The sequence below is a fragment of the Cobetia sp. MB87 genome (genome assembly GCF_011319755.1).
GTDB lineage: Bacteria > Pseudomonadota > Gammaproteobacteria > Pseudomonadales > Halomonadaceae > Cobetia.
In genome coordinates, this window is sequence record NZ_VFBC01000010.1 from 57,672 (window position 1) to 115,342 (window position 57,671).

45 protein-coding genes and 1 pseudogene (2 of these 46 cut by a window edge) are annotated in these 57,671 nt (G+C 63.5%); 20 read left to right on the plus strand and 26 right to left on the minus strand.

Annotated elements, in window-relative coordinates; translation table 11 throughout:
* Both CDPAHKCJ_RS11955 and CDPAHKCJ_RS11960 read right to left on the minus strand, forming a co-directional pair.
* Positions 1–174, minus strand: partial view of a sensor histidine kinase gene (locus CDPAHKCJ_RS11955; RefSeq protein WP_166020002.1) — the beginning only. Its footprint begins 2,595 nt before the window's first position; 174 of the gene's 2,769 nt are visible here — the first part of the coding sequence; its start codon is at positions 172–174; its stop codon lies beyond the left edge, outside the window.
* A 51-nt stretch (positions 175–225) separates the two neighbouring features.
* Positions 226–897, minus strand: coding sequence for an oxidoreductase (locus tag CDPAHKCJ_RS11960; protein ID WP_240916791.1), 672 nt, complete (start codon positions 895–897; stop codon positions 226–228).
* 246 nt (positions 898–1,143) lie between these two features.
* Here CDPAHKCJ_RS11960 and CDPAHKCJ_RS11965 point away from each other — a divergent pair, with 246 nt between their 5' ends.
* Together CDPAHKCJ_RS11965 and CDPAHKCJ_RS11970 are read left to right on the plus strand one after the other, a co-directional pair.
* Positions 1,144–3,282: an alkaline phosphatase D family protein gene (locus CDPAHKCJ_RS11965; protein WP_166020003.1), complete on the plus strand. Its 2,139-nt coding sequence runs from the start codon at positions 1,144–1,146 to the stop codon at positions 3,280–3,282.
* Positions 3,266–4,240, plus strand: coding sequence for a histone deacetylase (locus CDPAHKCJ_RS11970; RefSeq protein WP_240916792.1), 975 nt, complete (start codon positions 3,266–3,268; stop codon positions 4,238–4,240). The genes CDPAHKCJ_RS11965 and CDPAHKCJ_RS11970 overlap by 17 nt, the downstream gene beginning before the upstream one ends.
* 125 nt (positions 4,241–4,365) lie before the next feature.
* Here CDPAHKCJ_RS11970 and CDPAHKCJ_RS11975 read toward each other — a convergent pair whose 3' ends face one another.
* The 4 genes from CDPAHKCJ_RS11975 to modA form a co-directional block, all read right to left on the minus strand.
* Positions 4,366–5,181, minus strand: coding sequence for an MOSC N-terminal beta barrel domain-containing protein (locus tag CDPAHKCJ_RS11975; protein WP_166020004.1), 816 nt, complete (start codon positions 5,179–5,181; stop codon positions 4,366–4,368).
* A gap of 62 nt (positions 5,182–5,243) precedes the next feature.
* Positions 5,244–6,440 carry a molybdenum ABC transporter ATP-binding protein gene (gene modC / locus CDPAHKCJ_RS11980; RefSeq protein ID WP_166020005.1) on the minus strand — a complete coding sequence of 399 codons (1,197 nt, stop codon included), beginning with the start codon at positions 6,438–6,440 and terminating at the stop codon, positions 5,244–5,246.
* Positions 6,433–7,125 (minus strand): molybdate ABC transporter permease subunit, encoded by a 693-nt coding sequence (gene modB, locus CDPAHKCJ_RS11985; RefSeq protein ID WP_166020006.1) that lies wholly within the window; start codon positions 7,123–7,125, stop codon positions 6,433–6,435. Before modB ends, modC begins: the two co-directional genes overlap by 8 nt.
* Positions 7,126–7,298: 173 nt before the next feature.
* Positions 7,299–8,099, minus strand: a complete 801-nt coding sequence (modA, locus tag CDPAHKCJ_RS11990) for a molybdate ABC transporter substrate-binding protein (RefSeq protein ID WP_166020007.1) — start codon at positions 8,097–8,099, stop codon at positions 7,299–7,301.
* Positions 8,100–8,705: 606 nt separating this feature from the next.
* Here modA and CDPAHKCJ_RS11995 point away from each other — a divergent pair.
* A complete protein-coding gene (locus tag CDPAHKCJ_RS11995) occupies positions 8,706–9,620 on the plus strand; it encodes a LysR family transcriptional regulator (RefSeq protein WP_166020008.1) in 915 nt (304 codons plus the stop codon).
* A gap of 102 nt (positions 9,621–9,722) precedes the next feature.
* Here CDPAHKCJ_RS11995 and CDPAHKCJ_RS12000 read toward each other — a convergent pair whose 3' ends face one another.
* Together CDPAHKCJ_RS12000 and CDPAHKCJ_RS12005 are read right to left on the minus strand one after the other, a co-directional pair.
* Positions 9,723–10,412, minus strand: coding sequence for a glutathione S-transferase C-terminal domain-containing protein (locus CDPAHKCJ_RS12000; RefSeq protein WP_166020009.1), 690 nt, complete (start codon positions 10,410–10,412; stop codon positions 9,723–9,725).
* Positions 10,413–10,498: 86 nt separating this feature from the next.
* On the minus strand, positions 10,499–11,218 hold the full coding sequence (locus CDPAHKCJ_RS12005) for a glutathione S-transferase N-terminal domain-containing protein (RefSeq protein WP_166020010.1): 720 nt from the start codon (positions 11,216–11,218) through the stop codon (positions 10,499–10,501).
* A 375-nt stretch (positions 11,219–11,593) separates the two neighbouring features.
* Between CDPAHKCJ_RS12005 and CDPAHKCJ_RS12010 the strand changes: the two genes are divergently transcribed.
* Complete coding sequence (locus tag CDPAHKCJ_RS12010) at positions 11,594–13,153, plus strand: carbon-nitrogen hydrolase family protein (RefSeq protein ID WP_166020011.1); 1,560 nt, start codon at positions 11,594–11,596, stop codon at positions 13,151–13,153.
* 4 nt (positions 13,154–13,157) lie between these two features.
* Complete coding sequence (locus tag CDPAHKCJ_RS12015) at positions 13,158–14,003, plus strand: M90 family metallopeptidase (RefSeq protein WP_166020012.1); 846 nt, start codon at positions 13,158–13,160, stop codon at positions 14,001–14,003.
* A gap of 209 nt (positions 14,004–14,212) precedes the next feature.
* Here the strand turns inward: CDPAHKCJ_RS12015 and CDPAHKCJ_RS12020 are convergent, their stop codons facing one another.
* Entirely contained in the window at positions 14,213–15,136 is a 924-nt protein-coding gene (locus tag CDPAHKCJ_RS12020) for a LysR family transcriptional regulator (RefSeq protein WP_166020013.1), read from the minus strand.
* 226 nt (positions 15,137–15,362) lie between these two features.
* On the opposite strand from CDPAHKCJ_RS12020, the gene CDPAHKCJ_RS12025 reads away from it, so the two are divergent.
* From CDPAHKCJ_RS12025 to CDPAHKCJ_RS12085, 13 genes are all read left to right on the plus strand, one after another.
* The gene (locus CDPAHKCJ_RS12025; protein WP_233593347.1) at positions 15,363–16,595 is read left to right on the plus strand and encodes a TauD/TfdA family dioxygenase; all 1,233 of its coding nucleotides are present in this window, start codon (positions 15,363–15,365) and stop codon (positions 16,593–16,595) included.
* 131 nt (positions 16,596–16,726) lie between these two features.
* Complete coding sequence (locus CDPAHKCJ_RS12030; protein WP_166020014.1) at positions 16,727–17,902, plus strand: GGDEF domain-containing protein; 1,176 nt, start codon at positions 16,727–16,729, stop codon at positions 17,900–17,902.
* Positions 17,903–18,080: 178 nt separating this feature from the next.
* Positions 18,081–18,635, plus strand: a complete 555-nt coding sequence (locus tag CDPAHKCJ_RS12035; RefSeq protein WP_166020015.1) for a lipocalin family protein — start codon at positions 18,081–18,083, stop codon at positions 18,633–18,635.
* A gap of 267 nt (positions 18,636–18,902) precedes the next feature.
* Positions 18,903–19,721 (plus strand): DUF1338 domain-containing protein, encoded by an 819-nt coding sequence (locus CDPAHKCJ_RS12040; RefSeq protein WP_166020016.1) that lies wholly within the window; start codon positions 18,903–18,905, stop codon positions 19,719–19,721.
* Positions 19,718–20,740 (plus strand): succinylglutamate desuccinylase, encoded by a 1,023-nt coding sequence (locus tag CDPAHKCJ_RS12045; RefSeq protein ID WP_166020017.1) that lies wholly within the window; start codon positions 19,718–19,720, stop codon positions 20,738–20,740. The genes CDPAHKCJ_RS12040 and CDPAHKCJ_RS12045 overlap by 4 nt, the downstream gene beginning before the upstream one ends.
* A 572-nt stretch (positions 20,741–21,312) precedes the next feature.
* A complete protein-coding gene (locus tag CDPAHKCJ_RS12050) occupies positions 21,313–22,095 on the plus strand; it encodes an ATP-binding cassette domain-containing protein (protein WP_043334393.1) in 783 nt (260 codons plus the stop codon).
* A 188-nt stretch (positions 22,096–22,283) separates the two neighbouring features.
* Entirely contained in the window at positions 22,284–23,108 is an 825-nt protein-coding gene (locus CDPAHKCJ_RS12055) for a transporter substrate-binding domain-containing protein (protein ID WP_166020018.1), read from the plus strand.
* Between the two features lie 41 nt (positions 23,109–23,149).
* Entirely contained in the window at positions 23,150–23,866 is a 717-nt protein-coding gene (locus tag CDPAHKCJ_RS12060) for an ABC transporter permease (protein ID WP_166020019.1), read from the plus strand.
* Positions 23,867–23,907: 41 nt separating this feature from the next.
* Positions 23,908–24,660, plus strand: a complete 753-nt coding sequence (locus tag CDPAHKCJ_RS12065) for an ABC transporter permease (RefSeq protein ID WP_166020042.1) — start codon at positions 23,908–23,910, stop codon at positions 24,658–24,660.
* A 249-nt stretch (positions 24,661–24,909) separates the two neighbouring features.
* Positions 24,910–25,674 (plus strand): transporter substrate-binding domain-containing protein, encoded by a 765-nt coding sequence (locus CDPAHKCJ_RS12070; RefSeq protein WP_166020020.1) that lies wholly within the window; start codon positions 24,910–24,912, stop codon positions 25,672–25,674.
* Between the two features lie 334 nt (positions 25,675–26,008).
* Positions 26,009–27,298 (plus strand): efflux RND transporter periplasmic adaptor subunit, encoded by a 1,290-nt coding sequence (locus CDPAHKCJ_RS12075; protein WP_166020021.1) that lies wholly within the window; start codon positions 26,009–26,011, stop codon positions 27,296–27,298.
* The gene (locus tag CDPAHKCJ_RS12080; RefSeq protein WP_166020022.1) at positions 27,295–30,489 is read left to right on the plus strand and encodes a multidrug efflux RND transporter permease subunit; all 3,195 of its coding nucleotides are present in this window, start codon (positions 27,295–27,297) and stop codon (positions 30,487–30,489) included. Before CDPAHKCJ_RS12075 ends, CDPAHKCJ_RS12080 begins: the two co-directional genes overlap by 4 nt.
* Positions 30,490–30,679: 190 nt before the next feature.
* Complete coding sequence (locus tag CDPAHKCJ_RS12085; protein ID WP_054555691.1) at positions 30,680–31,090, plus strand: hypothetical protein; 411 nt, start codon at positions 30,680–30,682, stop codon at positions 31,088–31,090.
* 103 nt (positions 31,091–31,193) lie between these two features.
* Here CDPAHKCJ_RS12085 and CDPAHKCJ_RS12090 read toward each other — a convergent pair whose 3' ends face one another.
* From CDPAHKCJ_RS12090 to CDPAHKCJ_RS12105, 4 genes and pseudogenes are all read right to left on the minus strand, one after another.
* Positions 31,194–31,802, minus strand: a complete 609-nt coding sequence (locus CDPAHKCJ_RS12090) for an NTP transferase domain-containing protein (protein ID WP_166020023.1) — start codon at positions 31,800–31,802, stop codon at positions 31,194–31,196.
* A 33-nt stretch (positions 31,803–31,835) separates the two neighbouring features.
* A complete protein-coding gene (locus CDPAHKCJ_RS12095; RefSeq protein ID WP_166020024.1) occupies positions 31,836–32,864 on the minus strand; it encodes an XdhC family protein in 1,029 nt (342 codons plus the stop codon).
* Between the two features lie 103 nt (positions 32,865–32,967).
* On the minus strand, positions 32,968–35,352 hold the full coding sequence (locus tag CDPAHKCJ_RS12100) for a molybdopterin cofactor-binding domain-containing protein (protein ID WP_166020025.1): 2,385 nt from the start codon (positions 35,350–35,352) through the stop codon (positions 32,968–32,970).
* Between the two features lie 133 nt (positions 35,353–35,485).
* Positions 35,486–35,953: pseudogene (locus CDPAHKCJ_RS12105) on the minus strand ((2Fe-2S)-binding protein); the annotation flags it as partial.
* 575 nt (positions 35,954–36,528) lie between these two features.
* Here CDPAHKCJ_RS12105 and CDPAHKCJ_RS12110 point away from each other — a divergent pair.
* On the plus strand, positions 36,529–37,719 hold the full coding sequence (locus CDPAHKCJ_RS12110) for an MFS transporter (protein WP_166020027.1): 1,191 nt from the start codon (positions 36,529–36,531) through the stop codon (positions 37,717–37,719).
* A 131-nt stretch (positions 37,720–37,850) separates the two neighbouring features.
* Here the strand turns inward: CDPAHKCJ_RS12110 and astB are convergent, their stop codons facing one another.
* The 7 genes from astB to fabV all read right to left on the minus strand — a co-directional run bounded on the left by astB (position 37,851) and on the right by fabV (position 46,819).
* On the minus strand, positions 37,851–39,197 hold the full coding sequence (gene astB, locus CDPAHKCJ_RS12115; protein ID WP_166020028.1) for an N-succinylarginine dihydrolase: 1,347 nt from the start codon (positions 39,195–39,197) through the stop codon (positions 37,851–37,853).
* Positions 39,198–39,297: 100 nt separating this feature from the next.
* Positions 39,298–40,797 carry a succinylglutamate-semialdehyde dehydrogenase gene (astD, locus tag CDPAHKCJ_RS12120; protein WP_166020029.1) on the minus strand — a complete coding sequence of 500 codons (1,500 nt, stop codon included), beginning with the start codon at positions 40,795–40,797 and terminating at the stop codon, positions 39,298–39,300.
* A gap of 149 nt (positions 40,798–40,946) precedes the next feature.
* Positions 40,947–41,978, minus strand: coding sequence for an arginine N-succinyltransferase (gene astA, locus CDPAHKCJ_RS12125; RefSeq protein WP_166020030.1), 1,032 nt, complete (start codon positions 41,976–41,978; stop codon positions 40,947–40,949).
* Entirely contained in the window at positions 41,978–43,039 is a 1,062-nt protein-coding gene (locus tag CDPAHKCJ_RS12130) for an arginine N-succinyltransferase (protein ID WP_166020043.1), read from the minus strand. The genes astA and CDPAHKCJ_RS12130 overlap by 1 nt, the downstream gene beginning before the upstream one ends.
* 23 nt (positions 43,040–43,062) lie before the next feature.
* Positions 43,063–44,283: an aspartate aminotransferase family protein gene (locus CDPAHKCJ_RS12135; protein WP_166020031.1), complete on the minus strand. Its 1,221-nt coding sequence runs from the start codon at positions 44,281–44,283 to the stop codon at positions 43,063–43,065.
* Positions 44,284–44,439: 156 nt separating this feature from the next.
* Entirely contained in the window at positions 44,440–45,441 is a 1,002-nt protein-coding gene (locus CDPAHKCJ_RS12140) for a GlxA family transcriptional regulator (RefSeq protein ID WP_205700863.1), read from the minus strand.
* 175 nt (positions 45,442–45,616) lie between these two features.
* Complete coding sequence (gene fabV, locus CDPAHKCJ_RS12145) at positions 45,617–46,819, minus strand: enoyl-ACP reductase FabV (protein ID WP_166020032.1); 1,203 nt, start codon at positions 46,817–46,819, stop codon at positions 45,617–45,619.
* 350 nt (positions 46,820–47,169) lie between these two features.
* Here fabV and CDPAHKCJ_RS12150 point away from each other — a divergent pair, with 350 nt between their 5' ends.
* Positions 47,170–47,583, plus strand: coding sequence for a hypothetical protein (locus CDPAHKCJ_RS12150; RefSeq protein ID WP_166020033.1), 414 nt, complete (start codon positions 47,170–47,172; stop codon positions 47,581–47,583).
* A gap of 175 nt (positions 47,584–47,758) precedes the next feature.
* Here CDPAHKCJ_RS12150 and CDPAHKCJ_RS12155 read toward each other — a convergent pair whose 3' ends face one another.
* The 6 genes from CDPAHKCJ_RS12155 to CDPAHKCJ_RS12180 all read right to left on the minus strand — a co-directional run.
* A complete protein-coding gene (locus tag CDPAHKCJ_RS12155; protein WP_166020034.1) occupies positions 47,759–48,427 on the minus strand; it encodes a transglutaminase-like cysteine peptidase in 669 nt (222 codons plus the stop codon).
* Positions 48,428–48,449: 22 nt separating this feature from the next.
* Positions 48,450–50,399, minus strand: a complete 1,950-nt coding sequence (locus CDPAHKCJ_RS12160) for an EAL domain-containing protein (protein WP_166020035.1) — start codon at positions 50,397–50,399, stop codon at positions 48,450–48,452.
* A 66-nt stretch (positions 50,400–50,465) separates the two neighbouring features.
* Positions 50,466–51,773, minus strand: coding sequence for a TolC family outer membrane protein (locus tag CDPAHKCJ_RS12165; protein ID WP_200017613.1), 1,308 nt, complete (start codon positions 51,771–51,773; stop codon positions 50,466–50,468).
* A 33-nt stretch (positions 51,774–51,806) separates the two neighbouring features.
* Positions 51,807–53,189 carry an HlyD family type I secretion periplasmic adaptor subunit gene (locus CDPAHKCJ_RS12170; RefSeq protein WP_054555704.1) on the minus strand — a complete coding sequence of 461 codons (1,383 nt, stop codon included), beginning with the start codon at positions 53,187–53,189 and terminating at the stop codon, positions 51,807–51,809.
* The gene (locus CDPAHKCJ_RS12175; protein ID WP_240916794.1) at positions 53,182–55,356 is read right to left on the minus strand and encodes a type I secretion system permease/ATPase; all 2,175 of its coding nucleotides are present in this window, start codon (positions 55,354–55,356) and stop codon (positions 53,182–53,184) included. Before CDPAHKCJ_RS12175 ends, CDPAHKCJ_RS12170 begins: the two co-directional genes overlap by 8 nt.
* 97 nt (positions 55,357–55,453) lie before the next feature.
* Positions 55,454–57,671, minus strand: part of the annotated coding region (locus tag CDPAHKCJ_RS12180; RefSeq protein WP_166020037.1) for a VCBS domain-containing protein (this coding region is incomplete at its 5' end). The annotated region continues 4,310 nt past the right edge of the window; 2,218 of its 6,528 annotated nt are in view.

Below are 57,671 nucleotides of genomic sequence, written 5' to 3' on the forward strand. Positions count from 1 at the left end.
GCCGATGGAGGCCAGCAGACACAGGATGCTGATCGCCATGCCCAGCCACAGCGGCCAACGTGCGGGGGAATTGTCGGTTCCGGCCACGCCCGACGCGGCAATGCCCTGATCAGCAAAGCACTGATCAGCAGCGGTGCCTGACAACGGGGTTCTTTCATCCGGCGACTGATTCACTGCATGACTCCATGTCATCTTGCGCCTGAGGGATCAGACGCCAGCCCTCGCTTACTCCAGCGTCAGCCCGGTGACTTGCCAGACACTGCGAAAGCGTACCTGCTCATTGAGCAATTCCGGATGAGCATCGAAGGGATACAGCACGAACAAGGGGCCGAGATCCCGCACCGGCATGCGCTCGCCGTCGCGTCGCGTAGCCAGCAGGACATCGAAGTCCTCGATGTCGCTGAGGGGAATCTCGGCCACGAAGTCATTCAGTGCCCGCACCTTGAGTCCCCTGGCATCATCAGACACCCGCGCCACCAGCTCGCGCAGCAGCGGGCCGGAGAAACTGACACGCCCCTGGGTCCAGGGGGTGTGGGTGGCCACCACGCGCGACGGCATGGCTTCGAGCATCGCCAGATCGAAACGCGCCCGCGGAGCCTGCGGGGAACCGGCATTGCCACAGCTGACAGCGCCCTCCACCGTCAACACCACCGGCCCGCTGGGGACAGGCAAGCAGTCATTGGCCGCCAGCGCGTGGCGCTCGCCTGTCGCCAGAGGCGCCTCGGCGGCCAAGGCCACAGGGCTTGCGAGGCTCGCGGCCAGGCCTGCTGTCAGACTTGCGGCCAGAGCGACCTTGCGCCAGACAGAGCTGCGCCAGACAGAGCTGCGCGTACCGTGCGCGCGATTGACTGGTCTGGACAACGAGCTCACGAGGCGCTTCGCCGATGAATCATTCATGCCGGTTTCCCATGCTATTGTGCGAACGCCATGTGCATTCAAGGGCCCAACTTTACGCTAGCTCGCGCATGCTTTGCGAGCCTGCGAACCTCGCGCCACGACGAGTTGTCACAGTCAACGCACGGAGCCACTCACAGGCCCAGGCCCTGGCCTGCACCCCTGGCTGCCGTTCGTCGCCTGTTCCGCTATCGCTTGCGAAACGTCAGCTGTCCGCTATCCCTCTCCACCTGCCATCGAGCCTGTTTCATGTCTGCCACTTCGTCCGCCTCGCTGCCTGCCAACGGCTCTCCCACACCGACTGCTGCCCTGCCCCGCGTGCTGGCAGGCCCGATACTGCGCCGTGTCACTGCCGAGGGCGTGATGCTGTGGCTGGTGACCTCTCGCCCACAGCAGGCGCGGGTGTGGCTGCTACCGGAACAGGACGCGACGCCTCTCCAGAGAGGTGAGGATGGCCTGCCGACAGCACCAAGCTGTCGGCTGACGGAGCATCTGGCGATGCCGCTGGGGGAGCACGCCTGGCTGCTGTTGATCGAAGCGCATCCCGGCACACCCTTGCCCGCCGACTGCGCCATCGCCTACGAGCTGGGCCTGGCGGAGCCATCCACGACAACGGCAGCATCATCCACAGACACGCCCGAATGGCAGGGCATCGCCGACTGGGCGCCACAGATCTGCTACCCCGGTGAAAGTCTGCCGCGCTTTCGTCTGCCGTCACGCCTGACGCGTGTCGCGCATGGCAGCTGCCGCAAGCCGCATCACGGCTTGAGTGACGATGAGCTACAGGCGCAGCAGAGTGCGGAAGATGCTGCGTCGACCAACCGCCTTGAGACGCCGCCAAAGGGCCCCGGTGGAGATGGGCTGGTGGCGCTGGATCGCTGGTTGAGCGAGCGTCGCCACACCGTCGCCGAGTGGCCGGAAGTGATGCTGTTCACCGGCGATCAGATCTACGCCGACGATGTCGCGGGGCCGATGCTCGGCGCGATCGATCAGCTGATCGCGGGGCTGGGCCTGCCGGAGGAGACGCTGATGGAGGCCGAGGTCTCCGACACTCGCGAGCTGCGCCAGCACCCCTCACACCTCTACCACCGCCCGCAGCTGCTGCCGGACATGCCGGCCAACGAAGGCGTGGCCGCCAGCTTCTTCGGTGCCAAGCGCAAGCCCATCTTCACCTCCACCGGTGCCGACAATCATCTGATCGGCCTGTCGGAAGTCATCGCCATGTACCTGCTGGTGTGGTCTGACGTGCCGTGGGAGGCGCTGGGCATCACGCTGGAAGATCCCTCGGCGCTCGAGGGCCATGACGACGCCACCCGCGAGCGCCATGCCACCGAGGCCCGCCATCTGCGGCGCTTCTGTGGCGGCCTCGGTCAGGTACGCCGCCTGCTGGCCAATGTGCCCAGCCTGATGATCTTCGATGACCACGATGTCACCGATGACTGGAACCTCAGCGCCGCCTGGGAGGAAGCCGCCTATGGCCACCCCTTCTCGCGCCGCATCATCGGCAACGCCCTGACCGGCTATCTGCTGTGCCAGGCCGCCGGCAATGGGCCGGAGCCACTGGCGGAGCTGCTGGAGGAGACCCGGGCGCTGTTCACTCATGCCCTGACTGGTACTGACACGGCCGCCGACGGTCATTTCGATGTCGAGCGTCAGGAGGCGTTGATCGCCCACCTGCATCGCTGTGAGAGCTGGGATTATCAGCTCGATACCACGCCGCCACTGATCGTGGCCGATACGCGCACCCGCCGCTGGCGCAGCGAGCGCAAGCTCTCGCATCCCTCGGGGCTGATGGACTGGGAGGCGCTGAGCGAGCTTCAGCAACGGCTGGTCGGCCATCCCGCCGTGGTGCTGGTGTCCCCGGCGCCGATGTTCGGCGTCAAGCTGATCGAGAGCATCCAGAAGCTGTTCACGCTGGCGGGCAAGCCGTTGATGGTCGATGCCGAGAACTGGATGGCGCATCGCGGCGCCGCCAGCGTGATGCTCAACATCTTCCGCCACTCGCGCACGCCGCAGAACTTCGTGATCCTGTCCGGCGATGTGCACTACTCCTTCGCCTACGACGTGCGCCTCAAGCATCGCCGTTCGAGCCCGAACATCTGGCAGATCACCAGCAGCGGCATCCGCAATCGCTTCCCGGTCGGCCTGCTGGATGTGCTCGATCGCCTCAATCGCTGGCTGTACGCCCCGCGCTCGCCGCTCAATCTGCTGACACGCCGGCGCAACATGCGCGTCACACCGCGCCGCCACGATGCGGCCAGCCAGGGCGAACGCCTGCTGAACGCCTGCGGCATCGGGCTGGTCGACCTGGACAGCGACGGCCGCCCCACCGCCATCCGCCAGCTGACCACCGACGGGCAGGAGGTGCACTTTGTGCCCCGTCGCTGATGCCCACTGCCCGCCGCTGGCGCTGATTCACCATCCCGGCTATCGGATCGCGCTGCCCGAGAAGCATCCCTTTCCGATGGACAAGTTCAGCGTGCTCAAGCGGCTGCTGGACCGCCAGCTGGTTGATTGCGCCTCGGCCGTCGACTGGGTGACACCCCAGCCCGCCGAGGAAGACGACCTGCTCAGCGTGCACACCCGCCGCTACGTGCATGAATTTCTCACTGGCACCTTGAGTCATCAGGCCCAGCGGCGCAGCGGTTTCGTGTGGAGCGAGGCACTGCGCGAGCGCAGCGTGCTGGCGGTGGGTGGCACCCTGACCACCGTGCGCGAAGCGCTCACACGCGGGCTGGCCTGCAACACCGCGGGCGGCACCCATCACGCCCACCCGGAGGCCGCCAGCGGTTATTGCCTGCTCAACGACATCGGTGTGGCGGCGCATCAGGCGCTGGACGACGGCGTGACGCGGGTGCTGATCGTCGATCTCGACGTCCATCAGGGCGACGGCACGGCGTTGATCTTCGCTGATGAGCCACGGGTCTTCACGCTATCACTGCATGCCGAGAGCAACTTCCCGGCGCGCAAGCAGCAAAGTGATCTGGACGTGCCCTTGCCCAGGGGCATGGGGGATGAGGACTATCTGGCGGTGCTGGAGCGTACGCTCGAGGAGGTGCTGGCGCGGGTACGCCCGGAGCTGGTGATCTTCGATGCCGGTGTCGATCCGCATGCCGCGGACAGGCTCGGCCATCTGGCACTGAGCGACCGCGGCCTCTACCGGCGCGAGCGGCATGTCATCCAGCGCTGTCGCGCGGCGGGCGCCGCCGTCGCCTGCGTGATCGGCGGCGGCTATGACCGCGATATCGAGGCGCTGGCATGGCGCCACAGCCAGCTGCACCGTGCGGCACTGGATGTCTGGCGTGAGGCACATGGTCAGCCTGCCCTGTTCGGGCCGCCGGGCTGAGCTTGCTTACTGTCTTGCCTACCGCCTCGCCAACTGTCTTGCCAAGCATCCCTTGAGCCCAAACGCCCCTTGAACCCAAACGCCCGCCATCGATGATGGCGGGCGTTCGGGTTGCGGCCGTGGCATCACTTGAAAGCCGTGACCTCGACAGGATCGCCAACACGCAAGGTCTGATGCCGGTTCGGCTCCACCGCCACCAGGTTGTAACCGAAGTGCACCTGACCATCCTCGAAACGGCGCACCCGCGCCAGTGTCTTGAGCGGCTCCCTGTCGCCACGCTTCTCGCCAGTGGCCGGATCGACATTGACCATCGCGCACCGCGTACAGGACGACACCAGGCGGAAACGCACCTCGCCGATCATCACTTCCTGCCAGCCATCCTCGGCCCAGGCCTGGGCACCACTGATCACCAGATTGGGCCGGAACTGATCCATGCCATGATCCGCCGTCGGCGTCTCACGATTCAGCGCTTCCAGCGAGGCCTCGTTGGCCAGCAGCAGCGGGAAGCCGTCGGCGGCACTCACACGCTGTCCGATGACCTCACGATAGCGCTCGGAGCGCTCACCCAACCAGCACAGACGCACCGGCATGCCGAGCTGTTCGCTCAACCAGGCGTCCGCCTCGGCACTGACACTCAAGGCACTGAACTGATCCGCCCAGACCTGGATATCGAGACGCTCGCTCTGTTCATTGGTGGCAAAGCTGATGCTGCCGAGTTCGGGGCGGTCCAGATGCCACAGTCGCCACTGGCCACTGGCGTCTTCGCGCAAGGCCAGTCGCTGCATCTGCGGATGGGTGCGCGCGGTGACGAACTTGCCCCGCGCCGCGACCACCACGAAGCGGCGGTCCTGCGTGAGACCTTCCTCACCGAGCGTCACTGCCTCCAGCGCTTCAGCGGCGCCGGATTTGAGGGGATACCGCCACAGGTGGGTCAACTGCATGAGAAGTTCCTTTCCAGAATCCATCAATTTGACAAGTCAGCGTAGGGTGCAACCGAGCGGCATCAGCTCGCAGATGAAGTAGAGCCTGCGTCATTCTGCGTCGCATGTGCCTGTGCCGCATCCATCACGGGAATATCGTCATCCATGGCGTCCAGACTGATCACGTCGGGGCCCGAGAGCGCCACGCTGGAGATCAGCGCCTTGACGCCCAGCCCCACCTTGAGGCCCAGCTCCTGACACACCAGACGGTCGACTCGCGCCCGCACCCGCTGGCCAGCGATGCCCAGCACCAGCTCGGCGCTGGCATGGCCACGCTCGCTCTCGATCTCGTGGATCACGGCCGGCAAGGCATTGCGCAGGCTGGTGTGGGTCGGCGTCTCCAGCGCGATGCTGATGTCACGCGCCCGCAGTCGCAACCGCACACGACGCCCCACCGGCATCGCCAGCCGCGCCAGCTTGAGACTCAACCCGGCGCCCAGTCCCAGACGCGTCAGCTGCCAGTCATCATCATGCGACAGCACCTCGGCGGTCAGCAGTGAGCCTGCTTCGAAGCGGCCTGTCTGGGGTGCCAGGTCCAGCCGTGACAGCATGTCACCGATCTCGCCGCTGGCCGTGATGCGGCCGTTGTCCACCAGCGCCAGGCGGTCGGCGACCGCGAACAGCTCGCGGGTATCATGACTGACGAACAGGATCGGAATCTCGATCTCGCGCGCCAGCCGCGCGATGTAGTGCAGCAGCTCCTGCTTGCGTGCACCGTCGAGGCCGGTCAGCGGCTCATCCAGCAACAGCATGCGCGGACGTGACAGCAGGGCGCGGCCGATCGCGACACGTCGCGCCTCGCCACCGGAGAGCTGGCCGGGCATGCGCGACAGCAGGTCCTCGATGCCTAGCAGCGTCACCATCTCATGCAGACGTGACTGATTCTGTTGGCGCTGGGCGGGTGTCAGGGCGCGCGGCATGCCGTAGCGGAGGTTGCCGCGCACGCTGTAGTGCGGAAACAGGCGCGGCTCCTGGAAGACGACCCCGAGCCTGCGACGATGCGCCGGCACGAAGATATCATTCTCGCCGCCCGTCAGGCACTCGCCATCCAGGCGCAGATGGCCATGGTCGGGACGTTCGAGGCCTGCGATCAGGCGCAGGATGGTGGTCTTGCCGCTGCCGGAGCGCCCGAAGAGCGCCGTGACGCCGCGCGCCGGCACCTTGAGCGTGGCATCCAGCGTGAAGGCGCCCTGCTGACGATGGAGGTGGAAATCAAGCATCACGCCCCTCCATGCGCAGTCGCGCGCGCCGTGCCAGCCATTCGGAGGCCAGCAATGACAGCATCGCGATGACCACGGCGATGGCGCACAGCCTGGCCGCGGCGCCTTCCTGGCCCGGGGTCTGGATCAGGGTATAGAGCGCCAGCGGCAACGTGCGGGTCTCACCGGGGATATTGGCGGCGAAGGTGATGGTGGCACCGAACTCCGACAGCGCACGCGCGAAGGCCAGCATGCCGCCGGTGAGAATGCCCGGCAGCGCCAGCGGCATGGTCACCGTGAACAGCACGCGCAGCGGGTTGGCCCCCAAGGTGCGGGCCGCGGCCTCCAGGCCCGGGTCGATGGCCTCCAGCGACAGGCGCATTGCGCGCACCATCAGCGGAAAGGCCATTACCGCCGCCGCCAGGGCCGCGCCCTGCCAGGTGAAGGGCAGCACGATATCGATCTTGGCCAGCCACTGGCCGATGGCACCATTGCGCCCGAAGGTGACCAGCAACAGGTAACCGACCACCACGGGCGGCAACACCAGCGGCAGATGCAGCAGACCATCGACCAGCGCCTTGCCACGAAACTCACGTCGCGCCAGCCACCAGGCCGCCGCAAAACCGGGAATCAGGCTCAGGCCGACCGCGACGCAAGCCACCTTGAGGCTCAGGCTCAGGGCTTCCCATTCCAGCGCACTCAGCATGGATCTTCCTCAGACGAAGACAGGTTCTCACACATGGCGTGACCAGAGGCGCCGGCAGACAGCCCAGCCCTCCTTGATCACGCCGATGTGACAGCAGGCTTCCAGTGTAGCGGCCTCATCTTGTCGATGACATGCCAGCGTGTGCCGCGAGCGCCTCGACGCTGAGCCAGCGGCTAGTCGCCGTCATGCTGCGCAGCAGGAGCCTGATGGGCGAGCGTGCTGAAGCCGAAGCGATGGAAGATGGCACCGGCTTCGTTGCTGGAGAGCCAGGCCGAGAAGGCCTCGGCCTGTGACGACGGCGCATCACCGCCACGACTGATCAAGGCGGCAGGATAGTGGATGGGGTCATGGCTGCTGTCCGGCAGCAGGCCGATCTGATGCACCCGATGGCTGATGGCGGCGTCGGTGGCATAGACGATCCCCAGCGGGGCCTCACCATGCTCGACCAGCGCCAGCGCGGCGCGCACGTCCTCGGCGCTGGCCAGACGCGAGCGCAGCGTCTGCCACTGCCCCAGCGCTTGAAGCGACTGACGCGCATAGATGCCCGCGGGCACGTGGTCGGGGTCGCCGACGGCCAGGCGAGTGTTGTTGCCGGTGGCGGCGAGGCGCTCGGCCACATCGGTGACGTCCTCGGCATTGCTGACACTGGCGTCCAGCTGGCTGGGGCCGGGCGCGACCAGCGCGAGACGGTTGCCCAGCAGGTCGTGACGGCCGGTGACGACGATGCCGGCCTGCTGCTCCAGCCAGTCCATCCAGCGCTCATTGGCCGACAGATACAGCTGCGCCGGGGCACCATTGGCCAGCTGACGCGCCAGGGTCGAGGAGGAGGCGTAGACCGGCTGGATATCCACATCGGCGAGACGCTCGTAGCGCGCCTCGATGGCATCCAGCGCATCATGCAGCGAGGCGGCGGCCATGACGCGGATCTGGGGGCGCTCGTCTGCCTGAACCGGCGCGGCCAGCAGAGCCAGCATCAATGGGGCCGCCAGGCTGGCGGCCCTCAATAGTGCCGATGAAGGAGATAGCGCTGATGAAGAAAATAGCGTTGATGAAAGAGTCGGCACTGATGACGCAAGCCGAAGCGGAGAGGCAAGCAAGGCGGCCCGGGCGCGCAAGCGGGTAGCGAATGACATCTACAGGGGTCCTTGAACAGGGAAACGCAGCGACGAGGCCTGCCGCGCATTGAGCTCGCCATGATGCCGCGCTCGCTCGCCATGTGCATCTCATGTGGGCGCAATTGCCTCGCAGGGCGCGGAAACCGTCGACCCTGAATGTCGAACGCCAGCGGCATGAGCCTCGCTTGAGGCAGGCTGGCTGCCTGTCAGCGCCCGTCTGCCATCAGCCACGCGCTGGTCAGCGACGGCCGCCGGCTGACGGATGTTTCGCCGCATCCAGCTACAAGCAAACGCGAATCACTCACATGTATGCCATTCACTCGCCCAGATCGGCTACAATGCTGGCCAAAATGGCAGGGAGACGCTGGCCCACATCCCGGCAACGACGCGATTCCTGCTTTCATGCTTTCTTTCACGCTATTTGCCGCTTCAACGGCAGACAACAGCGGCGGGTGCCACCAAGTCATGCCTCCAGTACTTGACGAATTTCAGGGCCTCAGTGCCTTCGATGCCATCATGCGCTACGGCAATCTGGGCGCTGGAGCCGAGCATCTCGGTATCTCCAAGTCCACACTCAGCCGCCGGATCAGTCATCTCGAACATCAGCTCGGCCAGCCACTGCTGCATCGCCAGGCCAACCGCCTGATTCCCACCGAGGCCGGCACGCTGTTCTATCAGTACTGCCAGCAGATGCTGTCACTGGGCGAGCGCTCGCAGATCGCACTGGATGAACTGCGCGAGGAGATCAGCGGTGATATCACCGTCAGCGCGCATCCGCACTTCCTGCGTGGCTGGTTCAATCGTGTGCTGACCGACTTCATCGAAGAGTATCCGGGCATCCGTCTGACCCTGACCGCCAACCACCTGCCGCCGTCACGTGATGACGACCAGGTGATGCTGTGGCTATGGGAAGGTCCGGTCAAGGACACCGGGCTGCGCGAGGAGATACTGGGGCAACAGCAGCAGCATCTCTATGCCCACCCCAGCTATCTGCGCCAGCATGGCCATCCGCAGCACCCCAGCGAGCTGACCTCCCATGACTGGGTCAATCTGATCGATCGCCATCACCCCAACCTGGTGCTCAACCACCCCGAGGAAGGCGAGTATCGCCTGAGCCTGCCGCCATCACGCTTCACGGTCGACAACGTGGTGGTGCACGCCGACCACATCGCGCATGGCGCCGGTATCGGCCTGCTGCCGGACTACCACGTGCGCACTCGGGCGAAGGCACACCCGGGACAGTTCGAGGCCTGTCTGCCCGACTGGAAGGGGCCATCGATTCCGGTCAGCCTGCACTATCCCTTCGGCCACCCGCCGCGCAAGCTCGGCGCGCTGCTCGACCATATCCGCCGTCATGTGCCGACGGACTGGACCCGCTGACCTGTCGGCCTGACAGCGCCTCAGGCCGTTGAGCGGTGGCTTCACGACGTCCCGGTTTCACGACGTCTCGGTTTCGCATCTCATATCATTACTGACTGCCCGTCAGGATTGCTGGCCGAACAGATGACGGCGCGCTTCATCATCCATCGCCACATTGGCGGCCGGATTGATGTCATCGATACGTGCCATCGCCCGCTTGACGCCGTCACGCTCGGCGATGCGGGCGCGATAGGCGGCGACCGCAGGGAAGCGGGCCAGATCGATCTCCTGCTTCTCGGCTTTCAGCCACGGCCAGATGGCCATGTCGGCGATGCTCAACTCGTCCCCCGCCACGAAGTCACGCCCCGCAAGCTGGCGCTCCAGCACGCCGTAAAGGCGCTCGCCTTCCTTGTGATAGCGCTCGATGGCGTACTCCACCGGCTCTGGCGCGTAGTGCTTGAAGTGGTGCACCTGGCCCAGCATCGGCCCCAGGCCGCCCATCTGCCAGTGCAACCACTGCAGCACATCATTACGCGCGCGCGTCTCGCGCGGCAGGAACTTGCCGCACTTGTCGGCCAGGTACTCCAGAATCGCGCCGGACTCGAACACCGAGATCGGCTCACCGCCATCAGCAGGCGCATGGTCGACGATCGCCGGCATGCGATTGTTGGGCGAGATGGCCAGAAACTCCGGCGCGAACTGCTCGCCCTTGCTGATGTTCACCGGAATGAGGCGATACTCGAGTCCGGCTTCCTCCAGAAAGATCGTGATCTTGTGGCCGTTGGGCGTGGTCCAGTAATACAGATCGATCATCATGGGCTCCTTGTCTGGAATAACACGACATGGCCCGAACGCCCATCAGCGTTCGGGCCATGAGAAAGGTCATCTCCGATGCGAGATTACTGCGCAATCTCGCTGGCACGTGGCGCCTTGCGCGCCATGCCGTCGTAGAGATCCATCATGCGCTCGCGCCACTGCACCAGCGGATCACTGGGGTCTTCCGTCTCGCCGAAGGGCGAGGTGTCAGAGACGATATGGGCCCAGATGAAGAAACCGAAGATCAGGTAATCTGCCGCCGCCGGGGCATCACCATCCATGAAAGGCTGATTGGCGAGCAGGCCACGCAGCGGCTTGAAGGCGCTGTCGAGAATGCCGCGCGCGATCTCGACGTTATGGAACTCCTCGAAGGACATGCCGAAGCGGGCTTCACGGGCGCTCTGGAAGTACTCGCGGTCATCCGGGTGAATGGCCTGCACCAGATCCAGCGCCACCAAGCGGAAGAAACCGACGGCCATGACCTGCTCGGCATAGACCTTGACGAAATTGAGTCGCGCCTGCGCCTGGGCATCACCGATCAGCGGGCCATTGCCGGCGTTCGGATAATGCGCGTCCAGATGCTTGAAGATGTCATAGCTGTCCATCGCCACGCCGTGCGCATCCTTGAGCACCGGCACCGTGGTGGAATCGCAGAAGTCGATCGGGCTCTTGTCGGTGAACAGCATCGGCACGAGTTCTGCCTCGATACCCTTGTGCGCCAGGGCCAGACGTGCGCGCCAGCAGAACGGCGAGAAACGCAGGCGGTCATCACGGCCACGCAATTCATAGAGGACTGGGGTCATGCGGGACTCCTTGGTTGTCATTGAGGCCTGATGTCATTGAGGCCTGATGTCAGTGAGGCTTGATGTGAACGGCATGACTTCGCTGCGCGCGTCCTGCCCCTGGCAATGTTTTGGACGTTGTGCCGCGCAAATGCAAGCAAAATGAGCATTCGTTCAATATCGTACCGAGCGCCATTCAGGGCGCTAGGGCTCGCCGGCCCTTGCAGTGACGCAAGGTTGGACCCATTGAGGAGGGTTGCGTGACCAGGGCCGGACATTGACCAAAGGATATTGATGACACCCGGCCTCGACAGCGCGAATAATGGGGCCTATCACTTTCGCGCCAGCCACTTCCTGCCCTGACCCCACCTCTTTCATTATTTCCAAGGAGTCTCGATGTCCGTCGAAGACCTGCACCTGAACCTGCGCAACCTGCAGGAATCGGACTACCCCCAGCTCAAGCGCCTGATGGACGGCATCTACGACGACATCGGTGGCGCCTGGCCTGAGCACACCATCAACCGTCTGATCGCCGAATTCCCCGATGGCCAGATCGTGATCGAGGATGGCGACAGGCTGGTCGGTGTCGCCCTGACGGCGCTGGTGGATTACGACGCCTTCTCCAACCCGCACAAGTACGACGACCTGATCGGTCAGCGCGAGATCATCCTCAACAAGGAGGATGGCGATGCGCTTTACGGTCTGGATGTGCTGATCGACGTCGACTACCGCGGCTATCGCCTCGGTCGCCGTCTGTACGAGGCGCGCAAGGAGCTGTGCCGCTCGATGAATCTGCGCTCGATTCTGGCCGGCGGGCGCATTCCCCAGTACCACGAATATGCCGCCGAGCTCTCGCCCTCCGAGTACATCGACAAGGTGGAGCGTCGCGAGATCCATGACCCCATCCTGTCGTTCCAGCTGGCCAACGGCTTTCTGGTCAAGCGCCTGCTGCGCCAGTACCTGCCCGAAGATGAGGATTCCCAGGGCTACGCCACGCTGCTGGAGTGGAGCAACATCCTGTTCGAGCCCGTCGAGCGCGTGCTGGAAAGTCGCAAGACGATGATTCGCGTCGGTGCCGTGCAGTGGCAGATGCGCAAGTTCGACAGCGTCGAATCCGTGCTGCAACAGGTCGAGTACTACGTCGATGCCCTGTCGGATTACCAGAGCGACTTCGCCGTCTTCCCGGAACTGTTCAACACGCCGCTGATCGGCCTGCTGGAAGACCAGAGCGACCCGGTGCGCTGCATCCGCTATCTCGCAGGCTTCACCGAGCGCTTCAAGCAGGAAATCTCGCGCATGGCGGTGGCCTACAACATCAACATCGTGGCCGGTTCCATGGTCGAGATCGGTGACGACAACGAGCTCTACAACGTCACCTATCTGTGTCACCGCGATGGCGAGATCGACCGTCAGGCCAAACTGCACATCACGCCGCAGGAGCGCCGCGACTGGATCATCAAGGGCGGTGACGAGCTGGCCGTGTTCGAGACCGACGCCGGACGCATCGGCATGCTGATCTGCTACGACGTGGAATTCCCGGAACTGTCGCGCCTGCTGGCCGATCAGGACATGGACATCCTGATGGTGCCGTTCTGGACCGACACCAAGAACAGCTACCTGCGCGTGCGCAACTGCGCCCAGGCGCGTGCCATCGAGAACGAATGCTACGTGGTGGTCTGCGGCAGCGTCGGCAACCTGCCGTCCATCGAGAGCCTCGACATCCAGTACGCCCAGTCAGCGGTGTTCTCGCCGTCGGACTTCTCCTTCCCGCATGACGCGGTGATGGCCGAGACCACGCCGAACACCGAGATGATCATGTTCTCGGATCTCGATCTGGAGCGTCTCAAGGTCGTGCGCAGCGAAGGCTCGGTGACCAACCTCAAGGATCGCCGCAAGGACCTCTTCGAGCTGCGTCTGCGTGACTGGTCGTGGAAGTCCGGCAGCCGTCAGGACTGAGCCGATGACGCACTGGTGGCAACGGCTGTGGCAGCGCTCCAATCGCCACGGCCGTGACAGCGCAGCCCCCGACGCCGGCGCTGTCTCGACCGCATCGCCAGATGGCGAGATAGCGCAGGATGACGCGTGGCAGGTAGCCCGTGAGCGCCTGCCGATTCTCGATGGGCTCGACGCCGAGGCATTGGCGCGTCTTGAGCGGCGCGCCCGCCATCAGCTGAGCGACTGGAAGCTGACCAGCGCCGAACCTCTCGAAGAGGTCGAGGCGCTGGCACTGGCCGCCCAGGCAATGCTGCTACTCAACGGCTGGGCGCATACCGAGCGCTGGCAGGACGCCGGCGCTCGCGTACACGAGATCATGCTGCCGCTGCAGGCCATCCGCCGTGAGGTGGAAGAGATGGATGACGCCGGTGTGGTGCATGTCTTCGAAGACACCCGTGCCGGCGAGACCTGGTATCAGGGGCCGGTGGTGGTCACCCGACAGGACCTGGCCGCCAGCGGTGACTGGAGCGGCTTCAACGTGGTGATCCATGAATTCGCTCACAAGCTCGACATGGCCAACGCCACCGATGCCGATGGCTTTCCGCCCCTGCCGCGCCAGATCAGCGCGGCGGAGTGGCATGCCACCTTCACTGCCGTGTGGGATGACCTTAACGCGCGCCTGTCACGCGGTGAGCCGACGCCCATCGATGACTACGCCGCCAGTCACCCCGCCGAGTGCTTCGCCGTCTGCTGCGAGTATTTCTTCACGGCACCGGATGAGCTCAATGCGGCCTATCCGGCGCTATATGCCCTGCTGGAGCGCTTCTTCCAGCAGTCGCCATTGGCGCGTTGCCCACCGCCTTCCGACTGACTACGCCTGTCAGGCCTGACCACGCTAGCCAGATAAGGCGCCAGCAAGGCGAGGAAATCTCGAGATAGGAGAGAAGAGAGAAGAGAGAAGAGATAGCGGTCGCTTACCGCGCTGGGCATTATCTTAAGATAACGGTATATCACTGGAAAGCGCGCCAGCAGACACGCCGACTCGATCAGCAGGGATCGCAAAAGCCACCTCTGCATCGCTCACTGTGGCTCCGCCAACAGATAATCCCAGACACGCTGCGCGGTAGGCCGCATCGGGCGTTGATTGGAACGTACCAGCCAGAAGCTCTGCTCGGCGGGAATCGTCAGCGCGAAGACCTGCTCCAGCCCGCCGTTGCCGGACGCCAGCCATTGCCGGAAATGGCCCTCATGCACCAGTGCCACCCCCATGCCGAGGCGCGCCATTTCCAGCGTCATCACCTGGGTATCACAGCTGATGGTGGAGGTCGTCTTCTCCAGCCCCAATTGATCTGCCGCCACCAGCCAGCGCCGCCAGCCCACCGCGAATCCTGCAGCATGCAGCAGCGTCATGCCGGCCAGGTCCGCCGCCGTAGTCAGCTGCGCGCTCAGCGCCGGGCTTGCCACGACGGCCATTCTCTCTTGCCCTGCCCCCACCTGGATCGCCTCGACCTGCGGCCAGTCGCCCTGACCGTAGCGCAGCTCGATATCCACCTGCTCGCCATCGAAGTCGCTTTGCCAGAAGGCGCTGACCAGACGCAATGCGATCTCGGGCTGATCACGATGGAAATTCGCCAGCCGCGGCAATAGCCAGGCCTGTTGGCTCATCGGGGTCGCCCGCAGGCTGACCGGCGCGGCGCGCGAGGGGCCGAAGACTTCCAGCGTGCCTTCCTGCAGGCGCTGGAAGCCATCCTGCAACGCTGGCAACCAGGCCTGACCGGCCGGCGTCAGATTCAGGCTGCGGGCATGACGCACGAACAATGGCTGGCCAAGGCGGTCCTCCAGCTGGCGAATCCGTTGGCTAATGGCCGACTGGGTGACATTGAGCTCCTCGGCGGCACGCGTGAAGCTCATCAGGCGCGCAGCGGCTTCGAAGGCCTGCAACCAGGCCAGTGGCGGCAGGGGGCGCGGCAAGGCATTCGCTGTCGTGGAGGAAGGTTCGTGCATGGCTATCTCGCATCAGAGCATGAAGGTCGATCGCCACACATTAGCTCAGCTAAGTCATGGCCGTCATATTTCGCGTTGGCCAGCCGTGATGACGAGGGGGACAATGGTCTCATTCTCGGGTCATGGCTCGGCTATACGCCCCAGCGACACGGCTCAGCCATACGACCCAGCCACGCGACACGCATTGGCTCACCTGCTACTGCTCACACGACAAAGGACGGCGCCCATGGAGACTCTCATCGCATCTGCCCCTGATACCCAAGACACTGAAGCGTCACAGGCACGCCATCAGTGGGACATGAAGGAATACCTGCCCCACCACGAGGGCGCACCGCTGGTGATGGCAGACCACGACGAGACCCTGGCGTCACTGGCATGGGCCAGCGGTGAGCAGACCCGACTGCCGCTGATCTGGCTGCGTGACCACTGCGCCTGCGACCTCTGCCGTCATCCGCAGACCTTCGAGCGCACCTTCATGCTGATGGATGATGCGGCCCTGACGGTGCATCAGATGCGTATCGAGCAAGGCAATCTTGTCGTCGTCTGGCAGGATGGCCACACCAGCCGCTTCGATGCCGGCTGGTTGCTGCAACGTCGCCCGAGTGATGCGCCGCCCGCCACACCGGTTCCCGCAAGCCAGGCCTGGCAGCAGGGCCATCAGCCTCACGTCACCGCCTTTGCCGACTACATGGCCGGTGGGCAAGCACGCCTGGGGTGGCTGGAAGCGCTGTGCCGCGACGGCTTCGCGATTCTGGATGCCGGCCCGACGGCGGGTGGCGAGATCGACCAGGTGGCCGCGACCATCGGCCCGATCCGTGCGACCAACTTCGGTGGCCGCTTCGAGGTCTTCTCCAAGCAGGCACCCAACAACGCCGCCTACACGCCGATCGCGCTGGAACTGCACACCGACCTGCCCAACTGGCGTCAGCCGCCGGACATCCAGATGCTCTACTGCCTGGCCAATGAGGCCGAAGGCGGAGACTCCATCTTCGGAGATGGCATGGCGGTCGCCGAGGCCCTGCGCGAGCGCGACCCGCAGGCCTTCAGGCTGCTGGCCGAGACCCCGGTGGACTTCCGCTTTGCCGACGAGACCACCGACCTGGTGGTGCGCGAGCCGGTGATCCATCTGGATGCCAACGACAAGGTCATCGAGGTGCGTTTCAACAACTGGATCCGCGACAGCCTGCGCCTGCCACTGGAACAGATGCAGGCCTGGTACAGCGCCTATCGCCAGTACTGGAGCATCCTGCGCGAACCGGCCTTCCGCCTGCATCTGAAGCTGGAAGCCGGCCAGATGGTGGCCTTCGACAACCGCCGCGTGATGCACGGCCGCAAGTCCTTCGACCCGACCACCGGTCGCCGCCATCTGCAGGGCTGCTATGTGGATTACGACATGGTGGAGTCGGCGCTGCGTGTCACGGCACGCCAGCTGGCCGGTGCCAACCTCACCCAGTCATGAGCACCAAAGCCCTCATGCTGCGGAGTGCCTGAAAGAGCGTTGAACCACACGCAAGGGTTGCGGCGGTTCCTCCAGGGCATACCACGCAAGGCAGTGGCATCCTGAGAGTCTGGCAACTCAGGTATCGCCCCATGAATCCCATGACACTCTGCTTTGCGGATGACACCCTGGAACGACGCTACCGCCGTCGACAGATCGAGACCTCACACAAGCTCAGCCGGATCACCATCCCGCTGAGCTGTCTGGTGTTCGCTTCCTATGCGCTGATCGAGATCAGCATGGATGAGCACTACGAGGCCTTCCTGATGCTGCGCGCCAGTATTCTGGTCAGCGTGCTGGGCCTGTTTCTGCTGTCACGCCTCCCGCGCTTCAAACACCACGTCAATGGCATCCTGTGCCTGGCTTCGCTGGCGGCAGCGCTGGGGACGCTGGCGATGTTCCACGTGGGGCACGATCACGCCGCCGGGCACCATGAGGACGAACACGGTGTCTTTCCGGTCTATTTCGTCACCCTGATGCTGGTGGTCTTCTGGACCTACACCCTGCTGGGGCTGCAGTTCGTCTATGCCATGGCCTGCGGCCTGCTGATATGGATGGGCTGCACCGCCAGCTGCGCAGTGATGCATCATGGCTCCGAGGTACTGGTGGAAGCCAACGAGGCTTTCTTCATGATGGCCGTCAATCTGCTGGCTGGCATGAGCGCCTACTCGCGCGAGCGCCAGAGCCGACAACTCTTCCTGCATGAATGCCATATCACGGGGGAGCGGGATGATCTGCGTGACCACGCGACACGCGACTCGCTCACCGGACTGCTCAATCGACGCGCCCTGATGGAGCATCTCGATCAGGTGCTCGACATCCAGGCCCCCGGCGTCATACAGGCTGCGCTGTTCATCGACCTGGATGGCTTCAAGCCCATCAATGACCGCCACGGCCATGCCATCGGCGATGAAGTGCTGCGCATCACCGGCGAGCGCCTGGGCAACACCCTGCGCGGCAACGATATCGTCGGCCGCCTGGGCGGCGATGAATTTCTGGTACTGATCAGCCGTGAGGGCAACGGCCGCAAGGGCCCCGAGCAGCTGGCGGAACGTCTGATCGATGCCATCAGCCGCCCCATCACGCTGGAAGTCGATGGTGAACCGTTGATCATCGCCGTCAGCGCCAGCATCGGCATCAGCCTGTTCCCCTTCTCGGGCGCCACGCCGGAAACGGTCATCGCGCGCGCCGACAGCGCCATGTACGAGGCCAAGCAACGCGGTCGGGGCGTCGTCGTCACCGGCAATCCGCTCCGCCTGGTACTGTGACGTTCGATGATCGACGCTCGACGTCTCGAGCATGTCGCCGCGCCACCCTCCCTCTTGAGACAGCGGCAGACGCCCCAATGAGACAGGGATGCCATCTCGTCCTTTTTCTCATGACCCGCATCTCGCCAGCACGCCCCACGACTCATCAACGGGGCGTCCTGGCGCATGGAGCCTGCCAATGACACGCCTGCCGCATCTTGCCTTCTCTCTCATCGGTCTCGGCCTTCTCGGCGGCTGCGCCGGAGTTCCCACCGGCACCCAGCCCGTCGAGAATTTCGAGCTCGAACGTTACTACGGTGAATGGCACGAGATCGCCCGCCTGCCCAACAGCTTCGAGGAAGGCCTGAGCTGCGTCAGCGCCGATTACTCGCCCCGCAAGGATGGCGGCGTGCGCGTCATCAACCGCGGCTACAACGCCGAGCAAGGGGAATGGAGCCAGGCCGAGGGTCGCGCCTACTTCACTCGGGGCAGCGAGACGGCGGCCCTCAAGGTGAGCTTCTTCGGCCCCTTCTATGGCGGCTACAACGTACTGGCGCTGGATGATGACTATCAGTGGTCGCTGGTGGCCGGCGCCGATCGCGACTACCTGTGGATACTGGCGCGCGAGCCACAGCTGGATGACGGCACCTATCAGGCGCTGGTCGAGCAGGCCGCCGAGCTCGGCTTCGCCACCGATGCGCTGATCAAGGTCGAGCAGGGTGTGGCATGCCCCGTCGCTGACGGCGAGAGCTGATGACGCAGACGCCGGCTCTTGCTCACGGCGCAAGCTCCATCCAAGGTCTAAACCGGCGCGTGACGTTTATATGGTGCGGACAGTCGCTTTCATCCAACCGACCTTGCATCTTGTCACGCGCGCGCGGCTCGCCAATGGTGAGCTGACAATCTTCCGGGGTAGCGCCACGCCGAGCACGCTGCCCTGATGCCAATCGTTTGATGCAGCCGCCCAGTGCCAGTGACACCTCGCTGCACTGGGCAACTCAGTTCAGAGGGAGCCCGTGCCATGGATATCCAGCAGTTCTTCAGCGCCCTGTGGGATGACTACGTCGCCATGACGCCCCAGGCCCAAAAGATCCAGGATGCCTTCATCGCTGACGGCGAGACCATCGTCAACGACCACGTCGCCTTCCGCACCTTCGATCGCGGGCCGATCACCCTGAGCGCACTGGAACCTCACCTGCTGGCGCTGGGCTACACCCGCTTCGCCCCCTATGACTTCCGCGAGAAGAAACTGCGCGCCTTCGGCTATCTGCCGCCGTCTCCCGACATGCCGCGCGTCTTCCTCTCCGAGCTGAAGTGTCATGAGCTTTCCGAGCGCGCCCAGGCGATCATCGATGGGCTGGTCAGCCAGATCTCGCCGGATGCCGCCACCCAGCCCTCCGTGCTGTGGTCGGGCCGCCTGTGGAAGGCGCCGACCTTCGAGCAGTATCAGCGTCTGATGGAAGAGAGCGAGTATGCGGCCTGGCTGTCGATCATCGGCCTGCGCGCCAACCACTTCACCATCAGCGTCAACGCGCTCAGCCATCACGACACCCTCGACAAGGTGCTGACGCGCGTCGAGTCGCTGGGCCTTGGCATCAACCCGGCGGGCGGACGCATCAAGGGCTCGCCCGAAGTCCTGCTGGAGCAGGCCTCCACCCTCGCCGACCGCCAGACCTTCACCTTCGCCGGTGGCGAGGAGCATGAGATCTCCACCTGCTACTACGAATTCGCGCGCCGCTATCCCGACGCCAATGGCGAGCTGTATCAGGGCTTCGTGGCCGCCAGCGCCGACAAGATCTTCGAATCCACCAATGTCCGCCAGGAGCCGACTGCCTCGTGATTGCCGACTGGCTAGACCTGACACTCGAAGGCCACGCCAGCGCCCGTGGCATGGGCCGTATCCCCGGCGGTCGCTATGAGATCGTCGCGCCCGGCGTACTGGAGATCACCCCCGACGCCATGGGGCCCGAGGCGCGTCCGTGCGTGATCTCTGCCGGCATCCACGGCAACGAGACCGCCCCCATCGAACTGCTCGGTGAACTGATCGCGGGCCTGGAGAGCGGCCATCTGATCGTCGGGGCGCCGCTGTTGCTGATTCTGGGCAACCTGCCCGCCATCCGCAGTGGCGAGCGTTTCATCACCACCAATCTCAATCGGCTGTTCAAGCGCGCCGAGGCCAGCGTCACGGGCAACGACTGTCCATCCGATGATGAGCCGGCGCGCGCACGTCAGCTGATGGCGGCCGTGGATACCTTCTATGCTCGCTTCCCGCTGGCCGAGGGCACACGCCGCCTGCACTACGACATGCACACCGCCATCCGCGACAGCCTCTATCCGCGCTTCGCGGTGGTGCCCTTCAGTGATGGCGACGCCATCAGCGCATCGCAGTGGCCGATATTGAGCGCCGCCGGCATCCAGGCCGTGCTGCACCAGCATCAACACAGCTGGACCTTCTCGCACTATTCGCGCCACTACCATGCTGCCGACGCCTTCACGCTGGAACTGGGCCAGGTACGCCCGTTCGGCGCCAACGACATGGCGGCACTCGCGCCGATGAAGGCCCTGCTCGCGGCGCTGGCGACCGGCACGGCGCCCGCCGAAGCAGCCCCACAGGACATCGACTACTTCATGGTGGAAGTGGAACTGATGCGTCAGTCAGCCGACTTCACGCTGTGTTTCAGCGAGGATGTCGCCAACTTCACCACCTTCGCCCCCGGCAGCGTGGTGGCCGAAGACGCCGCCGCTGGCCCCTGCATCATCGGCGATACGCCACTGCGGGTGGTCTTCCCCAACGCCAAGGTGGAGATAGGCGCCCGCGCCGCCTTGCTGCTGGCCCCGAGCTCGACACCGACAGACTGAACCCCAAGCAGCGCCGGCGTTCTGCCCGCCCACTCCCCCCGCAGGGCAAATCACGACGGCGCGATTGTACTGACGAAAGCCTTACTACAACGACAACAGGCGACCTTGATCATGAAGACGACTCCTCTACGGCCGGATAGCATCCGCGTGCGTCCTTGCACGCCCCACCAAAGTCGTAACATTCCTCCACGCCAGATAGCGGTGAACCCTGCGTTGAGCTGGTAGAATCGGCCCCCTTTCCCGTCCACGACATGCAAGCTCAGGCATTTTTCGCCTGTTGTAGACGGCCACTGGCAGCGAGAACGACGATCAATCGGACTGATCGTGAGGAACTGGCCATGCCCCTGACGGCATTCTCCGCCACTCCTCCCGTGCCACGCCTTGCCGCCTCATCACGTAGCCGTCGCGCATATCGGCGAGCGACAGTGAAAGGCAGCACCAGGCAGCCGTGCCATGTCGGCAACGAACCTGTATCCCGAGCCCGACCGCCCCGCGGCGGACTCGTGGCGTGTCATTGCCCCCAGGGCTGGCAACGTCCGGATTGGAGTAACTGCATGACCATGAGATCTTCCGTGGCCGAGAGCCCGAGCAGCGACGCGCTGCCTCTCGAGGTCCGCAACATCACCAAGTCCTTCGGCACCAATCAGGTGCTCAAGGGCTTGTCGCTGCAAGCACGCAAGGGCGATGTCATCACCCTGATCGGTGCGTCCGGTTCCGGCAAGAGCACCTTTCTGCGCTGCATGAACCTGCTGGAGCAGCCTGACGGCGGCGATATCTTCGTGCATGGCGAGCAGATCGGCTTCAAGGAAAGCCGTCGTGGCCGAGAACCGATGGACTGGCGTCAGGTCGAGCGCATGCGCGCGCGCCTGTCGATGGTGTTCCAGGGTTTCAATCTGTGGTCACACATGACGCTGCTGGAAAATGTCATCGAGGCGCCGATCCACGTGCTCGGCAAGCCGAAGAAGGAAGCCATCGCCCACGCACGCAGCCTGCTGGACCGCGTCGGCCTGCTCGAACGCGCCGACTACTATCCGGCACAGATGTCCGGTGGCCAGCAGCAGCGCGGCGCCATTGCACGCGCGCTGGCGATGGAGCCGGAGGTGATGCTGTTCGACGAGCCGACCTCGGCCCTCGACCCGGAACTGGTCGGTGACGTGCTCAAGGTCATGCGAGACCTGGCCGAGGAAGGCCGCACCATGGTGGTAGTGACCCACGAGATGAGCTTCGCGCGTGATGTCTCGAGCCAGGTGGTCTACCTGCATCAGGGGCTGGTCGAGGAAGCCGGCAAGCCGGAAGACGTGCTGGGCAATCCCCAGTCGGAGCGCCTCAAGCAGTTTCTGGCGCCCAAGTACTGATAAAGCGCCCTGATCAGCAGCCCCGATCACCAGCACTGATGAATGGCCCTTGGCCCATCGCTGAGCCAACCGCTCGGCCTGCGGCAAATCCCGGCACGGTGATCCCGTGACCGGCACATGATTCAGCACCGCGAGCGCCACGCCAACGGCAGGCCTCGAGGTGTCCAAGACTTCAGGAATGACAAGCAATGAAACAGTTCGCGACACGCACCCTGCTGGGTCTCACCCTCGGGCTCTCCACCTTCGCCATCACCACCAGCGCCGCCCAGGCGGCCGATGTGCCGGACCCGCTGCGCCTGGGCATCGACGTGCCCTACGCGCCCTTCGGCTACAAGCTGCCCAGCGGTGAGCTGACCGGTTTCGAGATCGAGCTGGGCAACGCCATCTGCGCCCAGCTCGCCACTCACTGTGAATGGACCGAGCAGGACTTCGACGGCATCATCCCGGGCCTGATGGCGCGCAAGTACGACGTCATCATGTCGGCGCTGACCATCAATCCGGAGCGTGAGCGTCAGGTGCTGTTCTCCGTGCCCTACTTCACGCCGCCGTCCGGCTGGTTCGTCAAGGCGGACAGCCCGCTGGCCGACGCGGACAGCCTCGATGCCGAGGCCCTCAAGGGCAAGGTGATCGGCGTGCAGCGCGGCAACCTGCAGGATCACTACGTCACCGACCTCTACGGCCGCACGGCAGAAGTGCGCCGCTACACCAAGCTCGATGACCTGGTACTGGACATGGACAGTGGCCGCGTCGATGTCGCCTTCCTGGACCTGCCGGTCGGTCAGGACACCCTGGTCAACGCCAATGACGGCAACTTCGTCAACACCGGCAGCGCCATCAGCGAGCCGAAGAAATACTTCGGCGACGGCTTCGGCATCGCCATGAAGAAGCGCGACCGCGACCTCAAGAAGGCCATCGATGGCGCCCTGGAAGCGCTCAAGGCCGATGGCACGCTCAAGCGTCTCAACGACAAGTACTTCGCCAGCGCCGCCACTGCGTCCGACAACCACCAGTAAGTCGCTGAACGGGTTATTCGGCGCTTCACGGGAGATTTCCCATGATTGACCTACAAGGCTACGGGCCCAGCCTGCTGGAAGGTGCCTGGGTCACGGTGCAGCTGGCCGTGCTGGCCCAGCTGCTGGCCATCGCGCTGGGGCTATTGACGGCGACGGCCAAGATGTCGCGTTCCACGCCTCTGCGCTGGCTCGCGACGCTCTACACCACCATCATCCGCGGCGTCCCGGACATCGTGCTGATGCTGCTGCTGTTCTTCGGCGGCCAGATCGGCATCAACATGGTCACCGACTGGCTGTACGACACCTACGACATCGATGTCTTCGTCAATGTCGATGAGTTCACTGCCGGTGTCGTCACCATCGGCTTCATCTTCGGTGCCTACATGGGCGAGACCTTCCGTGGCGCCTTCATGGCGGTGGATGCCGGTCAGATAGAGGCCGGGCGCGCCTATGGCATGAGCGACTGGAAGGTCTTCAAGCGCATTCGCTTCCCGCTGATGATGCGTCACGCCCTGCCGGGGCTGGGCAACAACTGGATGGTACTGCTCAAGACCACCGCCCTGGTGTCGGTGATCGGGCTGGTCGACATGGTGCGTGTCGCCAGTGAGGCCGCCAAGGCGACCCACGAGCCCTTCACCTTCCTGTTGCCGGTCGCGGCGGGCTATCTACTGATCGCCACCGTGTCCGAATGGGGGCTTGCGCGTCTCAAGAAGCGCTATAACGCCGGATTCGGGGAGGCCAGCGCATGGAACAACTGAATGATGCGGGCCCGAGTGGCGTCATCGCCCAGCTGGGCCAGATGCTCGACGACGTGCTGAGTGACAACTACATCTTCACCGCCACCACGCTCTGGCATTACTGGGATGGACTGGTCACCACGGTACAACTGGTGTTCCTGTCACTGATCATCGGACTGGTGGTGGCCGTGCCACTGGCCATCCTGCGGGGGTCTCGCCGTCGCTGGGTGAAGATGCCGGTGTACCTGTACACCTACGTCTTCCGGGGTACACCGCTGCTGATCCAGCTTTATCTGATCTACTACGGCGTGGTGTTCTTCGACGGCTTCGACATCTCGCTGGGCGTGACCAGCGTGCATGTGCCCAGCATCCAGGAGACCTGGCTGTGGGATTACTTCCGAGATCCCTTCGTGCCGGCACTGCTGGCCTTCGTGCTCAATACCGCGGCCTACACCACCGAGATCTTCCACGGCGCCATCCAGTCGACCCCCAAGGGCGAGATGGAAGCCGCCCGCGCCTACGGCATGTCACGCGGCAAGATGATGCGTCGCATCATTCTGCCCAGTGCCTTCCGTCGGGCACTGCCGGCCTACGGCAATGAAGTCATCTTCATGCTGCATGCCAGTGCCATCTGCAGTGTGGTGACGCTGCTGGACCTCACCGGCGCCGCGCGTGACATCTACGCACGCTTCTACGCGCCCTTCGAGGCCTTCCTGTTCGTCGCCGCCATCTACCTGTGTCTGACCTTCACCATCATTGCCATATTCCGGCAATTGGAGAAACGCCTGCTGGCACACTTGAAACCATTAAGCTGAACGTCAAAAGCGCCCTTTGGAGGGCGCTTTTTTCTTATCCGGAGATAACGGCAGGAATTCATCTCGTTTAACGACCGTTTGAATTTGTCCATTGACCCTCTTCACCGCAGCCTCGGTCTGGGCTAGTGTGGAGCCACTGGCATGACACACCCCCTTATGTTCCCGGCTCAGACGACTGGTGTTCAGGAGGGAGTGTCTGATGCCACTGATCAGCCAGTATGACCAACAACAATGATGGATGGGACTGACATGAAGAAGCTTCTGGGAATCTCCCTGCTGGGCGCAGCATTGATGGCCGGTGGCGCTCAGGCGGCCGAATCGCTGCGCATCGGCGTCGACGTGCCCTACGAGCCGATGGAATACAAGACACCCGACGGTGAGCTGACCGGTTTCGATATCGAACTGGGCAATGCCATCTGCGCGAAGATCAATCGCGACTGCGAGTGGGTCATCCAGGCATGGGACGGCATCATTCCCGGCCTGATGGCCCGCAAGTACGACGCCATCATGTCCTCGATGACCATCAATGAGGAACGCCGCGAGAAGGTGCTGTTCTCCGACACCTACATCACCCCGCCGTCCGCCTGGTTCGCCCCCTCCGACAGCGAGCTGAGCGCCACCTCCTCCGAGGCCCTGGCCGGCAAGGCCATCGGCGTGCAGCGCGGTACCCTGCAGGACAACTACGTCACTGATCTCTATGGCAAGAATGCCGAGGTCAAACGCTACACCACCGCCGATGACCTGGTGCTGGACATGGACGCGGGTCGCCTCGATATCGCCTTCCTCGATTTCCCGGTCGGCAAGTCCACCCTGATCGACGGCGGCAACGGCAACTACAAGGCCGTGGGTGAAGTGGTCACCGAGCCCAAGAAGTACTTCGGCGACGGCTTCGGTATCGCCATGCGCAAGCGTGACAAGGACCTGGCCGAGCAGATCAACGGCGCCCTGGCCGAACTGAAGGCCGATGGCACCTACGACACCATCCATACCAAGTACTTCGGCGAAAAGAAGTAAGTTCATCTCAGGCGGCATGCCAGCCATGCCGTGATGTCTGCGCCATGAGATGAGCGGTAACAGACACAAGTGACATGTTCGACAACAAGCCCCGTTGGCATCTGCCGCGGGGTTTTTGCGTTGAGGCAGTGTTCAGTGGCATTCAGTCACCTGTCTTGTGACAACCCTGACACGACCTGAACAGGATCAATCGCTCAAGCGCATGACGTGGAAACCATGCTCTCTGCACAATTGGTGCAAATTCAGCATCAAAGCAGTGTGCTCCAAGGGGCTTATCCGTCGCAGTCAGGCTCTCTAGGATGCCGAGCATCCCATACTGCAACGGTAAATTCCCATGTCGAGACTGAACTCACGTCCGGCGCGCCTTCCTCGTATCGCCTCTTCCCTGCTGCTGACCCTTGGGGGTCTTCTGGCGCTCAGCGCCTGCAGCGAGGGCAGTGGTGAAGAGACAGCCAGCGCCCAACAGACACCTCCTGCGCTGGAAGTGGTTGCCGCCAAGTCGCAGCCGGTCGCGGCCTGGCACACCTACACCACTCGTCTGGAATCCCCCCAGAGCGTGCAATTGCGCCCGCGTGTCTCCGGCGAAGTCGAAGAAGTGCTGTTCACCGAGGGCAGCCAGGTGACTGCCGGGACGCCCCTGGTACGTCTCGACACTCGTCCCTTCGTTGCCGAGGTTCAGCGCCTGGAAGCCGAAGTCGCACGCTTCAAGGCTGAGCTGGCCAATGCCCGCAGCGAGTCCGGTCGCGCTGCCAGTCTGGTCAAGCGCAACCTGATCTCCCGCGAGGAAGCCGACTCACGCAGCACCAATGCCACTGGGCTCGATGCCCAGCTCAAGGGTGCCATCGCTCAACTCGAACGTGCCCGCCTGGACCTGGACTACGCCACCATCCGCGCCCCGATCGACGGCCGTCTGTCCAATGCGCGCATCACGCGTGGCAACACCGTGCAGGCCGGCCAGAGCGTGCTGACCACGCTGGTCGAGACCCGCCAGCTGGATGCCTACATCGACATCAGCGAGCTGACCTGGAACCAGGACTTCGCTCACGTCACCGCCGAGGATCATCTGCCGGTGGAACTGCAACTGGCCGGACAGGAGGACTTCCCCTTCCACGGCGAACTCGACTTCATCGACAACAGCGTCGACATCGATACCGGCACCCTGCGCATCGGCGCCACCTTCACCGCCGATGATGCCGCGCTGCGTCCGGGTGCCTTCGCGCGCCTGCGTCTCGCCTCACCCGAGATCCGTGATGCCGTACTGATTCCGGAACGTGCCATCGGCACCGATCTGGATCGTCAGTTCGTGCTGGTGGTCGGTGAGGACAACACCCTCGCCTACCGTGGCATCACCACTGGCCCACGCTTCGGCCCGCTGCGCGCCGTGACCGATGGCCTGGCCGCCGGTGACCGAGTACTGGCTGCGGGTCCCGCCAAGGCAGGACCCGGCATGCCGATCACCCCCAAGCTGATCGAAATGCCCGATGACGGCGCCCTCAAGTCACTCGCTGCACGTGTCTCACGCCTGCAGGCGCAGCAGACCGCCCAACAGCTGAATCAGGACAACGATCAGAACGCCGCGAAGCTCGCCGAGGCCGAGCGCCAGGCAGCCGGAGGTCGTTCGTGAACATCTCCGGTTTCTTCATCAAGCGCCCGGTCTTCGCCGCGGTGCTGTCGATCCTGATCGTCATCGGCGGGATGCTATCGCTGTTCAAGCTGCCCATCTCCGAGTATCCCGAAGTCGTGCCACCCACCGTAGTGGTACGCGCCAACTATCCGGGTGCCAATCCGGAGGTCATCGGATCAACCGTTGCCACGCCGCTGGAGCAGGAGATCACCGGCGTCGAAGGCATGTTGTACATGGATTCCCAGGCGACCTCCGATGGTAACCTGACCCTGACCGCGACCTTTGCTCTGGGCACCGACCTGGACAAGGCCCAGGTGCAGGTGCAGAACCGTGTGGCACGTGCCACGCCACGCCTGCCGCAGGAGGTGCAGCAGCTCGGCATCACCACCGAGAAGGCCTCACCCAACCTGACGATGGTGGTCCACCTGACCTCCCCGGATGGCCGCTATGACCAGCTGTGGCTGTCCAACTACGCGCGCCTGAATCTCAAGGACAACCTCGCCCGTCTCGACGGGGTCGGTGACGTGCGCCTGTTCGGTGCCGGTGAGTACTCGATGCGTGTGTGGCTGGACCCGGACGCCGTGGCGGCCCGCGGACTGTCTGCCGGCGACGTGATCAGTGCGCTGCGTGCGCAGAACCAGCAGGTCGCCGCCGGCTCCGTCGGCGCCCAGCCCGCACCGGATGACAACCAGTTCCAGCGTCTGCTCAATGTCCGTGGCCGCCTGGAAAGCACCGAAGAATTCGAGAACATCGTCATCCGCGTCGATGAAGATGGCCGCCTGACACGCCTGAAGGATGTCGCGCGTGTCGAACTGGGCGCCGACAGCTATTCGCTGCGCGCACAGCTGGATGGCAAGGATGCCGTGGCGATGCCGATCTTCCAGCGCCCCGGTTCGAATGCCATCGCGCTGTCGGATTCCGTACGTGAACGCATGAGCGAGATGTCCGACGCCTTCCCGGATGGCGTAAGCTACGACATCGTCTACGACCCGACGGTCTTCGTGCGCGGCTCCATCGAGGCGGTCATCGACACTCTGTTCGAGGCCATCCTGCTGGTGGTGATCGTAGTGATCCTGTTCCTGCAGACCTGGCGCGCCTCGATCATTCCGCTGATCGCGGTGCCGGTCTCGCTGATCGGCACCTTTGCGGTCATGCAATTGATGGGCGTATCGATCAATACGCTGTCGCTGTTCGGGCTGGTGCTTGCCATCGGCATCGTCGTCGATGACGCCATCGTGGTGGTGGAGAATGTCGAGCGCAACATCGAGCTGGGCCATTCGCCCATCGAGGCCACCCAGATCGCCATGCGCGAGGTGACCGGCCCGATCATCGCCATCGCGCTGGTGCTGACGGCGGTATTCGTGCCGACGGCCTTCATCAGCGGCCTGAGCGGTCAGTTCTACAAGCAGTTCGCGCTGACCATCACCATCTCGACGATCATCTCGGCCTTCAACTCGCTGACATTGTCACCGGCGCTCTCCGCCCTGCTGCTCAAGCCGCATGGCAGCAAGCCGGACTGGCTGACGCGCGTCATCGACGGCCTGTTCGGTCGCTGGCTGTTCGCACCGTTCAACCGCGCCTTCAATGCGATGGCCAATGGCTATACCGGCCTGATCAAGAAACTGCTGCGCTTCGGTGTCATCGTCGGCGTGATCTATCTGGCCCTGCTCGGCGCCACCGGCAAGCTGTTCGACAGCGTGCCCGGCGGCTTCATTCCGGGGCAGGACAAGCAATACCTGGTCGCGATGGCCCAGCTGCCGGACGCGGCAAGCCTTGATCGCACCTCCGAGGTCATCGACGAGATGCAGGCACTGGCGCTGGACACACCGGGCGTGGCGCACACCGTGGCCTTCCCCGGCCTGTCGGTGAACGGCTTCGTCAATGCCTCCAACTCCGGCATCGTGTTCGCGACCCTCGAGGACTTCGATGAGCGCCAGTCTCCGGAGCTGTCCGGACAGGCGATCGCCGCTCAGCTGAATCAGAAATTCGCGGGTATCGACGAGGCCTTCGTCGCCGTCTTCCCGCCACCGCCGATTCTGGGCCTGGGCACGACCGGCGGCTTCAAGTTGCAGCTGCAGGACCGTGGCAACAAGGGCTTCGATGAGTTGTTCTCTGCCGTGCAGACCATTACCGCCAAGGGCAACGCCGATCCGCGCTTGACCAGTGTCTACTCCAGCTTCCGCATCCAGGTGCCGCAGTACGACATCGATCTGGATCGCGAGCAGGCGATGATCATGGGCGTGCCGGTGGAACGTGCCTTCGAGACCCTGCAGGTCTACATGGGCTCGCTGTACGTCAATGACTTCAACCGCTTCGGGCGTACCTATCAGGTACGCGCCCAGGCCGAGCAATCGGCGCGTCTCGACCCGGATGACATCCGCAACCTCAAGGTGCGCAGCGACAACGGGCGCATGATTCCGCTGGGCAGCTTCGTCAAGGTGACACCGACCACCGGCCCGGACCGCGTGATGCACTACAACACCTTCGTCAGTGCCGATATCAACGGCTCACCGGCGCCGGGCGTCTCCAGCGATCAGGCTAAGGCCGCCATCGAGGAAGTGCTGGCCGACAACCTGCCACAGGGCATCGGCTACGAGTGGACGGAGGTGACCTACCAGCAGGTGCTGGCCGGCAACACCATGATCTACATCTTCCCGCTGGTGGTGCTACTGGTATTCCTGGTGCTGGCCGCCCAGTACGAGAGCTGGTCGCTGCCACTGGCGATCATCCTGATCGTGCCGATGACGCTGCTGTCGGCGCTGGCTGGCGTCTGGCTGACGGGGGGCGACAACAACATCTTCACGCGGATCGGCTTGATCGTGCTGGTAGCGCTGGCGTGCAAGAACGCCATCCTGCTGGTCGAGTTCGCTCGCGAGCAGCAGCATGAAGGCCAGAGTCGTCTGGATGCCGTGCTGACGGCCTGTCGCCTGCGTCTGCGCCCCATCCTGATGACGTCGGTGGCCTTCACCGCGGGCGTGGTGCCACTGGTACTTGCCACAGGTGCCGGCAGCGAGATGCGTCAGGCCATGGGCGTGGCGGTGTTCTCCGGGATGATCGGTGTCACCGTGTTCGGCCTACTGCTGACACCGCTGTTCTATGTCGGTATCCGTCGCCTGGTCGAGAAACGTGAATCGCATCAGGACGCTGGCACGCCGGACAGCAATGCCGGGTCAGGCCGCCACAGTCATTGATACGACCACTGGTACGTCCACTCTCCCGAGAGATCGAGGATAGGCAAACGCCACGGGGCGTCGCGGCTTCAGCATCCACTGAAGCATTGACTCCCCGTTGGCAACACTGCCATTCCGTTCGTGGCATGTTTACTGCTCACGACTCTCGGCATAATGCCCATCAATATCTACCCACTCGGGAGCAGGTGCCATGTACGCCGACACCTTCAATGATCTGGCCCTCGAGGCCGAACTCGAAAACTTCGCGCACCGCTGGTTCTCCATGCTCAACCGCATGGCGCCTGCTATCGAACTGGCGGAGCTGCTGGGCGAGGAGGCTTCCATCCAGCTGCTCGATGAAACCCTGACCGGCAGCGAGTACCTGGCCAACTGGGAGCAGCGTCGCAGCGAGCTACTGGTCAATGGCCATGCACTCGGTTGGGTGCGAGCGCAGCGCAACAGCCTCGACAGCGCTACCTTGCGCATGGGCGGTGAGCACCGCGCCGCCATGCGTGATGGCAGCGTGTTGCACACGCATTTCGACGCCGAGTGGGTGCTCGACCTGAGCTGGGGCGAGCCGCGCATCCAGAGCATCAAGCTGCTGGATATGCGCACGCTGTAATGCGATAGGCAGACAGCAAAAGGCCCCGTCATCTTGGAGTGACGGGGCCTTTTGCTGTCTGGAGGCCTGTTTCGAGCGCACGTAGTTCCTCGGCTTCAGCTTTTCAGCCTCTCAGCTTCAGCATCGCTGGCGTATCGATGTCGTGATGGATACTGACATCACCGACTGTCACCTGACGAAGCGCCTCGCGATGTCGCGCGATCACCTCGCGCGCACCCTCGCCACTCTCGAGCGCCGCAAGCTCTGCCCACAGCGCCCGCCCGAACAGCACCGGATGCCCGGTACCGCCCTCGCCTTCAAGGCTCGGCCGCACGATATGCACGCCATCGGCCTGGGCCTGCAGGGCATGAAAGGTCTGCGGCGTGATCTGCGCCATGTCCGCCAGCCAGACTGCCGCCACCTGCACATGCGCCAATCCAGCCTCATCGCTGAGCTGACGGAAGGCATCGCCGAGACTGGCACCGAGGCCGTTGCCCGCTTTTGGTGCACGCCAGATCCGCCTGGCATGCTCACGCGCGAAGTCATCTCCCAGCAGTGCGGCGGGGTCATCGTCCTCACGCAGCAGCAGGCGCCAGTCCACCTCGCAGGACATGACCCGCGACAGCGTCGCCATCAGCAATGTCTGACCATCCGCCAGACGTGCCTGACGCTTGTCACTGCCGAAGCGGCGACTCTGCCCAGCCGCCATGACCAGGATGATCGACTCATCCATGGGCAACCTCCCTGACGAATCCAGCGAGCAGCTTCACAGGCTCCCGCGAGCTCGGCCACGGCGGATGCGCACGATATCGGCCATCACCGCCAGCGCGATCTCGGCCGGTGTCTTGCTGCCCAGATTCAGCCCGATCGGCATCACGATGCGCGCAATCTCCTCGGCGCTGAGCCCACCGCTGCGTGCCAGCCGCTCGGCGCGCGCCTGCGAGGTACGTTGCGAGCCCATCACGCCGATATAGAACGCGGGCTGACATACCGCCTCGATCATCGCCAGGTCATCGATACGCGGGTCGTGGGTCAGCGCGACCACGGCGGTGGCGGCATGACAGCCGCCGGCAGCGATGAAGCGTGACGGCAGCTCGCGGCGCAGGGTGACGCCGGCAAGCGGTGCCTTGCGAGCATCCCAGTCGGCCAGCACTTCCTCGCGTGGCTCGCAGATGATTACCTCGAAGCCGAGACTGACGGCGAAGGCTGCGCAGGCTTCCGCCACCGGCGAGAGGCCCGCCAGCAGCAGACGTGCCACCGGCCCGACACGCAGCTGATAGCCACTCGTCTGGCCGTCATGCCCAGTCAGACGCTCGACCCGCTCGCCCAGGCCACTGTCATCCTGCAGCTGGCGTGAGGCTGGCTCGCCATCGAGTTGCACCAAGCGCAGACGTGGTGTCTGGCCTTCAAGTGCCGCACGCAGCGCCTTGAGATGTGCGATGTCGTCTTCACAGGCTGTGAAGCGCTCGACCAGCACCTCCAGAATGCCGCCGCAGGGCAAGGCGATCCCCGCCCCCTGATGGCCGCCCTCGCCGTAGCGGATCACCTGGGCGGGCGTGGTGAATTCCCCGTCAGCCAGGCGCGCCAGAAAGTCCTCCTCGACACAGCCGCCGGACAGCGAGCCACGATGTTGCCCATCCTCACGTGCCACCAGCCAGGTACCCGGCTCTCGCGGTGAGGAGCCGAAGGTGGACAGCACCGTACACAGCCAGATCGGGCTGTCAGGGCGCGTGCCATCTGACGGTGCCAGCCAGTCGATCGCCTGACAGATCACTTCAAGATCAAGATGTTGCATCAATAATCACTCATATCAGAAGCCTGCACTCGGCCTGAAGACACGAAACCCGCCACCCGGGCATGCCGGAGTGGCGGGTATCAGACGAATTCACCGGTCAGGATCAGGCCTCGCTGAGCGCGGCCTTGAGCGCCGCCGGACGCATCGGCAGATCGCGCAGACGCACGCCGACCGCATGCTGGATGGCATTGGCCACCGCCGGTGCGACCACCGTGGTGCCCGGCTCGCCAAGACCGACCGGCATCTCGGTGCTGTCGACGAACTCGAGATCCATCTGCGGCACCTGATGCATGCGCAGCGGCTGGTAGGCACCCAGGTTCTGCGCCACCGGGCCACCCTCGCGGTATTCGGTGCCTTCGTGCAGCGCCATCGAGACGCCCCACAAGAGCGAGCCTTCCAGCTGCGCCATGGCGCCATCCGGGTGTGCGAGGGTACCGGCATCGACGACACTGGTCAGCTTCTCGAGCTTGACCTCGCCAGTGGCGCGATCGACCTTGACCCGTGCCACGCAGGCCACCCAGGTCGGCATGCTGCGTTCCTGACCGAAGCTCAGCGCCACGCCCATGCCGGTATCTGCCGGCAGGCTGTCACGCTCGCTCCAGCCGGACTTCTCCATCACGCGCGTGAGCACATTGCGCAGGCGCTCGGCGCCGCCCGTGCTGACCGGCGCCTTGCCGGCATTGCGGCCTTCGGCGTCCAGCAATGCGAGACGGAATTCGGCCGGGTCCTGCTCGGCGGCCAGCGCCAGCTCATCGATATGCTGCTCGACCGCCCACAGCGTCCAGCCCGGTGCGACGGAGCGCAGGTAGCCGGGCACGAAGGCCTCGTGAGCGACCTTGTTCTGCTGCGCCCAGACACGCTGGGTGCCGACGTTGTACCAGTGGTCCGCGCCACTGATGGAGAAGGAGTCGAGCTTGCCGCCACCTTCGATGGCCTCTGCCATGAAAGCCGGCATCAGGGCTGCCGTCGGCCAACCGGCGGCGGCGGCGTGCTCGGAGGCCACCACGCGACCCTCGGCATCGAGTCCGGAACGCAGGCGCTGCACCGAGGGCGAGCGCACGCAATCGAAGCGGCTGTCATCCGGGCGTGTGAAGATCATCTTCACCGGACGCCCCACGGCCTTGGCCGCCAGCGCCACCGGCACGGCGTAGTCACCGTGCAGACGACGGCCGAAGCCACCACCCAGATACAGCTGGTGATGGGTGACCTTGCCTTCCTCGAGCTCCAGCGCCTTGGTGACCAGCGAGGTCAGCAGGGACTGCTGCTGATTGCCGCAGTGGATGTGCCAGTGGCCATCCTCTTCATAGGCCAGCGCATTGGCCGGCTCCAGCGTGAAGTGCAGCACGCTTGAGGTGGTGAAGGTGGATTCCACCGTGGTGACGGCATTCTCGAGCAGCGGCGCGGGATCGCCCTGATCCACCAGCAGCGAGCCATTGTCGCGGCTCGGCGAGTTGACCAGTCGCTGGCCCTCGGCCTGGATCGCCGCCTCATCGACGTGATAGCTGTCGCCCTTGCTCCACTCGACCTTGAGCAGGTCAGTGGCGCGCATGGCTGCCGAGAAGTTGTCGGCGATGACCGCCAACCACCCCTGGCAGATGCCGGACGGGTCCTTGAGCTCGATGGTCTGGCGATAGCCGATGACCTTCCGGGCTTCGCTGTCATCGACGGCGGTGACCTTGCAGCCGAAGCGACTCGGCGGCATTACCGGACGTGCGTGCAATGTCTTGCCGACACGCGCCTCGATATCTTCCGGCAGGGTGTAGTCGATGCCGTAGACCGCCTGACCGTTGGTCTTGGGCGGCACGTCCAGCGCGTTGCCCCTGGTGCCGAGCACGCGACGCTCGGAGGCCGGCTTGAGCTCGATGGCCGCCAGCTCATCTTCCGTGAAGCTGCGCTCGAGGCCAGCGGCGACGATCTCGCCATAGCCCAGCGACTGCTCGCCGCTGATGACGCGTCCCTTGCGCGCCTTGCAGCTCTCGACGGACACGCCCATCTGCTGAGCGCCCGCCTCGATCAAAGCGATACGCCCGGCAGCCCCCGCCTGTGACAGCGGCCGGTAGCTCTGGTGAACCGACCAGCTGCCGCCGGTGATCATGTAGCCCCACTTGGGGGCGCTGTCGACGTAATCGACCTTGACGCTGTCCCAGTCAGCTTCCAGCTCTTCGGCGACCAGGCGCGCAAGGCTGGTGGCAACGTGCTGGCCCATCTCGGACTTGGTGATATGCACGGTGACGGTGCCGTCAGTGTCGATGGCGTACCACATGGTCGGCTCGAAGGCGCCGGCGGATAGCGTCTCGCTGGCCGAGCCCTTGCCGTCTGTCCCGGCGGCCAGCGCCGCGCCGGAGACCCCGAAGGCCAGCATCGCGGAACCCGCGACACTGCCGATCAGGAAACCACGCCGCGTGATGCCGCCATGGTGGGAGGAAGACTGCTGCGTGGCCGCCAGCTCGCGCTGATGCGCGGCCAGCTGATCTTCAAACCTTGCCATGAGATGTCTCCTTGGCAGCAGAATGGCTCACGGCATCTGCCGTGGCACGCGGATCGAATGTGCCCACTCCGGCGGTGGCGACTGTAGCCTCGGTCTGCTGGCCCATCACCTGCGCCATGTCGCGCTCACTGGCGATCGCGGCGGCACGCTTCACCGCACGATGGATACGCACGTAAGCCATGCACCGACACAGATTGCCCGCCATGGCGGCAGTGACCTGCTCATCGGTGGGGTTGGGCGTGTGCTTGAGGAAGTCGGCGGCCTGCATGATCTGGCCGGACTGGCAGTAACCGCACTGCGGCACCTGCTCCTCGACCCAGGCCTGCTGCAGCGGGTGGTCATCGTTCTCGGCCAGCCCCTCGATGGTGACGATGTCACCACCCTCGGCGGCCAGTACCGGCAGGACACAGGTGCGCGCCGCGGTGCCGTTCAGGTGGACGGTGCAGGCACCGCACTGGGCGATTCCGCAACCGAACTTGGTGCCGGTCAGGCCCAGGTGCTCACGCAGCACCCAGAGCAACGGGGTTTGCGGATCGACCTCGAGACTGACGGCCTTGCCGTTCAGAGTGAAGTTGGCCAAGGGGCTTCTCCTCAGGAGCATGAAGCAGGGGGGCAGGGTTCGGACAACGCGTGCAGGGTGTCGTGGCCAGCCATGACGTCATCTGACTGACGTGGCGTGGGTTCGGCGTCAGGGACCGACCCCGGGCTTTGAGGCCTGGCACGATTCGAATCGGTGAATTCTACAGGTCACGATTCGGCACCACGGTGCCAAGAAGGAAACAGTGTGATGTCACTGGGCTCATCATGGCCATGCAGATGCTGTCTCGCATGCCACACAGTATAGCGTTTCACGCCTTGTCATCGGCAGTTGTTTGCATGACATCGGTCCGCCTGGGAGCTGGGTCGATAGCGGTCGAGAATGATGGCGGCGCACCGGAGCGAGGACTCCCGCGAAGCCATGTGACTGCCTGGTATGGACGAGAGTGTCGCAGACGCGTCTGACAGTGGCGTATCCGGCGTCTGTACTTTTATGAGAATAAAGTGAAATGTAGCGAGAATCCTCATGGAGGATGTTCCGCCCGTGGCCAGCACGGGGTGCAGGGACTGCAAGAACTGCAAGAACTGCAAGAACTACGACAACAACGACAACAACGATTCCCGGCATGAGGATCTGACATGCAACTGAACTGGAAGGCGGCGATCGCGCTGGCAGCGCTGATACTCGCCATCAACACCGGCGCGCGCCAGGCGATGGGCTTCATGCTGCCACCGATGGCCAGTGAGCTTGCCTGGGGCATGGGCAGTCTGTCATTCGCGCTCGCCATCCAGAATCTGGTCTTCGGGCTGGCCGCGCCCATCGCCAGCAAGCTGTCGGACCGCTTCGGCACGCTCAGCGTCTTTCTGGTCGGCAGCCTGTGCTACGCGGTCGGCATGGGCATCACCGCCCTCTGGCCGACCCCGACGGTATGGATGCTGGGCGCCGGCGTGCTGGCCGGCGTCGGCATCGGGGCGACCACCTTCCCGCTGGTGCTGGCCGCCGTCACGCGCGTGGTTCCCCTCCAGCATCGTGGCATAGGGCTGGGCATTGCCTCGGCCGGCGGCTCCTTCGGGCAGCTGATCTACTCGGTCGCGACCCCGATGCTGGTGCTGATCGACTGGAAGATCGCCATGCTGGCGCTCGGCGCCAGCTGTCTGCTGCTGATTCCCATGGCCCTGCCCTTGCTGCGTCGCCCGCCGGCCGGCAGTGAAACACAGGCAGAGGATGTCCCGAGCCAGGGCCCGCTTCTGCAGGACCTGCGCTTTCTGGCGCTGGCCGGCGGCTTCTTCGTCTGCGGCGTGCACGTCGCCTTCATCGCCACCCACCTGCCCAATTTCGTGGTCGCCTGCGGTCTGCCCCTGAACGTGGCCGGCAACACGCTGGCGATCATCGGCGCGCTCAATATCGCCGGTACCATCCTGTTCGGTGCCTGGGGCGGCCGCCGTCACCCGCCGCAGCTGTTGATGCTGATCTATGTGTGCCGCGCTGCGCTGGTAATGGCGATGGTGGTCATCCCGCCCAGCAGCATGCTGCTCTACGCCTTCGGCGCGATCATGGGCGTGCTGTGGCTGTCGACGGTGCCGCTGACCAGTCAGGCCGTGGCGCTCTATTTCGGCCAGAAGCGTCAGGCCTTCGTGTTCGGCATGGTGCTGGCCGCGCATCAGGTCGGCGCCTTCCTGGGGGCCTGGGGCGGTGGCGTGGTCTATCAGCTGACCGGCAGCTACGACCTGCTGTGGATCGCCAGCGGCATCTTCGGCCTGCTGGCCGCGCTCGTGCACTGGCCGGTGCGCCGCGAGCCCAAGCGCATGGTGCAGCCACAACTGGCCTGAGTGGCGCCACGGCATCTGCCTCTCAGATCTCAACTCTCAGACCACATATCCACAACGACACAGCCCCCATCGGCGAGACCGATGGGGGCTGTGTCGTATGGGGCTGTGTCGTATGGGCTCGGGCCAAGCGATCAGCGCTGGAAGGCGTAGACATTGCCGACCTTCAACAGCCGCGTCAGCTCATCCAGTGCCGCCAGTGTCTCCTCGGCCAGCTGCGGGTCAGCGAGATCCGCCGGTGTCAGGCTGTCACGGTAATGACGCTTGACCCAGTCACCCAGCTCTCCGTGCAGCTGATCCGTCATCATCACGCGCCCGGACAGCGCGGCGCGCTCGGCGTCACTCAGTACCACACGCAGCCGGAGGCAGGCCGGGCCGCCGCCATTGCGCATGCTCTGCTTGACGTCCTTGACCAGTACTTCGCCGATCGGGTTGGGGCCGGCCAGAATCGCATTCTGCAGCGCGTTCCACACCGCCTCGTTCTCCTGACACTCGCCCGGCACCACCAGCGTCATGCTGCCATCGTCGTTGGAGAGCAGCTGAGAGTTGAACAGATAGGACGACACGGCATCCTCGAGGCTGACGGCTTCCAGCGGCACGCGGATCGGGATCAGCGGTGTGGACAGTTTCGCGCGAAGCTCGTTGAGCACCGCCTCCTCATCGCGGAAGGCCAGCTCGTGGTAGAACAGCACCGGGCCATTGCCCACCGCGATTACATCGTTGTGGAAGACACCGGCATCGATGGCGTCTGGGTGCTGCTGGGCGAACACCACCTGATCTTCACTCAGGCCATGCTGACGCGCGACGGCCTGACTGGCTTCCAGCGTCTGGCGCGCCGGATAGCGACGCGGTTCGACGCCGTCACCGCCGAAGGCCTGGCGGCCATAGACGTAGAGATGCACGCCCGGCCCGCCGTGGCCATCGCACAGCCGCGTGTGGTTGGCGGCGCCTTCATCGGAGAAGGCCGGCGTCGCGGGCAGCGCAGGATGATGCGCGAAGTGGCCATCGTCGGCGAAGATGGCGCCCAGAATGCGTCCGGTGGTCGCGGGCTCCAGGTAGCGGTGGAAGCTGGATTGCAGGTTGGCCGGCGTGAAATGCACGCGGCCATCACCGCTGTCGCGCGAGGGCGTGACGGTGGCGGCATTGGCAGTCCACATGCTGGAGGCGGAACATACTGCGCGCAGCAGCTGCGGGGCCTGCTCACTGGCTGCCTTCAGCACCTCGGCATTGCTGCCGGTGAAGCCGAGATCACGCAGTGCGCCGAGGTCCGGACGCTGCTGCGGCAGCAGAATCCCCTGTGCATAACCCAGATCCGCCAGCGACTTCATCTTGTCGAGGCCCTGCAGCGCGGCTTCGCGCGGGTTGGAGGCCAGGCCGCCGTGGCGCATCGAGGCCACGTTGCCATGTGCCAGACCGGCGTAGTTGTGGGTCGGGCCCACCAGGCCATCGAAATTGATCTCGTGATACAGGGTGTCGGACATGGAGGTCTCCTGCCACGACGCATTGGCACCTCAGGGAGCAGGCACGGCGGGCGTCGTGGTCAACAATGGGTAAGCGGCAGCGGTGCCCCAACGGACGGCCTTACAGACGGATACCGGCCGGCAGGGTCGCGGGCAGCACCAGCTCCTCGGCTTCCATCGAGGCGACCGGATAGCTGACATAGTCGGCCGCGTAATAGGCACTGGGGCGATGGTTGCCGCTGTCGCCGATGCCACCGAAGGGCGCATCGCCGGAGGCGCCGGTGGTCTGGCGGTTCCAGTTGACGATGCCGGCGCGAATGCGCAGCAGGAAGTCGTCCCAGTCAGCACGCTCACCGCCGATCAGCCCAGCCGAGAGGCCGTAGCGGGTGTCATTGGCCAGCGCGATGGCCTCGTCCCAGTCGGTGTAGCGATGGATCTTGAGCAGCGGGCCAAAGAACTCCTCGTCCTCGAGCGCAAGGCCGGTGACATCGATCAGCGCCGGGCTGAGCAGACTGGTGCCCTCTTCGAGCTGCTGCATGCGCACGATGACGTTGCCGCCCAGCGCTTCGAGATCATCCTGCGCCTTGAGCAGGCCCTCGGCCGCCGCGACGCTTGCCAGGCCGCCATAGAAGGGCGCGTCCTGCTCGAACTGCCCCGCCACCCGCAGCTCGCGCAGCGCCGTGGCCAGTGTCTCGATCAGGCGATCACCGACCTCGCCCTGCGGCACGATCAGGCGCCGCGCACAGGTACAGCGCTGACCGCCCGAGGCGAAGGCCGACTGGATGATCGCCAGCACCGCGGCGGCTTCATCCTGCACATCACGCACCACCAGCGGGTTGTTGCCACCCAGCTCCAGCGCCAGCAGCTTGCCGACCTGACCGGCGAACTGACGGTGCAGCAACTTGCCGACCTTGGCACTGCCGGTGAACAGCAGCCCATCGATACCCTCGGACTGGGACAGCGCCTGGCCGACGTCCGCCGCGCCCTGCACCAGATTGATCACGCCGGCCGGCAGGCCGGCGGCCTCCCAGCACTGCAGGGTGAGATCGGCGGTGGCCGGGGTCAGCTCGGAGGGCTTGAACACGCAGGCATTGCCCGCCAGCAGCGCCGGGACCATGTGGCCGTTGGGCAGGTGCCCCGGGAAGTTGTAGGGGCCGAAGACGGCCATCACGCCATGCGGGCGGTGGCGCAGGACCGCTTGGGTGCCCGCGACATCCTTGGCGCGCTCGCCGGTACGCTCGTGATAGGCCTTCACCGAGATCGCGATCTTGCCGATCATCGCGCCGACCTCGGTACGCGCTTCCCACAGCGGCTTGCCGGTTTCACTGGCGATGCTGATCGCCAGCGCTTCACGATGCTGCTCCAGCTGATCGCGGAAGCGTTCCACCACCGCCAGACGCGCCTGGAAACCCAGACGCGCCCAGGCCGGGAATGCCTGACGCGCTGCCGCGACGGCCTGCTCGACCTGCTCGGCAGTGGCAGCGGCACCCTGCCACAGACGTGCGTGGGAGACGGGGTCGGTCTTGGTGAAGGATGCGGCCTCGCCTGCTTGCCACGCGCCGTCGATGAAGAGCAGTTGACGCACGTTGAGTGTGGCGGGAGTCGAAGTTGTAGTGGTCATGGCATGCCTCATCGAAAGGGCGCGCCGCGCGAGCGACGCTGAACAGGAAGTCACGGGGCAGTTGGCGATCTGCCCCGCTGATGGCAAAAGAACACAAGGCGATTCGCCTGCGAGATGGCACAAAGAAGCGGATGCCCGTGGCGGGCGCTTCAGCCGGCCAGCACGCGCAGCATGTCACCGCCCGTCACGCCGAGGCGCTCGGCCTCATCACGGTGAAGGCGCACATGGCAGCCACCCGCGTCGTCCCGGGTGACGTCGTGACTGATCCAGCTGGCATGGAAGCTTTGCATGTCAGTGGTGGCGGCCATGCTTGAGGGACGCTCACAGATCGGCGCGTTCCCTTCGATCAATTCGACGCATGCCAGCTGACTGTCGCGCACCGCACGTACATCATCGATATAGGCCTCGACCGTCGGGCCGCCATCAAAGATGTCGACGTAGCCTTCCCAGCGCAGCCCTTCCTTCTTGAGCATCGCCACCGCCGGGCGCGTGTGCTCGTGCACCTGACCAATGGCGGCCCGCGCCTGCTCGGACAGGAATGGCGTGTAGATCGGAAACTTGGGCATCAGCTCACCGATGAAGCTCTTCTGGCCCATGCCGGTCAGGCGATCTGCCTCATCGAAATCCATCGGGAAGAAGTGGCTGCCCAGACACTCCCAGAACGGGCTGCGCCCTTCGGGGGTGAAGACACCACGCATCTCGGCCAGCACCTTGTCGGGGAAGGCCGCGCGGAACTGGGCCATGAACAGCCAGCGCACCTTTGAGAGCAGCGCGCCGTTGCGATCCTTGCGCCAGTCTTCGCGCAGAAACAGCGAGCAGACCTCGGCATCGCCGGTGTGATCGGAGCACAGCGTCAGCGTGTCCAGGGTGCGATGCAGATCGAGCTGCACCGAGGAGTGCGCCAGCGAGCCGAGGCGGTAGTGATAGAACGGTGCATCGGTACCCACGCAGGCCTCGATGGCACAGCAACCAGCGATGCTGCCATCGCGCTCATCCTCGAGCACGAAGAAGTACAGGCGATCGTCGCTGGGCTCACGGCCTTCAAAGGCCGCCAGAGTGCGCTCGATCTTGGCACTGAGAAACTCATGATTGTCCGGCAGCGAGGTGAAGCCGACGCCGGTTTCCCGTGCCAGTACCTTGAGACCTTCGATATCGTGTCGAGCGATAGGACGAATACGCATTACAGCTCTCCCTCGTCGACCGTAGGCAACGGCATCGGTACCGCAAGCACCGCACGCCCCTCTTCCACTCCCAGTACTTCGGCCTGCTGCTGCGTCAACATCAACTGGCCAGTCGGCGTCAGCGCATAGCGAGCCAGCACGCAGCGGAAGCCACCGAGACTCTGATTGGCGACCATTGCCGGCACGGCGTCCGGCAGGCTTTCCTGCGGACGAATGCGCACCGGGTGCCACCCGCACTGCTTGAAGGTGTGCAGACGTTCAAACTCCGCCAGCAGCAAGGGGCCGGCATCGAAGATGTCGACATGACGCGAGCGCGAGAAGCCCTCGGCGAGCATCTCCTGCATGGCGTACTCATGGCGCGGATTCTCACGCCCGATGGCGGCACGCGCCTGGGGCGTCAGCAGCGGCAGATAGAGCGGGAACGGCGGCATGACCTCGGCAATGAAGCTCTTGGAGCGCACGCCTGCCACCTGATTGATTTCATTGAAATCACGATCAAAGAAGTGCTGGCCGACACTGTCCCAGAACGGGCTGACCTGACGCTCGTCGCGCGTTTCCAGATAGCCCGGGAAGGCCACCGCCAGTTCATTGGCGAAGCGTTCCGGGTACTGGGCGATGAACATCAGGCGTGCGCGACGCAGCAGGCTGTCCGCATCCGTCTCGCGGTAGCGGGCATCCAGCGACAGCGCACACAACAGCGTGGCATCCGACACTTCATGCGACAGCGACAGCGTCTGCACTTCGTGGCGCACGTTGAGCTGCTGCGAGGCGTGGATCAGCGTTTCCTGGCGGTAGGTGTAGTAGGCCTCCCGCGCACCAGCTTCAGCGCGCAGGGAGGCAGTCCCGACCACTTCGCCGCTGTCGAGATCTTCCAGCACGAAGCAGTAGATCTCGTCGCCGGGGAAGTCGATCTCGGCACGCAGGCTGCGCTGGGAGCGCAGAATGCGCTCCTCGAGGCGATCACGATGTGCCGGCAGATTGGTCAGGCGTGGCGTGGCCGTGGCCGCGAGCCGCTCGAGGGCGAGCAGATCGCGGCTTTCGGCAGGCCGTACCACCAGCATCGGGGCACTGCTCATGGCGCTGCTCATGCAGATGCAGAGGCGGCGATGAAGCTCGCCACGGCGCGGTCGAGCTTGTCGAGACCGCTCTGGATCTCTTCCTCACTGATCACCAGCGACGGCGCCAGACGCAGCACGTCAGGGCCGGCGATCAGCACCATCAAGCCTTCTTCCATCGCCAGGTTGAGAATGTCCTTGGCACGCCCGGCGTAGTCCGGCGCCATCTGGGCACCGATCAACAGGCCCATGCCACGCACTTCCTTGAAGACACCGTGACGCTTGGCGATGCCTTCCAGACCGTTGCGCAGCAACGCGTGGCGGTGTGCGACGCCCTCGAGCACTTCCGGCGTATCGATGGTCTCGAGCGCCGCCAGACCCACGGCACACGCCAGCGGGTTGCCGCCATAGGTGGAACCGTGAGTGCCGATGGCCATGGCCGGTGCGATGCGATCGGTGGTCAGCATGGCGCCCAGCGGGAAGCCGCCGCCGATGCCCTTGGCGGTGGTCAGGATGTCCGGCACCACACCGAAGTGCTGGTAGGCGTAGAGGTGGCCAGTACGTCCGGCACCGCTCTGGACTTCATCGAAGATCAAGAGCGCATCGTGCTGGTCGCACAGCTCACGCAGTCCTTCCAGGAAGGCCTGCTCGCCGGGGATGATGCCGCCCTCGCCCTGCAGCGGCTCGACGATGATCGCGCAGGTGTCATCGCCCATCAGCTCGCGCACGGAGTCGAGGTTGTTGAATTCGGCGTGCTGGATACCCCCCGGAATCGGTCCGAAGCCCTGGGAGTACTTGGGCTGGCCGCCGACGCTGACGGTGAAGAAGGTACGGCCATGGAAGGACTGACGGAAGGAGATGATCTTGTCCTTCTTCTCGCCATGGGTGTCGTGGGCGAAACGGCGCGCCAGCTTGAGCGCGGCTTCGTTGGCCTCACCACCGGAGGAGCAGAAGTAGACCTTGTCGGCGAAGGTGCGCTCGGTCAGCGCCTTGGCCAGCGCCAGTGCCGGCTCATTGGTGTAGACGTTGGACAGGTGCCAGACCTTGTCGGCCTGGTCCTTGAGCGCCTTGACCAGCGCCGGATGGCAATGACCCAGCGAGGTGACGGCGATGCCACCGGCGAAGTCGATGTACTCGCGACCTTCCTGATCCCACAGACGGCTCCCCTCGCCGCGTACCGGAATGGCAGCCTGGGGTGCGTAGTTGGGCACCATGGCATGGTCGAAATCGGCACGGGTCAGCTGGGTCATCGTCTCTTCCTCATCGCGGGGTCTTGGCGTGGCCGGCCGATGATCGGCGAGCCACGGGTCATGACACTCGAGTATAGGGAGGCGAGATGACAAAGACTTTCAGCGAAAGGACGATGACTTATGTCAGGAGACGGCTTTCAGTGACACTGACGCGCCTCAGACCTGCAGCATGAGACGTTCGTCGCGGGGGCTGCGCCCGAAATGGTTGCGAAACGCCGTGGAGAAGTGAGCAGCGCTGGAAAAACCGGTAGCCAGCGCGATCTCGCCGATCGGCTGATCGCTTTCACGCAGCAGCTGGCGCGAACGCGCCAGACGCAGATCCAGATAGTAGCGGCTGGGCACCGCCTGCAGATGCTTCTTGAACAGCCGCTCCAGCTGACGCCGTGAGATGCCGAGATGCTCGCCGATCTCGTGGGTGGACAGTGGCTCCTCGATATTGGCCTCCATCAGGGTCACGGCCTCGACCAGAGGTTGCGGCGCATGGGCGAAACGGTTCTTGAGCGGCACGTGCTGTGGCTCGTCCGCCAGCCGGATGCGCTCGCAGACGAAGTGCTCGGAGACCTTCTCGGCCAGCGCGCGGCCATGCTGCTGGGCGATCAGCGTCATCATCATGTCCATCGCCGCGGTACCCCCGCCGCAGGTGACACGATCGCGGTCCAGCTCATAAAGCTGATGGGAGACGTTGACCTGCGGGAAGTCGCGGCGGAAGGATTCGGCGCGCTGCCAGTGAATCGTCGCACGATAACCATCGAGCAACCCGGCGCGCGCCAGTTCACGGGTTCCTGTCGAAATACCTCCCAGCATCACGCCGCGCTCAGCCAGACGCTTGAGCCAGGCCAGCAGCGCGGGATTCGAGGCCACCTCCTGTAGGCCCGCCTCGCCCGCCGGCTGAGCACCGCATACGAACAAGGCGTCCAGATGGCGCGAATCACTGGCGACCAGGCTGTCCGGTGACAGATTCAAGCCCGCTGCGGACGCCACGCCTCGTCCATCCAGTCCGAAGGTGACGGCCCGATAGAGCGTCTGCCCTGCGAGCTGGTTGGCCACCTGCAGGGGCTCCAGCGCACAGGCCTGGGACAACAACGAGAAGCCGGGCAACAGCACGAAGCCGATCTGGCGTTGCTGGGCCTGGGGAGAAACCAATGAATCCACGGGCATGGGTGTGTGTCGAGGTCCATCGCGTGAGGGTGGGGAAAACCTGCCGCCATATTGTGCCATGCCTCTGGCACTTGTGCCTGGCCCGGACTGGCATGACGCTCAAGATGAGGCCGCCACATACGACGACGCCACCCCGAAGGATGGCGTCGTCGTGCATCACAGCTTTTATCCGTGCTTACATCTGCACGACATCGAATTCGACGTCGGTGGCGACATCAGCATCGTAGTCGACGTCGTCACGGGTGAAGCCGAACAGCTTCAGGAATTCCTGCTTGTAGCTGGCGTAGTCGGTGATGTCGAACAGGTTGTCGCTGGTGACCTGCGGCCACAGTTCCTGACAGGCCTGCTGGACGTCGTCCTTCAGCTCCCAGTCGTCGAGACGCAGACGGCCGGACTCGTCGGTGGCGATCTCGCCTTCGCCATAGAAGCGCTCGGCGTAGAAGCGGTTGAGCTGCTCGATGGTGCCTTCGTGCAGGCCCTTCTCCTTCATGATCTTGTAGACCATGGAGATGTAGAGCGGCATGACCGGGATCGCGGCGCTGGCCTGGGTGACCACGGACTTGAGCACGGCCACGTGGGCACGACCGCCCTTGGCGGACAGCTTCTCGTGGATGCTGCCGGCGGCGCGGTCCAGATCTTCCTTGGCGCGACCCAGCGCACCGTGCCAGTAGATCGGCCAGGTGATCTCGGTACCGATGTAGCTGAAGGCGACGGAGCGTGCGCCCTCCGCCAGCACGCCGGCCTCATCCAGCGCCTGCATCCACAGTTCCCAATCCTGACCACCCATCACGGTGACGGTATCTTCGATTTCCTGCTCGGTGGCCGGCTCGACCTCCGCTTCGATGATGGTGTCCTTGTTGGTGTCAATGGCGGTCGCGCGGTAGGTCTCGCCGATCGGCTTGAGCACGGAACGCTTCACTTCACCGCTGTCCGGCAGTTTGCGCACCGGAGAGGCCAGCGAGTAGACGACGAGGTCGACTTCGCCCATGTTGGCCTTGATCAGCTCGATGGCCTTGGCGCGTGTCTCGTGCGAGAAGGCATCGCCGTTGATGGCCTGGCTGTAGAGTCCTTCCTGCTTGGCGAACTTGTCGAAGGCGGCAGAGTTGTACCAGCCTGCGGTACCGGCCTTCTTCTCGGTGCCCGGCTTCTCGAAGAACACGCCCAGGGTGTCCGCGCCATAACCGAAGGCTGCCGTGATGCGTGCCGCGAGGCCATAGCCACTGGAAGAACCGATCACCAGCACCTTCTTCGGACCACCGTCACGCTTGTCACCGACTGTCTTGCGGGTGATGGCGATCTGCTCGGCGACATTCTGCTCGCAGCCCTTGGGGTGTGTGGTGGTGCAGATGAAGCCACGAACCTTGGGTTTGATGATCACGTAAAGAACCTCGTTTGCTGTTGGCCCGGCGTGTACCCGCCGATGCGATACTCGCTTCACCCTGACAGCAGGCAATGGCCGTCCTTGGGTGGTGAAGCGTATCGTGAAATAGGGCGTTCGAATCCCGTAAAGCAGGCTCAGTGCCAGCTCATGGGCGCTATTCTAGCGGCTGTCGGCGACGCTGTCCGCCCTGCCGTCATGATCCGCCATCTGCCTGCATATCACTGGAGCCAGCCGCGGCAGCTGCCGTATCATGTAGACCTTTTCACGTACTGCCATTCCACTGCCGTCCTGCATTCGCCGCTGGTTGCCAGCCGCACTGTCCGACAGGCTCTGCCCAGGATGTTTTCATGAACGATCAGAACGCTCACCTCGCCCCCGATGTGGCCGCCCTGCTCGAGCGCCGACAGGACATCTGGCTGGCGCTGTCTCCACTGTGGCTGGAGCGCGACCCACGTGAAGCCGAGTATCAGCACATGGCAGAAGTCGTCGAGGCCCAGGGACTGAGCTTCCAGGAACTGGAAAAGCTCTATCGCCTGGAGATGGCGCCGGTACTGGTACGAGAACAGGTCAGCATGACGCCAAACTTCAAGGGTTTCGATGACAGCCAGCTGCTGTCACGCCTGCTGCAGCATACGCATCGTCTGACACGTGGCCGGCGCATGTTCTGGCTGCTGTTTTCGGGGCTGGCCACGATGCCGAGCCGCCATCGCTACGGCAATCTGCTCGAGATTCTGCACCTGCGCGGCAATACGCCCCGCTAGCGCACACCCCGCCATCTGCACGGGGCAGCTGACGAGGGCGCTGACCAGCAACGCCCGAATGACAAGACACCCCGCGACCGGAAGGCCACGGGGTGTCTTGTCGTGCTGTAGTGCTTAGGCAGTGCTTAGAGCAGAGCTCAATCGCCATTCCTCGAGGGGGCTTTCGCCGCCGGACTCATGGCCGTTTGTGGCGCGGCACTCTCAGCACTCCTTGTGCACGGCGCTTCTGCCAATCAGACAGACTTGAAAGGCCTTGGCTGTCACTGATGCGCTTGCCCCCATCCAGACGTTTGCTCATCCACAGCGCACTACCATTGAAACTGTAGATAGGCAGCAGGTCCGTGCGTTCACTGGCCGGCAGGATGGAACTGTTCAAGTTGTCCAGTACATCAGGATTGCGCGTATTGACACCCTGATAGGTCACGACCATGTGGAACTGGTTGAGGCTGAGCGCCTTGACGTAGTGCAGGCGCAGGCGATCTTCCGGTACGCCCAGCTCGCGCAGGGTCAGGTACTTGGCCATGGCGAAGTCATCGCAATCACCGGCCCCGGCCCCCAGAAACTCCTGCGGCGTCGCCCAGTAATCGGTTGCCCCCCAGACACTGAGGTCATCGGTGAAGTTGAGACGATTGAAGAAATCATTCACTTCACTCAACTGGCGCCTGACCGGCGCGCCCTCCAGCCGCTGCAACAATTGCTGCCATTGCTGCACACGATTCCAGCCACCTGTCCCGTAGATCTGGATGAACTGGCGGGAATCCACCGCCTGTGCCAGACCCGCACCGAGCGACAACGCCAGCAGCACCCCGACCGCAAGACCCTCCCACCAGCGGCGATGATTCATGTCGAGGCACCCTGAATGTCACTTAGCGAGGCATATCTTCTGCCGGATTGGCGGGCCTTGCCATGACATCGACTGCCGGTGATACGAAGCCCTGGTAGCCATCTGCGCCCAGCGACATTGCCCGCTCCTGGTCCGCCTCGGACTCGACGCGGGTCACGATGACCTGCGACTCGACCTGGTGCGCCGTCATGCACAGACTCTGCAACAGCTCGGTGTCGACATCTTCGCGCTTGAAGAACGCCTGGTCGATCTTTACGTAATCAGGCCGCAGCGCCGACAGATAACTGAGTTCCTTCAGCTCTCGGGCGAAGCGGTCGATGCCGCCCCGCGCGCCCAGTCGACGAGCATGCCGGAACAGCATCTTGATACGCTCCTGATGCCTGAGGGCAATGCTTTCGGACACCTCGATATCCAGACGCTTGCACAGGCGCGGATGCGCCGCCAACCAGTTGAGCAGACCAATATAACTGGCTTCATCGTCGAAGGTTTCTTCGGTCAGATTGAGCGCCAGCCTGGGCACTTCGATCCTGTCGATATAGGACGCTAGCCACTCCAGAGCGCGCAGATCGAACTGCGCCCCCATGCGGAAATGGCGAATCACGGGCAGGAAATCACCCGCACGATGCAGTTCATCACCATCGCGCAGACGGGCAAACAGCTCGCGGTGGAGCTCGCCACCATCATTGAGCAACACCGGCTGGGCAACGAAGTCGAGTCCCTTGGGGGAATCCAGAGCCTTTTCGATGATCTCGCGCCACTCGCCTCGCGGACGCGCACGGCCACCCGCAGGGGCCAGTTCCACGCCCGACCCCTGCTCGATGGCCTGACGAAGCGTGGCATCTGCAACGGCAAACATCTGGGTGCGCTGCATGCCCGGCTCACGCCGAACGGCGCCAAGGGCACAGTTCTGCGGCGGAATGTCCACCAACGGATTGGCATCCAGCAGGTTGTCGATATCCTCCGCCAATAGCGTGAGAAACTCCTGAAGTCGAGTCTCGTCAGTTTCCGGCAGCAACAGGCCGAAATCACTATTGGACAGACGCGCGGCGATGATCGCCTCACCCGCCAGTTCGCGATCTTCCAGCTTGCGCGCAATGGCTTTCACCAGGGCGTCACGCCCCTTGTAGCCCTGCTCGCGATACACCACCTCGATATGTGAAACGCGCAGCAGTGCGAAGCTGCCACCCATTGGCTCGCTCAGCCACTCATCGACCGCTCGATTCAAATAGCCGCGATTGCCAAGCCCCGATACCGAGTCTTCTTCCGCCTGGCGCTGCAGGCGCGCCAACTGCGCGGCCTGAGCCTCGAACTGGGTCTGCAGGCGCTGACCAAGACGATTGACCGCCGAGGTGATGCCCTTGAGCTCCGCCACCCTGGTCTCTTCCAGCGGCGCATCGAAGCGCTGGGTCTCCATTTCATTGAGGCGAGACGAGAGGCGCTCCAGCGGGCGCAGCAGACGGCGCATGACCAATGAGGCAATCAGCAGCGTGATCAGCCCCCCCAGCAACAGCCACAGCGCCAGACGCTTGGCCAGCTGCCAGAGCTGGTCATAGCCCTGGGCAGATTCGCCGGTCAGGCTGATCGTGCCCAGCGACGCCCAACCACCGGGCAGCTCGCGGCTCGCCGATTCCACCGGCATGGGGATCAGGTCACGAAACCATTCCGGTGCCAGGCTCTCACGCACGACATTGAAAGCGATGGGCGTCGCGATGGCCACGCTCTCCAGTCTGGCATCGCGCACATGGCCACCATCCACCGTGGCACGCATCAAGGCTTCGGCACTGGCGGCATCGCCAAGCTCTACATGTGGCACCAGCGCGAGACTCAAGCTCTGGGCGAGATTCGAGAGTTCGACGCGTTGTCGTTCGGCCAATGCATCACGGGTGTTGTTGACCTGGATGAAGAAGATACCGAGGGAGAACCCCAACAATACCAGCAACATCAAGGTAAACAGGCGGCGCGAAAGACTCATCTGATTTCCTCATCAACCATCAGCATGGCAACGGCGCTTCCAGTGTGCGGAAGCGCTGTGGTTGGCTTAGCCCTGTTGTTGGACGGGGACGGCAACACTCATGGAATCCAGCAGAGCGCCGGTCGCCGACAGCAGGCGATAGTTGGCGGTTTCCAGATCAAAACGGGCGCGAATCAGGTTCTGTTGAGAGGTGAACAACTCACTCTCACTGTCCAGAAGGTCCAGCAATGTGCGGCGCCCGATATCGAATTGCTTGCGATAACTCTCGCGGGTATCAGTCGCGGCACGCACATAGCTTTCCAGGTAATCGATCTGGCGCTTGAGGTTCTCGCGGGCATTCCATGCCAGACGAATCTCGTCACGCACATCGCGCATCACGCGATCATTGTCGTGCTCGACCGCTTCCAGCGCTGCCTGACGACCGCGGATCTCGGATTGATCACGACCACCACGATACAGGTTGTAGCGCATGACCAGTTCGACGCTCCAGTCATCTGACTTGCTCTCGTCCTGATCATAATCATTGTCCAGCGTGCGATTGCCTTCGAGACTGAACTCGGGGTAGTTATCGCCCTTCTCGGCATTCACTTCATGACGTGCAGCGTCAATGGAGACCCGCGCTGCCGCCAACAGCGGGTTGCGCTGATTGGCCTGTACATAGGCGCTCTCGACATCCTCGCTGAGCAGGCTGGTGTCGATGCCCGGCATGCTGAGGTCCGACGGCATCTCGCCCACCAGACGCAGATAGGCAGAGCGGGAGTCCTCGAGATTGTTGATCGATGAGAGCACGCTGGCTTCGGCATTGGCCAGACGACCATCCACCTGACGCACGTCACTGCGCGCACCAAGACCGGATTCCGCACGCCGCCCGATATCATTCGAGATGCGACGGTGAGCCTCGAGATTGGCTTGTGCATACTTGAGAATCAGCTCATCACGCATGACCTGCAGATAGGCACCGGCCGTATCCAGCGCGATGTCATTGGCCTCGGCCGCGACCTGCAGGCGCTGGTAGTCCGCCTCTGTCTCGGCCTGACGGATGCGCTCGATTGTCGTGTTACCGTCCCAGAGCAGCTGACGGATGGTCAGATCAAGACGCGTGTAATCGTGCCAGTCGTCATCATCATTGACGCCGTCATCTTCCGAGTCGAACTTGCCATAACCCAGGCGGCCGGTCAGATCCACCGTCGGGCGATACGCCCCGCGCTGGGTTTCCGCTTCCTCGAGTCGCTGGATGTGACGTGAAACCTGAATGCGCGTGCGCGGGTTTTCCATTACCGCTCGGGATACGGCCTCTTCAAGAGTCGCAGCCGAAGCCTGAACGCCAAACCCCATCCCTGCGGCGATGCTCAACGCCAAGAGTGTCTTTTTCATTATGAGTTACCCTCGAATACATCAAATCCTTGATCAACGTTCACGCAAGGCACCTTGCCTGGCGCGCAGAATCGGCTTCATCAAATATTGCAGTACGGTCTGATTGCCAGTGATCACATCGACGCTGGCCTGCATGCCCGGGATGATCGTGAGCGGATCCGAGTCACTTCCAAGGTGGTTCTGCTCCGTCAGCACCTTGATCTCGTAGAAACTGTTGCCTTCTTCATCCTGCACAGTATCCGCACTGATCTGATCGACCTTGCCTTCCAACCCACCGTAGATGGTGAAGTCGTAGGCAGATAACTTGACGACGGCCGGCTGTCCGATTCTCAGGAAGCCGATGTCCTTGGGAGCGACTCGCGCCTGAACCAGCAGCTGATCCTCGATGGGAACGATCTCCATCAGGTCTTCCCCGGGCTCGATGACGCCGCCTATGGTATTGATATTCAGCGTCTTGATGGCGCCCTGAACCGGAGAGGTCACCAAAGTACGATCGAGCCGGTCCTGAAGACTGGTGCGCCCCTCACGCAAGCGGCCCAGATCCGCCTGAGTCTTGGCGAGCTCTTCCGCGGCACGCGAGCGGAATTCCTGCGCGACGCCGACTCGGTTCGAGATGGCCTCATCCAGTTCCGATTGCTTGCCCGGCACGGCCAGGCGCGCCGATTCAAGATCCCCTCGCAGGTCGTTGACCTCACGCTGGATCTTGAGAAGGTCCACCTGAGAGACCACGCCTTCACGCACCAGCGGGGCCGTCATGCCGAGCTCGCGACGCGACAGTTGATAGCTGCGCTCGAGACTGTTGATGCGCGATCTCAACTCACGCAATTCCTGCTCCTTCTGCAGTATCTGCTCGCGCGCGCCATTGAGGCCACTGTTGAGCTGATTCAGATGTGTGCGATATGCGGTCATCGCACGCGATACCAGAGCGGGACTGCGCGCCTTGAATTCTTCGTCGAAGGGCAACTCGATATTCTTCACGCTCACCTGATCCTTCCAGGCATCCGCGGAGGCGTTGACCTCGATGGAATCAAGTTCGGTGTCGTACTGCATGATGGTGGCCTGCAGGCCATCGAGGGTCGAGACACGCTCGCGCAGATCGGACCCTGCACTGGTGTCGTCGATGCGCAGCAGTGGCTCCCCCGGCGAGACGACCTGACCTTCCTTGATATAGATCTCGCGCACGATACCGCCTTCCAGGTTCTGCACGACCTGCAGGTGCGTCGAGGGCACGACCTTGCCGGAGCCGCGCGTGACGACCTCCAGACTCGCCTGGCTGGCCCAGATGATGAAGATGACCACGAATGCGAGCACCATCCAGATCAGGATGCGCGACTTCCAGGGAGTCGCCAGCAACACGGCCGAGCTGACATCGTCGAGATGGTGAAGGTCACGCTGCTCAATCGGTGCCTTAGCCACGATTCACCTCCTGCTTGCGCCCGGCGACACGGCCTTCATTCAGGGCGCTCAGCACCTGCTGCTTGGGCCCATCGGCGACGATGCGCCCTCCTTCCATGACGATGACGCGGTCTACCACGTCGAGCATGCTGCTCTTGTGAGTGACCAGCACCAGCGTCTGACTGCGCGGCAGGGACTTGAGCATTCTGCGCAGCCGCAGCTCGGCGCGATTGTCCATGTGCGAACCAGGCTCATCGAGCAGCAAGAGCGGGGGACGCATCAAGAGTGCGCGTGCCAGCAAGACTGTCTGACGCTGACCGCTGGAGAGCATGCGTCCGCCTTCACCGACCTGACGGTCCAGACCTTCGGGATGATGACGAGTGAATTCGGTCACACCTGAGGCATCAGCCGCGAGTTCGACCTGTACATCACTGGCGTGTGGTTGGCCAAGAGTGATGTTGTCGCGAATGGAGCCGAAGAACAGTGAACTGTCCTGGCCCGCATGGCCGATATGCCGACGTACGTCGGCGGGGTGCAGCTGATTGAGATCCAGCCCATCAATGCGAACGCTGCCCGCCGTGGCGCGATACAGGCCAGAGACAAGACGCTGCAAGGTACTCTTGCCAGCACCGATACGCCCGATGATCGCGATCCTCTCACCTGGATTGATGGTCAGTGAGATATCCGATACGGCAGGCGGCGTATTCGGCGCATAGGCAAAGCCGACGCGATCGAATTCGATACGCATCTGCAGGTGCTCGCGGTGAACGTAACGACGATCTTCCGACTCTTCCGGCAATGCCATGATCTGCTCAAGCGCATTCATTGCACTGCGAGTCTGGCCGATGCGCGTGATCAGCAACGCCAACTGCCCCAGCGGCTGCAACGCACGCCCGGACAGCATGACCGCGGCGATCAAGCCACCGACAGACAGGCGTGCATCCGCGATCAGATAGACCCCGAACACGACCAGCGCCACCGTGGTGGCCTGTGTCAGCGACATGCTCAGCGAGCTGACAGAGGTCGTCAGATTGCGGCTTTTCACCCCCCAATGCGCGATCTGCCCGACGGCGCGTTCATACCGGCGCTGGGTTTCGCCCTGAGCATTGGCCAGCTTGAGACTCTCGAGACCTGAGACTGCTTCGACGAGGCGCGCATTGCGCTCCGTCGCCAGGCGCGACCCCTGCTCGATACTGCTGCGCAGCGGTTTCTGGATCGCCAGACTGTAGACAAGCAGGATCACGAGCGCGGCGAATGGCACCAGAACCAATGGCCCAGCCACGATCCAGATCACCAGCAGGAACAGCAGGGCAAACGGCAGATCGACCAGAGTGGTCAAGGTCGCGGAGGTAAAGAACTCGCGGATCGAATCGAACTCCTGCAGGTGCTTCACATAGCCACCGACGGAGCCGGGACGCGCTTCCATCCGCAGGTTCATGGTCTTGGAGAAGAGCTTCGAGGTCAGCAGTACCTCGGACTTCTTGCCCGCCGTGTCCATGAAGTAGGCGCGTGTCTGGCGCATCACGAAGTCAAACACCATGATGATCGCCATACCCGTCGCCAGGACCCACAGCGTGTTGAAGGCCAGGTTAGGCACGACCTTGTCATAGGCATTCATCACGAACAGTGGTGATGCCACGGCGAACAGGTTGATCAATATCGACGCCAGGATCACGTCACGGTAGATCGGCCGCGACAGCTTCAGCGTCGACCAGAACCAATGACCATCACTCTGCTTGAGCGTTTCCGGGGCGCGTTCATCAAAGCGGTGCTCCTGCTTGAGATAGACGACACGCCCATCATGACGCTCAGCCAGTGATTCGATGTCCACCAGTTCATCGCCATCGGCCTCAGGCTGATGAATCCTGGCCTTGCCTGCGTCGTTGTCGACCTCCAGCAAGACGACAGCACGCTCTTCCTTGAGTATGAGAATGCACGGCATCAGCATGTCGCTGATGGCCGTGATCTGCTGGTTGACCAGTTTGGCACTCAGATTGGCACGTGCCGCGGCACGACTGACAAGCGCCAAGGGAAGACGGCCTTCCTCCATGGGAAGACCATCGACCAGCACTGCTGCAGATCTGGGATTGCCGTGGTAACGCGCCATGAAGACCAGCGCATTGAGAAGGGGGTCGCCCTCCCTCTCGCCAACAGGCTCCGGTCTTAATGGCGTGGGTTGATCGCTCAACCTGTCCTCCTTAGTAGGGCACTTCGCAGATGTCTCTACGGCAAAGTCTAATACAACAAGGGGAGACAGCCTAAGCCATCTCCCCTACCCCAACGATTTAGCCGTCAACGTTCGTCTTGAGACTGTTGCTGTCGAGCAGAGATTGAATGATCTGCGTATCCGTGTCGCCACCTGATGTCAGGTCGACATCCTGCAGATTGATCTCTTGCGTGATATTGCTGCCGTTGGATCCATCGACACTGATCTCGATATTGGTGCCCCCTTCTCCATCTGACTCGAAATGCAGGAAGCTCGAGAGCGTATCGGCATCATCGTTGGACTGAAGCAGATCAGACAGATCGATGACATCGCCATCCGCGACACTGAAGTCAGTGATGGTATCCGTCGCCATGCCGCCTTCGCTGTTGATGTCATGACCGCTCAGCCACTGGAAGGTGTCAGCACCATCGCCGCCGGTGAGGATGTCGTTGCCGGAGCCACCAACCAGAAGATCATCGCCCTCACCACCGGACAGGATATCGTTGCCGGTGCCGCCCCGCAGCGTATCGTTGCCGCTGCCACCTTCCAGACGATCGCTGCCCACACCGCCACTCAAGATGTCATTGCCGCCCTGGCCAATCAGATAGTCCGCATAGAACGGGCCATCGCCATCGCCCGTCAGGGTGTCGTTGCCAGAGGTCCCGATCAGGACCGACAGCTTGTCGACGTCGATGCTGACACTTGAAGCGTTGGTATCCCCGTCGTTGTCGACCGTGACGTAATCAAAGCTGTCCGTGGAACGCTCACTGACATTGTCCGGTGGCGTATAGGAAAAATCACCAGTCCCCAGATTGAACAGCATGCTGCCGCCCAGTTCCGTCGAGATGGTCAACTCCAGGCTGCCTGCATCGTAGCTGCTGTTGTCGATGCCAGTGGCAGAAACAGCATTGGTATCCGGGTCATAGCTGTAGGTCGTGCCATCCACAGTGACCGACTGCAGATACCCGCCATCCGCTCCCAACAGACTGCCATCCACGGAACTGCCTGATACCAGCTGACCGCTGACAGGTGATTGGACCGTGGCAGCGAGCGTATCGTCGAGATCCTCGAAGCTGGTCACGACTGTACTATCGATATCTTCATCCGCTGAACCATCGTAGGCAATCGGATCAAGATTGGCTTCTGTGACATTGTTACCCAAGCCGATGGAATAAGACTTCACGCCATTATCGACCAGGAAGTCAGTCCAGATACCCTCTTCTATGTTGCTGATGCCAGTATCAGAGGAGTCCTGAACTGGGACCACCACCCGCTGACCATTGATAGTCGTGGTGTATTGAACGGTATCGAAGTCCAAAGAGTTGTCCAGCGCATTGGAATCACCATCAGCACCATATGGCGTACCATCCGAGAAGAAATAAGAGATGCTTTGCGCATCTTCCAATGCCCCTTCCAAAGCATAATTGTCCATCGCTTCTGCAAGCGCGGCATCGTAGTTGGTAACCCCTCCCGCTATCAGGCTATCCAGAACATCTTCGACCTCGGCGACTGTAAGCCAAGCACCGTAGGAGTCTGCCGTCGTGGAGAAGGTCACCAGATTGATACGTACATCCCCGAAATCGTCATAGGACTCAATCAACGTTTTGATCGCGCTGATAGCACTGTCCAGTCGAGATTCACCATCAATGCCATCTCTCGTCGCCATGGAGCCGGACACATCCAGCACGATAGTGAGGTTGGTATCCACCAACGTCGAGGAGAAGCTCTGTGCTTCTTGCTGCTCGGGGGCATCATCCTCGATGCCGATGGTCAGCGTGCCGGTGGAGCTTGCGCCTTCGCTATCCGTTGCGAGTACACCGAAGCCCAGAGACAGGACATCTTCCCCGTCACCCGAGTGATCAACCGCCTGACTCAGAGTGAAGGTATAGGCGCCGCTGTCATCGATGGTGACCGTCGCGACTTCATTGCCCTCGGCATCGGTTGCCACCAGAGATTGAGTGCCGCTGCCGGACCAGGTCACCGCACTGCCACCGGAGGTGATGGCCGTGGCAGGCGCCGTCAGTACCAGCGAGACACTGTCACTGTCGACATCAGTGACGGAAACCGTACCGGTGACGGTGGTGGCATCGGTGGTATCCGTGAAGCCATCAGCCGCATCACTGTCGGCGATACCGCCTTCGAGCCCTTCTTCGCTGACGCGGCCTTCAGTCGCAGTCACTACCGGAGCGTCATTCGTCCCCTGGATGGTAATGGTGACATCCTGGGTAGCTGTCGCTCCCGCCGTATCCGTGACAGTGACGGTGTAGGTCAGGACCAGTGACTCGCCTGCAGACAGG

Excerpts from the sequence above, each read along its gene's own strand:
- CDPAHKCJ_RS11960 (WP_240916791.1), bottom strand. The coding sequence starts at position 897 with ATGAATGATTCATCGGCGAAGCGCCTCGTGAGCTCGTTGTCCAGACCA.
- CDPAHKCJ_RS11965 (WP_166020003.1), top strand. The coding sequence starts at position 1,144 with ATGTCTGCCACTTCGTCCGCCTCGCTGCCTGCCAACGGCTCTCCCACA.
- CDPAHKCJ_RS11975 (WP_166020004.1), bottom strand. The coding sequence starts at position 5,181 with ATGCAGTTGACCCACCTGTGGCGGTATCCCCTCAAATCCGGCGCCGCT.
- modC (WP_166020005.1), bottom strand. The coding sequence starts at position 6,440 with ATGCTTGATTTCCACCTCCATCGTCAGCAGGGCGCCTTCACGCTGGAT.
- modB (WP_166020006.1), bottom strand. The coding sequence starts at position 7,125 with ATGCTGAGTGCGCTGGAATGGGAAGCCCTGAGCCTGAGCCTCAAGGTG.
- modA (WP_166020007.1), bottom strand. The coding sequence starts at position 8,099 with ATGCTGGCTCTGCTGGCCGCGCCGGTTCAGGCAGACGAGCGCCCCCAG.
- CDPAHKCJ_RS11995 (WP_166020008.1), top strand. The coding sequence starts at position 8,706 with ATGCCTCCAGTACTTGACGAATTTCAGGGCCTCAGTGCCTTCGATGCC.
- CDPAHKCJ_RS12000 (WP_166020009.1), bottom strand. The coding sequence starts at position 10,412 with ATGATCGATCTGTATTACTGGACCACGCCCAACGGCCACAAGATCACG.
- CDPAHKCJ_RS12005 (WP_166020010.1), bottom strand. The coding sequence starts at position 11,218 with ATGACCCCAGTCCTCTATGAATTGCGTGGCCGTGATGACCGCCTGCGT.
- CDPAHKCJ_RS12010 (WP_166020011.1), top strand. The coding sequence starts at position 11,594 with ATGTCCGTCGAAGACCTGCACCTGAACCTGCGCAACCTGCAGGAATCG.
- CDPAHKCJ_RS12015 (WP_166020012.1), top strand. The coding sequence starts at position 13,158 with ATGACGCACTGGTGGCAACGGCTGTGGCAGCGCTCCAATCGCCACGGC.
- CDPAHKCJ_RS12020 (WP_166020013.1), bottom strand. The coding sequence starts at position 15,136 with ATGCACGAACCTTCCTCCACGACAGCGAATGCCTTGCCGCGCCCCCTG.
- CDPAHKCJ_RS12025 (WP_233593347.1), top strand. The coding sequence starts at position 15,363 with ATGGAGACTCTCATCGCATCTGCCCCTGATACCCAAGACACTGAAGCG.
- CDPAHKCJ_RS12030 (WP_166020014.1), top strand. The coding sequence starts at position 16,727 with ATGAATCCCATGACACTCTGCTTTGCGGATGACACCCTGGAACGACGC.
- CDPAHKCJ_RS12035 (WP_166020015.1), top strand. The coding sequence starts at position 18,081 with ATGACACGCCTGCCGCATCTTGCCTTCTCTCTCATCGGTCTCGGCCTT.
- CDPAHKCJ_RS12040 (WP_166020016.1), top strand. The coding sequence starts at position 18,903 with ATGGATATCCAGCAGTTCTTCAGCGCCCTGTGGGATGACTACGTCGCC.
- CDPAHKCJ_RS12055 (WP_166020018.1), top strand. The coding sequence starts at position 22,284 with ATGAAACAGTTCGCGACACGCACCCTGCTGGGTCTCACCCTCGGGCTC.
- CDPAHKCJ_RS12060 (WP_166020019.1), top strand. The coding sequence starts at position 23,150 with ATGATTGACCTACAAGGCTACGGGCCCAGCCTGCTGGAAGGTGCCTGG.
- CDPAHKCJ_RS12065 (WP_166020042.1), top strand. The coding sequence starts at position 23,908 with ATGCTCGACGACGTGCTGAGTGACAACTACATCTTCACCGCCACCACG.
- CDPAHKCJ_RS12070 (WP_166020020.1), top strand. The coding sequence starts at position 24,910 with ATGAAGAAGCTTCTGGGAATCTCCCTGCTGGGCGCAGCATTGATGGCC.
- CDPAHKCJ_RS12075 (WP_166020021.1), top strand. The coding sequence starts at position 26,009 with ATGTCGAGACTGAACTCACGTCCGGCGCGCCTTCCTCGTATCGCCTCT.
- CDPAHKCJ_RS12085 (WP_054555691.1), top strand. The coding sequence starts at position 30,680 with ATGTACGCCGACACCTTCAATGATCTGGCCCTCGAGGCCGAACTCGAA.
- CDPAHKCJ_RS12090 (WP_166020023.1), bottom strand. The coding sequence starts at position 31,802 with ATGGATGAGTCGATCATCCTGGTCATGGCGGCTGGGCAGAGTCGCCGC.
- CDPAHKCJ_RS12095 (WP_166020024.1), bottom strand. The coding sequence starts at position 32,864 with ATGCAACATCTTGATCTTGAAGTGATCTGTCAGGCGATCGACTGGCTG.
- CDPAHKCJ_RS12100 (WP_166020025.1), bottom strand. The coding sequence starts at position 35,352 with ATGGCAAGGTTTGAAGATCAGCTGGCCGCGCATCAGCGCGAGCTGGCG.
- CDPAHKCJ_RS12110 (WP_166020027.1), top strand. The coding sequence starts at position 36,529 with ATGCAACTGAACTGGAAGGCGGCGATCGCGCTGGCAGCGCTGATACTC.
- astB (WP_166020028.1), bottom strand. The coding sequence starts at position 39,197 with ATGTCCGACACCCTGTATCACGAGATCAATTTCGATGGCCTGGTGGGC.
- astD (WP_166020029.1), bottom strand. The coding sequence starts at position 40,797 with ATGACCACTACAACTTCGACTCCCGCCACACTCAACGTGCGTCAACTG.
- astA (WP_166020030.1), bottom strand. The coding sequence starts at position 41,978 with ATGCGTATTCGTCCTATCGCTCGACACGATATCGAAGGTCTCAAGGTA.
- CDPAHKCJ_RS12130 (WP_166020043.1), bottom strand. The coding sequence starts at position 43,039 with ATGCTGGTGGTACGGCCTGCCGAAAGCCGCGATCTGCTCGCCCTCGAG.
- CDPAHKCJ_RS12135 (WP_166020031.1), bottom strand. The coding sequence starts at position 44,283 with ATGACCCAGCTGACCCGTGCCGATTTCGACCATGCCATGGTGCCCAAC.
- CDPAHKCJ_RS12140 (WP_205700863.1), bottom strand. The coding sequence starts at position 45,441 with ATGCCCGTGGATTCATTGGTTTCTCCCCAGGCCCAGCAACGCCAGATC.
- CDPAHKCJ_RS12150 (WP_166020033.1), top strand. The coding sequence starts at position 47,170 with ATGAACGATCAGAACGCTCACCTCGCCCCCGATGTGGCCGCCCTGCTC.
- CDPAHKCJ_RS12155 (WP_166020034.1), bottom strand. The coding sequence starts at position 48,427 with ATGAATCATCGCCGCTGGTGGGAGGGTCTTGCGGTCGGGGTGCTGCTG.
- CDPAHKCJ_RS12160 (WP_166020035.1), bottom strand. The coding sequence starts at position 50,399 with ATGAGTCTTTCGCGCCGCCTGTTTACCTTGATGTTGCTGGTATTGTTG.
- CDPAHKCJ_RS12165 (WP_200017613.1), bottom strand. The coding sequence starts at position 51,773 with ATGAAAAAGACACTCTTGGCGTTGAGCATCGCCGCAGGGATGGGGTTT.